The following is a 56075-nucleotide window of genomic DNA, read 5'->3' as shown; positions in this document are numbered from 1 at the left end:
CACAAGTTGTTCTTCTATTCTATTAATGATCTTTTTACCACCTCGTCAGTGGCAAATCAACGCAATAAATATTCAACAACTTAACCAGTAAAGCTAAGTTATTTTTGCTTCATCGCGTCGGGATGAGTGCATTATAGGAGATTTTTTTTAGTGTGCAAGTCTTTTTAAATCCTTGTTTTATCAAGTGTTCTTTTTTTACACACCAATATGTATAACAAAGCAGCATAATTCTCGTAAGCATATAAAATTAAAGCAGAAATATTTTATACACATTTCTGCTTTGTTTTTTACTTACTGTTCTTTATCTGTACACTGATAATTTTAATGGGTTGTTTCGGTACATTTTGATGCATTCCGTAGTTTGCCGTTGGCACATTTACGATCTTATCGACAATATCCATACCTTTAGTTACTTTACCAAATACGGCGTAACCCGCATCCATCGGTGACTTATTTAAGAAGTTATTATCTGCGACATTAATAAAGAATTGGCTGCTTGCAGAATTCGGATTACTGGTACGTGCCATTGCTAAAGTACCGCGTGCGTTCTTCAAACCATTCCCAGACTCATTCACGATTGGTGCTTTGGTTGCCTTCTCAATCATATTGGCATCTAAACCACCGCCCTGCACCATAAAGCCAGGAATCACACGATGGAAGATCGTGCCTGTATAGAAGTTGCTTTTTACATAGCTTTCAAAGTTTTTTGCCGACACAGGTGCTTTATCATCAAAAAGTTCAATTTCGATGTTGCCCATACTGGTTTTCATATCAACCATGGTATTTGCAAATAAATGGCTGCTTGCCAAAATTAAACCTGTTGTCATGAACAACTTTTTCATCATTGCTTTTCTCGGCTTGATCATTGATTTGTTGTGAACGCTCATCTTAGTTTTGCTGATTCTATTTTGCTATTTCTATTTGTTATCTTTAAAACAAAAAACCGATGTTTCACGTGAAACATCGGCTCGGACTTTATTAACTATGTTTATCCCAAAATTTTCTAAAGTTCTTGGCAACTTCAATGGTATTGCGTTTGGCCTTACTTGAGACTGGCGTGAGGTTAATAAAGCCATGCGTCTGATCTGGGTAATCAACATATTGGACTTTAACCCCGTTTTGTCTCAGCTTATGGCTATAGATTGCACCCTCATCATGAAGTAGGTCATGACCAGCAGTAATCACATAAGCAGGTGCTAACTTTCTAAGACTGCCATAAGTTGGTGAGATTAACGGATCATCTAATGCAACATCATGCTGTGTTGCATAATAGTCCGTCACATAATCCACATCTTTACTGGTCAACACTAAACCCTCTCCATAGGCATAGAACGAAGGATGGCGGCTTTTGAAGTCAACCACGGGATAAATCAATAATTGTGCTTGTGGTGCATAGGCTTTACCAACAGAGTGCTGTGCAACCACAGTACCAATATTGCCCCCTGCACTATCACCTGCAACCGCAATACGATTCTTATAGATTTTCAATTGACGGCGATTTTGATATACCCACGCCAGTGCATCTTCACATGATTTGATCAACAGTTGTGGCGATGCTTCTGGTGCTAATGGATAATCAATACTTAAGACCTGTACTTTTGCATATTTGGCAATCAGACGACAAGCTTCGTCATGGGTATCCAGACCACCCACGACAAAACCACCACCGTGATAGAACACAATGATCGGCAATTTCTTATTCGGTGCAGGATGATAATGTCTGGCAAAGACCGTACCACTTTGCAAAGGGAGACGAATATCCTCAACCGAGTCAATCGATGTTGGTTTATTGATGATTGCCAACATTTGCGCATCAAACTGACGGCGGGACTCAATTGGATCATCACCAATAAAGCCAATGTGCCCTTGTTTAATTTGGACAGCCATCAGACATTTAGTAAAAGAATCTAAATCTGGATATTGGTGTGGATAAGCGAGAAGCTTAGCGAGAGACTCTTGTACAATTTTGGGGAGCTTATCTAGCGCTCGTGCAGCAGGGCCTTGCCCTTTGTCTAAAATTGTTTGAATTTTTTGAGGTAATGCTGTCACTTCTGTCCCCTTCTTCGCTCTGTCCATAATTCTTGTTGTCTTCGACTATATGCTTTTCTAAAGTCTTAGATCAAGTTCAAGATTTGAAAAATATGTCGTACGCTAAAGGGCTACTATCAAAAAGTCATTATCCATAGTGCTTATTCACAGCTATTTTTTATGTCAATTAAGTGCTGTTTTAACATGAGATTGTTAAAACGATAAAACTAGAACGAATAAATTCGTTCTAGTTTATAGCACTCTAAAAGTGTCAGTTTTATGAATTCAGTTAACTTCGCGCAATGTATAGCAGTACATGAGTAAGATTGCATGCGGCATCGTGTGTTCAATCTTATGTGAAGCCAACTTCATTCTAAAAAATTATTGAGCAGTCGTACCTGCTGAACCAGAAACTGAACCTGATACATCCGCAGAAGCGCCACCAGATTGAACATCAACTGATGAACCACCTTGCACACCAACACCACCTTGTACGCCTGCTGGGCTTGCACCTGTTGTTTGAGCTGAGCCAGATGCATCTAAACCACCTTGAGTTGAGCAACCTACAGCTGTTAATGCAACACCGGCTACAACCGCAGAAATCAATGCTAACTTTTTCATTTCGTATTTCCTTTCATTATGACAAAAAGCAAAGTTGTCTTTGCGATGCCTATGATTCACAATTTTTTTCTCGGACGTGATGCGGATTAGTTGCAGTTTGTTATGTAAGCCGCTCTATTTTGCAATTTTTCTTAAATCAACTCTTTTCATATTTCACATATTAAAAAAAACATTCAAAATCGCTAAAGCATTAGAGTTAAAGTAATTTCACGGTTTTTAGTTTTATTTTTTCAGTTAAAAAGCGATTATCTTATTTTTTTATAATTCATAGAAACATCGTACAATCTGCTTAAAAGATTACAATTGCGTAATTTTAATTAAAAATAAATGTAGCAGACATAAAAAACCGTGACTTCTGATCACGGTTTTTCCATTTATTTAGCTTGGTTTAAGGCCATTGCATCTCACCTTTCACCACTTTGGCACCCAACTCTAAACTGCTCGACTCACCTAAAGTTGGATACTGTTTTTGCATAATTCCAATTAATTCAGCTGAGTTTTTGCTGGCTTTTACCGCTTTCTCATATTGCTTTAAATAGTCAATCGAGAAATTCACCGCATCAAGACCTTCCGCTGCACCTAATTTCATATGTGCAGGCACCACCACTTGTGGATTTAAGGCTTTAATACTCTCTAAAGTCTGTACCACTTCTGCACGATCTTTGGCTGTTGGGGTATCCGCAGTCCACAGATGAATCCCCGATGACACAGGAATACCACCGACAACAGCTTTGGCACTCGGAATCCATAAATAAGTGAGTTCTTTCTTACCTTTAATTTCGATATTTTCATTTTCTAATTTTAAGGTTTTAGCCGTATAAGCTTGTGGAACAATAATCTTGCTCGGGGCATTGGCACCCATTTTAGGTCCCCAATATGCAACTTTCAGTGCTTGGGTGTCCTGAATATGTTTCACTGTTTCAGGGGTCGCAATCACCTGTACATTCGGGAAGTACTGTTTAAATACATCTAGACCAAAATAGAAGTCTGGATCACCATAGCTGACAAAAATAGTTTTTAAGGTTTTACCGCTATCTAAGATATCGGCCGCAATACGCAATGCTTCTGATTTAGAAAATTGCGCATTCACCAATAGCACTTCTTTATCCCCTTCAATTAAGCTCGAAGTCACACCAAAGTGTTCAGGTTGAGCCAAAAAGTTTTGGATTTTTAAATCTTGTGCGAAAGCAGCAGATGTTGCTGCCAAAGTTGATAAAGCAATAATATAAGGTTTGGTATTCATCTTATCGTCTCCAATTTGATAAGGAACACTTTAAATTGCAATTATTGCTGAATAAACACTCTAAACTAAGATAAAATGTTGCATATCTTGCAACAATGATAATAACGATGGACACATTAAAAGCGATCCAAGTCTTTGTTTGTATTGCGCATCAAGGTAATCTCAGCAAAGCTGCTGAACATCTCGATTATTCTAAAGCGATGGTGTCCCGTTACTTAGACCATCTCGAACAAACTTTTTCGACACGTCTGTTTCAACGCAATACCCGTAAGGTATCGCTCACCCCTGCGGGTGAAAAAGCGTTGGTCTATTGCGAAAATATTTTACAACAGCAACAACTCTTAGAAGGCTTAGCCGCGCCAGAACAGCACAGCGGCACTATCCGCTTTACCTGTGGCTTATTTTTATTTCAGCTTGGCGTGAATGAATGTATTAAGCAATTTAAAAAACGCTACCCACAGATTCATTTTGATGTCTATTTAACAGAAAATACCGTCGACCTGATGGATGCTCATGTTGATCTGGCACTACGCATTACCCAGAAAGTCGCAGATGGACTGATTGCCCGTCCAGTCTGTCAAATTGAATCCACCTTTTGCGCACACCCACATTACTTACAAGACCACACTCCCCTGTTACATCCCAGTCAACTCATTCAACATGAATGCATAGCCCATCACACACATAACCAATACTGGACCTTATTTGATACAGATCAGCAACCCCAGAACTACCCTTTAAATGTTACGTTTAAAAGCAATGATGTGATTGCGCTTTATCAGATGTGTCTTAAAGCACAAGGTATTGCGATGCTGCCAACGTTGCTGGTGCGTAAAGATATAGCTCAACAACGTTTGCAACAGGTGTTTACCGATTTTTCGGCACCCGATCTCACCTTATCTTTGGTTTATGCATCCAGACAACATTTACCAAAAATCACCCAAGAATTTATTGCTTTTGTGATTGAAAACTTAAATTTTTACTTAAATCAGCAAAATTAAAAGATTTAAATCGACCTGAACGCTTGAATTTTGTCGTGTTGCCCATACTTCATCCCTATCTATGAATGACCAAGATGTGGCAGTTCGGGTTTAACCCTATGAGCATTAACGCCAGAAGGACTGTACATGTTTAAGAACTTTTTTCAACGGAGATCATCAATGGCTAATGAGCACAATGAGCAAGCTCAAGACATTCAAAATGAGCAACAAACTGAACAAACTCAAGCTGAAGATGTAGAGCAAGCAAACGAGCTTAGCGTTGAAGATTTACAAGCTCAAATCACTAAACTCGAAGAAAGCTTAAAACTCGAAAAAGCACGTACAGCCAATGCTGTTTATGAAGCACAAAAGAGTGTTGAACGCATTCAACGTGAGTCAGAAAAACATAAAGAGACTGTGCTGGAAAAATTTGCGAAAGAATTATTGGATTCTGTCGATAACCTAGAACGTGCAATTCAAGCTGCGGGTGAAGAACAAACACCTGTACTTGAAGGAATTAAGCTTACTTTAAAATCACTCCTCACCACACTAGAAAAATTTGGTGTTGTTGAAGCAGATACCCAAAATGGTTTCAATGCTGATTTACACCAAGCGGTGGGAATCGACCCGAATGCCAAAGCCAATCAAATTGGCACTGTTTTACAGAAAGGCTATACCTTAAATGGTCGTTTACTTCGCCCAGCGATGGTGATGGTGGGTCAATAATCTACGTGAGCAAAGCGTTTATTTGCTCAAAAGTGTACAAATCTGAGAGTTTTTTGATTTTTTTTCATAAAAATGCTTGAAAAATACCAATTGACTCTCATATCGAATAACAAGCAAATCCCCTTTTAACTCCCCTTTACCAACGGGGAAATTAGGGGATTCAAAAAATTTTAGAGGAACACAAACAATGGCAAAAATTATTGGTATTGACTTAGGTACTACCAACTCATGTGTTGCTGTACTTGAAGGCGATAAAGTAAAAGTAATCGAAAATGCAGAAGGTACGCGTACAACTCCATCGATCATTGCATATAAAGATGGCGAGATCCTTGTTGGTCAAAGCGCGAAACGTCAAGCGGTAACCAACCCGAAAAATACATTATTCGCAATCAAGCGTTTAATCGGTCGTCGCTACGAAGATCAAGCGGTACAAAAAGACATTGGTCTTGTACCTTACAAAATCATCAAAGCAGACAATGGCGATGCTTGGGTTGAAGTAAACGATAAAAAATTAGCGCCTCAACAGATCTCTGCTGAAATCTTGAAAAAGATGAAGAAAACTGCAGAAGATTATTTAGGTGAAACAGTAACTGAAGCAGTAATTACTGTTCCTGCTTACTTTAACGATGCACAACGTCAAGCGACTAAAGATGCAGGTAAAATTGCAGGTCTTGATGTTAAACGTATCATTAACGAACCAACTGCTGCGGCACTTGCGTTCGGTATGGATAAAAAAGAAGGCGATCGTAAAATCGCGGTTTACGACTTAGGTGGTGGTACATTTGACGTATCAATCATTGAAATCGCTGACCTTGATGGCGACCAACAAATCGAAGTGTTATCAACCAATGGTGATACTTTCCTTGGTGGTGAAGACTTTGATAACGCATTAATTGAATTCTTGGTTGAAGAATTCAAGAAAGAACAAAGTGTGAACTTGAAAAATGATCCACTTGCGTTACAACGTTTGAAAGAAGCTGCTGAAAAAGCAAAAATCGAGCTTTCTTCTTCAAATGCAACTGAAATCAACCTTCCATACATCACTGCTGATGCGACTGGTCCTAAACACTTAGTGATCAACGTAACTCGTGCAAAACTTGAAGGTTTGGTTGCTGACTTAGTTGCTCGTACCATCGAGCCTTGCCGTATTGCACTTAAAGATGCGGGTCTTTCGACGTCTGACATCTCTGATGTGATCTTGGTGGGCGGTCAGTCTCGTATGCCACTTGTACAACAAAAAGTACAAGAATTCTTCGGTAAAGAGCCACGTAAAGACGTGAACCCTGACGAAGCGGTTGCGATTGGTGCAGCGATTCAAGGTGCGGTATTGTCTGGTGACAAAACTGATGTACTTTTATTAGACGTAACCCCGTTAACACTTGGTATTGAAACCATGGGTGGCGTATTAACAGCGATTATTGAGAAAAACACGACGATTCCTGCGAAGAAATCTCAAGTATTCTCTACTGCTGCTGACAACCAACCTGCTGTAGACATTTCAGTGTTCCAAGGTGAACGTAAAATGGCTCAGCAAAACAAATTGTTGGGTAACTTCCAGTTAGGCGATATCCCACCTGCTCCACGTGGTGTACCGCAAATTGAAGTATCGTTCGACATCAACGCTGATGGTATCTTGAAAGTATCGGCTAAAGATAAGAGCACAGGTAAAGAGCAATCGATCCAGATTAAAGCAAACTCAGGTTTGTCTGATGCTGAAATCGAAGCAATGATTAAAGATGCTGAAGCGAATGCTGAAGAAGATCGTAAGTTTGAAGAGTTAGCAAAAGCACGTAACGAAGCAGATGCGCTCGTTTCTAGCTCGACGAAAGCAGTCAAAGATCTTGGTGACAAAGTTACTGAAGATGAAAAAACTGCGATCACAACTGCGGTTTCTGAGCTTGAAGCAGCAACGAAAGAAAATGATGTTGAAGACATCAAAGCGAAAACTGAAGCTTTACAAAACATCTTGATGCCAATCACTCAACGTGCTTATGAACAAGCACAAGGTGCTGGCGGCGCAGAAGGTTTTGATCCAAATGCATTCCAAGGTGATGCTGCGGGTCAACAACAAAAAGCGGACGATGGCGTTGTAGATGCTGAGTTCACTGAAGTAAAAGACGACAAAAAATAATTTGTCTCTTTAAAAAAAGACCGCGCGAAAGCGCGGTTTTTTTATATTTTAAGATGAATCATTTTGCTCAAAATAAAGTTCGCCCAAAATTGGCATAAACAAAGGTATTACACCACATGCTTTTATTTCTTCAATAAACTCAGGAATATTCACCCCTGGCAACAACTGAGGAACGTCACCAATCGGCGTCACCATGCTATCCCAATGACATGGAATAATGTATTTCGGTTTCAGTAGTCGCACCACATCTTTGACATAGTTTGGACGATATTTGCGTCCGATTGCACATAAACACACAATATCAGCTTGTTTGCCCTGTAACTCTTGCTCGATAAAATCGGCGGAATCAATGTGAACAACGCGCAGTTGTCCTGTATCAATCCACCAATTCAAAACCAAACCATGTCGCAACTGATGAAACTTCGGTGGATATGGTGGTGGTGCAGTCATATCTCCTGGCAATGGAACACGACCAAACAAGGCCTTGCCATGAATTGAAGGTAAGCCAATCACTTGCCAATTCCCGCAGCAAATCACTTCCCTACCCTTTGTCTCATACATCTGTTGCTCAGCTAAACCTGCTGAGCGTCCATACATCACACTGGCTTCTGAACCAATCAAGCGAGCACCTGTTTGTTTACACACTTCTGCAGCATCCAGAATATGGTCATAATGTGCATGGCCAATCAGTACCTCATCCGCATCAGGGATATAGTGTTTGACCAATACTGGATCGCTAGATAAAGGTTGAGTAAAGGTCTGCCAAAGACTTGGGCGGCTAATAAAAGGATCAAGCACCAAGGTTCGATTATTATCAGACAGGATAAACCCTGCGGTCCCCAGATATTTAATTTTTAAATTTTCTGCCTTTGCTGTTGCAGGCGAAGCCACCGCCCATGCAGCCTCAGGCGCTTTGAGTAGATATTTCAGCATGCATATTCCTTTGCATTTTATTTTAATTGTCAGAATGAATTGTCTCACCCACTATATGACCAGTGTATGAGTGAGTCCCATATAAAATACTAAACCTAAACCTTAGCCAAATCGAGTTGAATACAATAATATTGGCTTGATACACATGAAATTATTTTCGGTATAATCCCAAGTATTAAAAAAATGATACCTAGATTAAAGATGAAAACAGATTCTGTCATTAGCAAAACTAGATTTAGATTAGTTCTTATATTTTCACTACTTAGTTTTCTCATAAGCTCAATATTTGATGCTTACAATCAAACCTCCATTGCGATTAGCGAACTCATATCAAGAGATCCTCAGAACTGGGAACTTGTCATCTCAAGCATACTTATGTTTGGTTTTGTTATTGTATTCATCGGCTTACTTTTATTTAAACAATGGGCGAGAAAGCTTTACGTCTATAGTTTTTTCCCACTGTTACTTATTTATCTGTTACCAAGCTATTCTTCAACATTCATCTCTGGGTTTGGCGCTATTTTTTATGAGTTAGGCAATATTCTCTCTACGCTGATCTGGGGAATTTTAGTGCTACCCAGCCTATATCAACCTCTATTTTCCAAAAATAACGAATGAAATTCATCCTCCTTGTTGTATTGGTGCTATTTCTGCTTTGGTCAGGCTATCAAACCCGTCAACACCCTCAGCTTAAATTTAACTCGCTGACAGACCGTATCGCCAGTCCACTGGATACACGCCTACGCTATCGTATTGCCGAAGTTGACCCTCGTTTTAAACTCAGTATCGAGCAAGTCAAAACCATTAGCCAGCAAGCGACACAAATCTGGAAAGATGGTACTGGGCAGGATTATTTTGTCTATGATCCCAATGCTCAACTCGCGATTCACCTGATTTATGATGAGCGTCAAATGGAAAGCGAACAACGCCGAGAACACCTCAGCCAACTTGAATTGAATCAACAACACTGGGTAGAAAAAAAGCGGCAGCTTGATCAGATTGAACAGGAAATCCTGCACAGTAAACAACTTCTCGACTTAAAACAGCAACAACTGAATCAGCAAATCCAACACTATAATCAAGAACAACAAAATGCACGACAACATCCCAGTTCTTTTGCCAACCCAGAATATTTTCAGCAACGGCAGCGGGATTTAGAGCAAAATGTGCAAACATTGCAACAAGAAATTGCTCAATATAATCAGAGAATCATGCAGTTAAATCAGCAAGTTGATGAACTCAATGCTTTAGACCAGCAGCTCAATGCCTCTGTCAGCCAATATAAGCAACGCTTTAAGCCGCATTTATTTCATAAGGGCTTATTTAATGGCAAACAAATATTAATTTACGAGTTTGAATCAGCAGATGACTTACGTTTAACCATCGCACATGAGTTCGGCCATGCATTGGGCTTAGCCCACGCTGAGGATGCTCAAGCCCTGATGTATCCAATCATGAAAGAACAAAATGCTGCTCATTTTCGTCTGACTCAAGCCGATCATGCGCTATTACAGACAAGATAGTCTTTATCCCTGTCGAGCTCGGATATCTCCAAAATAACTCAAAACTGGATGGACTATAAATGTCACAATCAAACAATTATTCACTGAAAAGTCAAAAACTTGCCGCTTTCAGAAAAAATTTACAAAAGTTAACAATAGGTCGGTTTTTTTGCATTGTCCCTTAAAACTTTTACGACTGTTGATTTAATCTGTTGATATTTTTTGACTTATGCTTAAAAAAACAACAAAAACATCATTTTTTGATTGTGTAAATCATTCGATTCATTTTTTTATTTATTAGAAAAAAATCACACTTTTTCATTTTATTTATTAACTACATAGCATTTTGACGCCCACAAAATAATGATCAAAAATAAGTTTTTATTTTGGGGAGATTTCACAATGCGAGTTCATTCTCTAGCATGTTTGATCGCTTGTTTAAGCATGGGCATATCTCAATTCAGCAATGCGCAAAGCAATACCCATTCACTGGATACACACCAACACGCAAGCCCAAAAAAAATCGTGCATTATCGTATCGCAGACATTGATCCACGCTTTAATTTAAGCCAGCAACAAGTACTTGAGTTGACCCAACAAGCTGCCACACTATGGGAACAAGAAACAGGACAACAAAATTTCATTTATGACCCGCAAGCCGAATTTAGCATTCATTTAGTCTTTGATGAGCGTCAACAACGCAGTGCTGAGCGACTACAAGGCTTGGATCAACTGAAACAGCAGCAAAAGCAATGGGAAACGCTGAATCAACAATTAAAACAGGCCAAAGATGAAATCCAAAAAACGACCGCTTTGATTGCCACTAAACAGGCTCAACTCGCTGCCCAATTCCAACACTATAATGCAGAAGTACAGCGCTTCAATCAAAGCCGTTCCAGTTCCAAAGACTTGGCACAACAATTTTCACAAAGACAAAAAGCATTACAACAACAGTCTTTGGCACTACAGCAGGAAGTTCAAGAACACAATCAACGTACCCAACAACTCAATCAACGTATCCAGAGTTTAAATCAGAACAATCAACAACTGGTTGCGACAGCAAGTCAATTTAATCAAGTGTTTCAGCCCCACTTATTCCATAAAGGCCATTTCAACGGCAAACAGATTCTGATTTATGAATTTTCTTCAATCAATGACCTCCGTTTCACCCTGGCTCACGAGTTTGGGCATGCGCTTGGCTTAGAACATACCAATGATCCAAGTTCACTGATGTACCCTGTCATCCAAAAACAAAACCTGCAGCAATTTGCACTCACCGATTCAGATAAAGACCTTGTAAAAGCCATTTATTGATAGCAACAGCAGGTTTTTCTTTACAAGAATTAACATTGACTAGACTCTAAGTATAGTTTTTGTACAAATAAATAAATATTTTATGTGAAATAGAATGTATTTTTTTTAGATGTAAAAAATATTTTTGCAGCTTAATTTGATCAGCTATTAAAGATTTAATGCATTAAAAATAAAAAATAAACAGTTGTTCTCACATTGGTTTTAGATCATTTAATAAACAAACCCTGTTTTTTTTGCACGATTTTTTACCAATATGTCTACAAATGTATTTTTATTCATTTTCCGGAAATATCGTTAAAACTCATAGATTGAACTCTCTTCCATCAATTTGACTACTGATTTTTTTTGACTAAAATGTGACCTCTTTCAAGCTTTATCTCCTATTATGCGTCTTTTATCTCTCCTTATGGCTGCATGTTTTACCTTGCTAGCCCCAGTCTCGACTTTTGCTAAAATTAGCTCGACTGCTCCAGCACAGTCGCAAGTTCGCTATAACACAGAGCAACCTTTACGCTATCGTATTGCTGAACTTGACCCGCGTTTGAACATCGATCAACAACAAATGATCGACTTAAGTAAACAAGCTGCTGCAATTTGGGAAAAGAACACGGGTCAAAAATATTTTGTGTATGATCCTGACGCAGATTTTGTGATTAATCTGGTTTTTGACCAACGTCAAATTCGTAGCATGAAACGTGCTGAAAGTTTGAGTCAACTTGAGCAAGAACAACAGAATTGGTTGAATAGAAATGAAAAATTACAGAGAACCAATGCTGATTTAGCAGAAAGCAATGCTCAACTTGAACGACAAAAGAAAGCCTACGAAAATCAGGCCCAACAATATCAGCAAGGCTTAGCGCAATATAAGGCAGACAACAGCAATAAAGCATTGTTCACTGCACTGCAAAAACAGCAACAACAGTTGCAGCAACAAGCTCAGAAATTACAGGCAAAAATTACTGAATACAATCATAAAGTCCAGCAAAGTCAGGAAAAGGCTGAAAAATCGAAACAAGTCTATCAACAGTTAAGTGCTTCTGTAAATGAGTTTAATGAGACTTTTAAGCCTGAAGTGCTACACAAAGGTCAATTTGATGGAAAACAGATTTTTATTTATGAATTTTCATCAACTGATGACTTACGTTTAACCTTAGCACACGAATTTGGTCATGCTTTGGGTCTAAAGCATACCCGTGATCCAAGGTCTTTGATGTATCCACGAATTAAAGATCAGGATGCAAAAGATTTTCAACTGACTGAGACTGATCTAAAGCTATTAGGTTTAGCGGATTAATCGAACATCATAGGTAAATATAAGATGATCTGCTAAGCAATAACAAGAATGGGTCGATTGTTTTGATTTATTCATGTTATTGTGATGATAAAACATCATCTTAGCCTTAATGGAGATCAGCATGAGTTATTATCATATCTTAATTGAAGTGAACGACCACATCAGTACGATTGAACAGACTCGTGATATCGAACTCTTGAATATTCAAGATATTAGCCCTTATCTCCATGCTATCTTAATTCCTTATTTCAATGAGCAAGAGTTAGAGCTTGAAGAAGAAAATCTTGCTTATGATGAAGTATTGCATCTTGAAATCAAACAAACACTATTGCCCATCGAGCACTTGATTGAAGAAGAACAAAAACAATTACCAAGTGATACCGATGTCACGATTACCGCTTATGAAATCTTTAATGATCGTGATTTAAGCCAAGATGTCACAGCTGTCATTTTTGATATTTTAGAAGCCGTTAAATTAGATGCTGCCCCTTAATTAAAAAAGGTCTGCCGTTGGGCAGACCTTTTTTAATTATCGAGTTCAAATTTATTTCATCATTTGCTTGGCCTGTTCCTGACGGAACGCACGTAAAATCTGCTGCCCAGCACGTCCAGTCTGGTTTAAACCGAGACGGCTCTGTTCTTGGCGAATGGCCTGGCGACTTTTATCGCCAATCAACCCATCGACTGCACCAATATCATAGCCACGCTGTACTAAAAACTGTTGAATTTCACGACGTTCTGCACGGGATGTCCCTGCATCATCGGTCGGCCAAGCGGTTAAAAATGGCGTGCCACCACTTAAACGATCAGATAGGTGTGCAATTGCTAAACCATAACTTTCAGCCGCGTTATAGCTATAAATTGCATCGAAGTTTTTAAATACCAGAAATAATGGACCATTGGCACCCGCAGGTGAAATCAGTCCCGCTGGCGTACTGCCAGATAAATTACCTTGAATCAACGCAGTGCCATCCGCTCGAGTGACCCCTTGCGCAATCCAACTGTTCAGTGCTTTCTTATTCCGACGGCTTTCACCAGAAATTGACATGCCTTGCGGGATTTTAACCTCAAAGCCCCATGGCATACCGGTTTGCCATCCTGCTCGTTTTAGGAAATTAGCTGTTGAAGCTAAAGCATCCGTGGTACTTGAAACCAAATCACGGCGACCGTCTCCATCGAAATCTACGGCTAAGCGCTCATACGTTGATGGCATAAACTGAGTATGACCAAAAGCACCAGCCCATGAACCATACAATTGATCTTGGGTTAAATCACCACGTTGCAAAATACGCATAGTGGCAAAAAACTCACCACGGAAATAACTTTGACGACGACCTTCACAGCTCAAAGTACCCAATGCCTGTAATAAAGGATATTTACCCGAAATATCACCATAATTACTTTCGACACCCCAAACGGCAACTACTGTTTCTGCAGGTACACCATAGGCCTGCTCAACGCGGTTTAAGACTGCACGATGTTGAGTCAGTTTTTGCTGTCCTGCTTGTACTCGTTCGTTATCCACAAGGCCAGACAAATAATCCCAAATCGGGGTCGAAAATTCAGGTTGATAGTTTAATTTATCAATCACCGAATAATCAGGCGTTAAATTTTGTGTATAACGATCATAGGTTGCACCTGATACACCTGATGCAATTGCCTGTGAACGCAAATTGGCAATACAGCCCTGAAAATTGGAATTTGGCGTATAATTACTACTGGCAACAGCCGCTGTTGTGGTGGGTGTCGAAACCGTTGCACCGTTAATCACAAGCTCGGCATGCGCCTGATTGAAAAAAGTAAATAAGGCAGTGCCTAGAAAAAAAGAAAAATGACGTTTCATGACTGAACCAAAACTTTTGAATTTAAATTTCCTCTCCACCTTAACACGCTATATGAAGATGTATAGTTTGGAAACGTAACTTTAAATTCATTTTGGCAAGTTTTAAATTTAAAACTCTGTTTTTAAATTCACAACTCAGGCTTTATTTTAAATTTAAAAGTTATCAACATGACTTATTTAAATTCAAAAGCACCACCATTGGATAACACAGCCTTTTAAATTTAAAAACTTATCCACTTTTAAATTCATTTTCCCATATATAAACGAGCGATTGTTCAAAATAGAATCATAAAAAGACCACAAACCTATATTTTTTATAAAATAATTATAGAGAAAACAGATATCCACAGCTCAATAATTTAAATTTAAAAGCCAACCATCACGCAACTTTAAATTTAAAACAATACGCTCATTTTGAATTTAAAACCTATAAATACTTATCCACTGCCATTTAAATTCAAACAACAGCCACTCTTTTAAATTCAAAATATCAAAAACAAGTTATCCACAACAAACCATTACTCTATTTTTAAATTTAAAAAGCGTGTGAAACAAAAAAAGCGATCCAAAGATCGCTTTTTTTAGGTATTGTGGATAAGTTTAGATGCTCATATCATCAGTTAATGCCAATGGAACAGGTAATATTTTTGCCAATTGGCGGCATAAACCGGTTAAATCATCTGAATGATTTGGCATCAAAGTAATGTGTCCCAGCTTACGGCCGGTACGCTCAGACTTATTATAGAGGTGTAAATGCGCGCCATTCAGTGCTAAAACATCTTCTGACTTGGGATGCTGACCAATAATATTGATCATCACACTTGGGCGAATCACTTCAGTTGCACCCAATGGTAAGCCTGCAACTGCACGGATATGGTTTTCAAATTGCGAGCAAATCGCACCTTCAATCGACCAGTGACCTGAATTATGCACACGACACGCCATTTCATTGGCACATAAACCTTGTTCTGTGACAAATAGTTCAAGTGTGAGCACACCCACATAATCTAAGTGCTTCAGCAATCGGGTAATATAGTCTTGCGCAACAGGCTGTAAATCAGCGCTATTTGGAGCAGGTACGATTGAGTGTGACAAGATGCCATTATGATGGTGATTCTCAGCCAAAGCCCAAGTTTTCACATCACCATTTTGTCCACGTACCGCAATAATTGATACTTCGCGACTGAATTTGACAAAACTTTCTGCCACCAGGCTTTTTGCAGGACCTAATTCAGCCCAAGCTGTCTCAATTTGATCTTCAGTACGTAAAACGAATTGACCTTTACCATCATAACCACCAGTTACGGTTTTTAAGACAATAGGTAATCCAAGATCCGATACCGCTTGCTTTAAGCTCTCTAAGCTGTCCACAGCGCGATACGGCGCAACAGGAATGCTCAACTCATCAAACAAACGTTTTTCAGCCAAACGATTTTGTGCAGTCGCCAAAGCAAGGCGAGGAGGGTGCAAGGTTTTGCTTTGTGTCAAAACATCCACATCTGCAACAGGCGTATTTTCGAATTCAAGACTAAAGACATCCGCGCTTGCAATAAAATCCTGTAATCCCTGTGCCGCTTGGCTCGAAAAAACTGGACCCAAAATCGCAGCAGGGCAATCTGTTTCTGCTTCAAAGAAGGTGCATTGAATATTCAGTGGTAACGCTGCTTGCGCCATCATGCGGCCTAGCTGCCCACCACCAAAAATGCCAATCGTTTTATTCATATCTGTAACTCTTTTGCTCGGGCAAATCCTTAAAGCAACATTCTTACTCGTCTTCTTGCGGAGCTTACGCTCCTCAGGGCAAAGCCTTAAAGCAATGCTTTAAGTTTGCTTATCCTCTTACTCGGACAAAGTCCTCGTCTTGCATTCGAGCAAAGCGTTGCTTTGCTTATTCTCATTCATGACCAGGAATGTTATTACTCGATACTTTTTCTGTTTGTGCAGTACGGAAGTCAGCCACATTTTTAGCGATGTCTGGACGGGTTAAACCTAAAATCTGTGCCGCCAGAATTGCAGCATTGGTCGCACCAGCCTGACCAATTGCCAAAGTACCGACGGCGATACCTGCTGGCATTTGTACAATCGAAAGCAATGAATCAACACCATTCAAAATTGATGATTTAACCGGTACGCCTAATACTGGTAAATCAGTTTTAGCAGCACACATTCCCGGTAAATGTGCAGCACCACCAGCACCAGCAATAATCACTTGGATACCGCGATCACGTGCTGTTTCAGCATATTCAAATAAACGATCTGGCGTACGATGCGCAGAAACCACTTCAGCTTCAAAAGGAACACCCAACTGTTTGAGCATGTTAGCGGTATGTTCAAGTGTTGCCCAATCTGATTGAGAACCCATGATAATTCCGACTAAAGGTTGGCTATCTGTTGCGACCGCATTCATTGGCTTTTCCAAAACATGATAAAAATAGACAAGTATCTCGACTTACGCCAAGCACAAGGGAATAAATTGGCACATATTATAGCGGTTTTTTCAGGCATCCCCAACAAAAGAACACGTTAACTGACGCTTCGGAAAATTAGCTTTGATTTCTAAAAACAAAGTAGACACAACCCATTAAACATAGCATCGCCCAGATGTAATCGAGTTTGAAGGGTTGTTTAAACACAAAAATCATAAAGGGCACAAACACCATTAACGTCACCACTTCCTGAGTGATTTTCATTTCACCCAAACTCCAGCCATGCTGGTTCAGCAATTTGGTGGCAGGAATCATAAAACTATATTCCAACAGCGCAATACACCAGCTAAATAAGATTGCCTGCCAGAGCGGTGCATCATGCAAAACCTTCAGATGCCCATACCATGCCAAAGTCATAAAACAGTTAGAAATAATCAACAAACATAGGGCGAGAAGAGTAGGGCTCAACATTGTGTTCTTTTATCCAAATCAGGGTTGAACAATAGGGAGTAGCATGCCAGTAAAACTGTTGAAATATTAGCATCTATCTGCATCATTATAAGTAAAGAACAACAACGAATTTTGACTATCTTTTCCATGCAAGCCTTGCTATCGTTGCGTTTGATTTTTATTGATAACGACAATCATACATACGATACCGTGCTGTATGAAAAGCAGTGGAGAAGGCGCGTTATGCATCTGCATATTTTGGGTATTTGTGGCACATTTATGGGGTCTTTGGCTCTGTTAGCACGAGATTTAGGACATAAAGTCACAGGTTCAGATGCCAATGTTTATCCACCGATGTCGACTCAACTGGAAAATGCAGGTATTGAATTGATGCAGGGCTATGACCGTAGCCATTTACAACCGCATCCTGATCTTGTAATCGTCGGCAATGCCATGAAACGTGGGATTGATGCGATTGAATACATGCTGAACGAAGGCCTGCCTTATATTTCTGGTCCACAATTCTTGGCAGACCATGTGCTCCAAGGTAAACATGTGCTCGGTGTCGCAGGCACACACGGTAAAACCACCACCACCACCATGTTGGCTTGGGTGCTTGATCAAGCAGGCTTAAATCCAGGTTTCTTGATTGGCGGCGTACCATTGGGTTTCAGTGAAAGTGCACGTCTAGGCGGCGGTCAATATTTCTGTGTCGAAGCGGATGAATATGACTCTGCCTTCTTCGATAAACGTTCTAAGTTCGTTCACTATCACCCTAAAACCGCGATTCTCAACAACCTCGAATTTGATCACGCCGATATTTTTGATGATCTGGCTGCAATTCAAAAACAGTTCCATCATCTGGTGCGTACTATTCCAAGTGAAGGTCGTATTATTGCGCCAATTACTGAAACCAATATTGATGAAGTATTGCAGCAAGGCTGCTGGACGCCAGTGATTCGTACCAGTCTAGAGCCAAATGAGCAGGCTGCTTTATCTGCTGAGTTAATCAGTGCTGATGGTAGCCACTTTAAAGTGCTTGAGCACGGCAAGGTGGTCGGTAAAGTGAAATGGAATATGACAGGGCAGCACAGCGTTGCCAATGCCTTAGCGACCATTGCTGCTGCACAACACGTTGGTGTCAGCCTTGAACAAGCCTGTGAAGCCTTATCCAACTTCGGTGGCGTTAAACGCCGTATGGAGCTATTAGGCACGGTGCGTGGCATCGAAGTCTATGATGACTTTGCCCATCACCCAACTGCGATTGAAACGACACTAGACGGCGCACGTAAACGTCTAGGCGAACGTAAGTTGTGGGCGATCATTGAACCACGTTCTAACACCATGCGTATGGGCAGCCACAAAGATGGTTTGGCACATTCTGCTCGTTTAGCGGATGAAGTGATTTGGTACCAGCCAGAAGGCTTGGATTGGGATTTACAACCGGTGATCTCAGCATCAGCAAACAAGGCTGAAGTCAGCCGCTCTTTAGATGAAATCATTGCTCGTGTGGTCAATGAAGCAGGTGAGGGTGATGCTGTGGTGATCATGTCCAATGGCGGCTTTGGTGGTTTACACCAAAAATTGATTACGGCTTTGTCGTAATCTAGCCAGTAGCTTATTTTCATCATCTAATTTTGTCACGGTATTCTCTATCGTGGCAGGCGGCATGGATGCCGCCCGTTGGACTGTGGTATAGGAATATACCATCAGTCCAACAAAAGATTTTTGTTACTTTTCATCTTTGAAAAGTAAGGAAACGCCTATACCCAAACAAGTTAATGATTCAGCCTATACGAGGCTGTGAAATCTTGCCAAATCGAGATATCTCCAATCCATTTTAAATGGCAATCAACTCAATTTATTCACCAATTTCAACGGCAAAATCTTCATTGCAATTCCCATTGGCAACCACGGCCACTGCGGTACATAAGCCTTCACTGGTTCTTTCTCAATCGCTTTGACCAAAGCCTTACTTCCAGTTTTCTCATCCACTTCAAAGGGTAATTTTTTCGCACCCTCATTCAGCTCAGTGCGAATATAACCTGGGAAAATCGTTGAGACTTTAATTGGGGTATGCAGCAACTCGGCACGAATCCCTTCTGCCAAATGCGCTACAGCAGCCTTACTGGCGGCATAGGTCGATAAATGCTTCGGTAAACCACGCATCGCACTCATGGATGAAATCACCACCAAATGGCCTTTATTTTGCGCTCTAAAGATTTCAACCGCTGCTTCACACTGTGCCAAGGCCGAGATAAAGTTGGTTTCTGCGGTAGCACGGTTCACATCAAAATGCCCCTTACCAATACGGCGACCATCGCCAACACCAGCATTGACAATAATTCGGTCAATCGTTCCAAATTCTTGCTGAAAGGCATGAAAAACCGTGAACACATCATCGTAATGGGTCACATCTAGGGTTTTAATCTTGACCTGTATCGAAAACTGCTTTTGCAGCTCTTGCTGTAAGGCTTCTAAACGCTCTAAACGTCGTGCGCAAAGCGCCAGATTATAGCCTTTAGCCGCAAATTCACGCGCCATACCTGCGCCCAAACCTGAACTTGCCCCTGTAATTAAAATGGTCTTTGCCATGCCTGCCACCTATTTTTTTAAATCCATGTTAAAAGTTCAGCATCACGCGCTTTTAAATAATGATGCTCATTAAAACTGAGTAATTGCAAACGATCATCTGACCAGCGCAGTGTGGTGATACTGGCATTGGCAATCGACCAATTCAGCGCAAAAATCTGTTTGGCATTCAGTCCCAACACCTGACCGACCGCCACAGAAATCACACCACCAGAACTAAATACCACAGCCTGACGGGGTTGCGTGGCATCAATGTGCTGACACAAACCGTGCAAAGCACTTTGTACACGCGATTGAAAGCCTAACCAAGTCTCATGATATTCATGGTCATACTGCTCTCCAATCCAGCGGTCGATGGCTCCATCGAAAATTTTGGCCAGATAAGCACGAGGATTGGCCATCAAATCGACATCCTGTTTCAGCAATTCAGGTTGATTAAAACGTGGTTCATATTGGGCAAACACCTGTTGATGATCAAACTCATTCCAAGCCGATTCTGTTTGTATCGGTGCATCCAGAAAACTTTGTGATAAAGCCAATTGCGCCGTCTGCTGATGACGTTGCATCGAACCTGCCACAATCAGCGGTGTTTGCTTCAGGGTCTGTTTAAAAAAATCACCGACAACCTGTGCCTGTTGTTCACCTTTGGCTGAAAGCTGGTCATAACTTGCTGCACCAAAAGATGCCTGCCCATGTCGTACCAAATAAATTGTGGTCATCGTTTTAAAATATCCTGTAGTTTTGCACCATATTCAGCTATCAATGGTCGTGCCTGCGGATTGTTTTGCGCGATCAGTTTTAAAGCCCGAATATGTAAGGCATGAATCATGATCCAGAAATCTTTAAAGGCCGGATTATCGGTTTGCTGATGGTAATAACGATAATAAATCTGTTGAGCAATCACAGCCAAACGGAACAAACCAAACACTTCATAAAAAGCCCAATTGGCAGGCTGTAAACCAGTCTTTTCCAGATAGTAATCCACCACCTGTTGCCGTGTCAGCATGCCTTTTAAATTGGTCGGCTGACGGCGGCTAGATTTCATCAAGGCATCATCATCCTCTTGAATCCAGTAAGCGAGGGCGCTGCCCAGATCCATCAAAGGATCACCGAGTGTCGCCATTTCCCAATCCAGCACGCCAATCACTTGCGTCGGTTGTTGTGGATCTAAAATGACATTATCAAAACGCCAGTCATTATGAATCACGCAAGTTTTTGCATCGGCAGGGATATGTTGCAGCAACCACTGACGCACAAAGGCAAAATCAGGTACATTTGGCGTCAGTGCTTTACTGTAACGCGCATCCCACCCCTCAACCTGACGGCGGCAATAGCCTTCACCTTTACCCAGTTTTTCCAGTTCAGTCCCTTGATAAGGTACCTGATGTAGTTCAATCAATTTATCCAGAACATTCAAACACAGCTGTTGTACTTGCGACTCATCCAGCTGTAATTCTTTGGGTAAATTGGCACGCGGAATAATGCCCTCGATCCGTTTCATGACATAGAAGTCACAGCCAATCACGCTGTCGTCCTGACACAGTGCAATCATTTCAGGCAGCACAGGGTAGAACGGTGTAAGATGCTTCTGCACATTGTATTCACGCGCCATATCATGCGCTGATTTGGCTTTGGTGCCTTTCGGTGGGCGACGCAAGATCAGGTCGGCATTGTCATACTGCAGCCGATAGGTCCAATTCGATGCGCCCCCTGAATATTGGGTCACTTGTACCTGTCCTTGCAGATCTACACCTTGGTGTTTTAACCAGTTTTCAACCGCTGCAATATCCAGCTCTTCACCATGGCGAACCTGTCCACCGATATCAATCATTGTCATTGTTGTATTTTCCTTATCAACGAGCATAGCCACGTTTTTTCAGTTCTAATTTAGCAATCATGCCTTTATGGACTTCATCAGGTCCATCGGCCAAACGTAAACTACGCGCTTGATTGAAAAATGCAGTCAGTGGGGTATCGCGTGAAACGCCTTCACCACCGTGAATCTGGATCGCCATATCGACCACATGTTGCAAGACGCTCGGCGCCACCACTTTAATCGCTGAGATTTCTGTCAATGCCGCCATATTGCCCTGCGTATCCATCTTATAAGCGGCGTACAGGGTCAATAAGCGCGCTTGATCGATCTGCACCCGAGCATCTGCAACACGCTCTAAATTACCACCGAGTTTGAGAATTTCTTTACCAAAGGCTTTACGTGACATACCTCGATCAATCATCAGCTCCAATGCTTTTTCAGCTGCGCCAATACAACGCATACAATGGTGAATCCGCCCAGGCCCTAAACGACCTTGTGCGATTTCAAAACCATGTCCTGCACCGCCAATAAAGCTGCTGAGGGGTACACGCACATTCTCAAAACTGACTTGTCCATGCCCATGCGGGGCATCGTAATCGCCAAAGACTGGCAACATCCGTTCAATTGTTAGCCCTTGCGTATCGATTGGCACCAATACCATCGAATGTTGATGATGACGGTCTTTGCTAGGATCGGGGGTATAAGCCATGAAAATAATCACTTTGGCATTGGGATCACCCAAACCCGATGACCACCATTTGCGTCCATTCAAAACAATCTCATCGCCCTCAATCACCGCCGTGGCTTGCATATTGGTGGCATCACTGGAGGCGACTGCAGGTTCAGTCATGCAGAATACGGAACGGATTTCGCCAGCAAGCAGGGGGTACAGCCATTGTTGTTTTTGCTGCTCACTGCCATAGCGCCATAACACTTCCATATTGCCACTATCAGGCGCATTACAGTTAAAAACTGTCGGGGCGAGCAAACTGCGTCCTGTCAGTTCCGCGATATGCGCATATTCCTGTACCGACAGACCTGCACCCAGCTCTGTATCAGGCAAGAACATGTTCCATAAGCCCGCTGCTTTGGCTTTACTTTTCAGCTGTTCCAGTTGGTCAGGCCATTGCCATTGCGTCCAGTCGCCATCGACATTGAGATGATGGACTTCATCCCAGAAGGCTTTTTCAATCGGTTCTATTTCTTGTTGAATAAAGGCTTGCGTTCGTGCAATAAAATCCTGTGCGCGTTCAGATAATGCAAACATCATCATTTCCCTCAATCTAAAATATGGCGAATATTGATTCGCTGCTTTACATCACCATAAGCGAAAATTTATTATGAATGAAATGATTTTATTTTATTCAAAACTATGAATCAGATTCATAATACCAGCCCACTGGAAGTGGCTCACTTTCATCGTATTGATATCAATTTATATCCGCTGTTTATTGCGATTTTTGAACAAAAGAGCATTTCCAAAGCTGCGCAATTGTTGTGTATCAGCCAATCTGCAGTCAGTCATGCCTTGCAGCGTTTGCGCACACAACTTGGAGACGAGTTATTTGTTCGAAGCGGGCAAAAAATGCTGCCAACGCCTTATGCCGAGCAAATTTATCAGCCGATTCAGACCGCATTGCTAAGCATTCAACAGATTGCCGTACCGCAGCATGATTTTGTGCCCAGTATGCTGCACAGCCTAAAAATTGCCATTCATGATGAAATCGAACCGATTATTTTTCCACAATTGGTGCATCATTTTGCCCAATTGAATCTGAACATTCAGTTCTTGAGTTCCAAGCTGGATCGTAAAAATATGCTGGCTGATCTCTCAGCGCAACAAATCGATTTTGTGATTGATCTGGTACAACCGCAGCAGGCACATCTGCAGTTTGAAAACCTGATTGCTGACCATTTTGTGGTGTGTACCCAGCAGTCTGAGATGAATTTATCTCAGTATTTATCCTCACCACATATTGGTGTGTCATCACGGCGGACGGGCTTATTGCTGGAAGATATTTATCTAAATCGACAACAACTGTCTCGGCAAATTTTCCTGCGTTGCCAACATTATTCAACCGCACTACAAGTTTTGGCCCAATACCCCAATGCAGTGCTAACAATTCCACAAAGTATTCTGAAAAATCTGCATTATGCGAAGCATTTAAAGATCCATGCACTGCCGATTGAATTGCCTAAAATCAACATGGGCATGTATTGGCATGAACACGTCACACATAACCCACGCCACCAATTTTTACGCACAGAAATTTTGAAAATTTTTAATTAGAACAGACGAATGCATTGCTGATTCGCCTGTCTGCTCATCTCCATATTGGGACACTTTGATTATTTGTTTGATGCCAGCTGTTGCTGATCATGGCAATTGATCAAGTACGCTTTGGAAAGCATGAGACGGAGGATATAAACCACCGCCATCGCAAAAATCATATAGCCAATATCGGCAAAGAAAAAAGGAATCGAGAAAAGGATCAAAATCGTGATTGGATAAAGCCAACGTCCCCATCCCGACAAATAGGAGGTCTCATAAAATAGCCAAATATAGGTGTTATAAACCACCAAGCAAATCGCAATCATCCATCCCATCATTTGACTAGAAATGTGAGCATGATGTGTTGAAACATCGACCGCTGCTGCCAAAGCTGCACCTAAGACTGCAACACTGATAAAGATAAAAAAATGGCCGTACCCCCATAAAAAAGGCTGTACCCCATGACGTTGATGGTGATGATGACTGCGATCAAAGTAGACCCACCACATGGCAAACATCATCAATAAGCCGCCAATCACTAAAAAGATTTCTTTGAAGTTCACGTCATGATTGGCAAAGGCTTCCTGAGTGGCAGCAAAACTGCCAATGATGGATTCACCCAAAACAATGATGGTGAGTAGGGCATAACGCTCAACAATATGGTGTGGATGCCAAGGTGTCACCGCATATTTTTCGGCATACAGCGGTACTGCTAACTCAGCCAAAACCAAAATCAGGAACAACACAGGCGTCATATGAATGGCGCTGAAATTACCAATTAACCATCCCAACTGCACCAAGACAATACCAATGGCATAGCGATAGGCTGTCACCCTTCGTTCAGAATCATGCTTGGCGACACGTATCCATTGGGTCACTAAAGCCAAACGCATAATCACATAACCAATGATAATGACATCGAAATTATGTTCTTGAAAAACTGCGGGGATACCTGCTGCCATTACCAATGAGCCAACAATTTGCACAAAGGTCAAACAGCGATACAGCGTGTCATCATTGTCATAGGCGGAGGCAAACCAAGTGAAATTCATCCATGCCCACCACAAGGCGAAAAACACCATCACATAGGTCGGTAAAGCATGCCATAAATGACCTTCAATAATCGCGTGATGGAGTTGCTGTCCTGCGGTTGCAATCGCAACCACAAAAATCAGGTCAAATAACAATTCTAGGGGGGTCGCGGCTCGGTGGGCTTCGGTTGGATCACGCGGTGCTAATACCTTTCGGGATTTATCTTGAATTTTTGCAGGACTCATCTGTTTTTATTCTCATCACGTTACTAAGCAGTTCGAGTTTAAATTAATCCAAGTTGAGGAATTTTCCTATCTCACCAAGATAAAAATAATGTTTAAAATTTATGCATACAAAGTTTGCTTAAATCGATTATTTATGTAATTCTATGCCTATCTTTGGATGTCATCATCCATAACAGAATTTGACAAGGGGAGTAGCCTCCTCCAAGCCTAGGTTGTAAAACTGAACAATTTAGGTGTCAGAGTTTCGTCATTACACTTTGCAAAAAGTCGGACTCTGAGCATCACAAACGATCGTGATGTAGGCAAGACCTTGATCATGTTGAAACAGATGTTTTATTTAATTCATCTGGCAACTGGTCAAGGTTTTTTTATGTCCATTTGCCAGATAGGGAGTTGTGATGGAAACTATCGGTAATTTATGGCTGTACGTTGCGTTCTTCGGAATCGTAACGGTCATGCTACTGGTCGACTTTTTAGGCTTTAAACAAAAACAAAACCAAGATGTACCCATCAGGCAAGCGGCTTACTGGAGTATTGCCTGGGTCACCGTTGCCATGATCTTTGGTGGTGGTTTGTGGTTGTATCTACAACAAACCGTTGGCGCAACCATCGCCAACCAAAAAACCATGGAATACTTTGCGGGTTATTTACTGGAAAAATCGCTAGCAATTGATAACGTCTTTGTCTGGCTGATGATTTTTGCGGCTTTTGCGATTCCTCCTGCATTCCAACGTAAAATCCTGCTTTACGGCGTACTCGGCGCAATCATTTTAAGAACCATTTTTATCTTTATTGGTGCTTGGTTCGTACAAGAGTTCTCTTGGGTGCTGTATATCTTCGGTGCGTTCCTCGTCTACACAGGCTTTAAGTTCCTAAAAGGACAGGACGAAGAAGAGACCAATATCGAAGATATCAAGATGCTGAAATGGTTACGCAAACACATGCGGATTACCCCACAGCTAGAAGGCAATAACTTCTTTGTTCGTCAGAACGGTGTGTTATGGGCAACACCTTTGTTCTTGGTGTTAATCTTGGTAGAAGCGTCTGATGTGATTTTTGCGGTGGATTCTATTCCTGCGATTTTCGCCGTGACCAGTGACCCGTTCATTGTGTTAACCGCAAACTTAATGGCAATTTTGGGCTTACGTGCGATGTTCTTCTTATTGGCAGGTGCTGCAAGCAAAATGCATTACTTACCGTATGGTTTGGGCATCATCTTATTGTTCATTGGTGCAAAAATGTTATTGCTCGATGTATTCCACATGCCAATCTGGATCTCATTAGGCTTTATCGTACTGGTGTTGAGCATCACCGCGTATCTCTCGTTACGTCATAACAAACGCCAAGAACTATAAACACAAACTATCTCCAAAGGGTCTTCAATGAAGGCCCTTTTTTTATTTGAGCATCATCCACTCATTGCAATTTAGGCCATTGCTGTAACCACTGTTTGGATTCAATCCGTTGTTTAAAGGTGTCATAGCTGACCAATGCAGGATTCCAACGCAATCTGAGTGCAAATAAATCATGCAGACCAAAGGGTGCGATCAGTTCCAACTCTCCTGAGCGATTTAAGCGGACTGCAAGCGCCGTTGCTGTGTCTGGCCATAGTGACAAAGCCTGCTCAATCGAGACTAGAGGCTGAATTTTTTCGGTCTTATCCTGACCATACCAGGTATGCACCAAGGCCTGATTTACCACATCCCATTGTTGTTCAGGAAAGATTCGCGCTAGTGCGCGCTGTAATTGCTTTTCTCTGCTGTGATCACGCTCAGTTGCATCATGGTAGATCACATCTATATCGCAATTGTTCAAGTCAAAGCTTTGACCATGTAAATGTGCCCACACGGTATTCCGAAGCACACCTGCGCTTAAATAAGCCGTAGGATGCAATTGAGCCAGTAGCTGCAACATCCCATACAAAGCAGGGGACTGCATAATCAGATCAAATAGTCTGCTTCGATTGCTTTGCTCTGTCTCTGTGTTTCCCCCAGATAAGACATACATTTCGATTTTCCCAAACTGAGTTACTTTAAATTATGAGTCACATTTATATACCTTTTAAGCCTACGAATTAGACGAATAATCCAGTAACTTTGGCAAAATCAGGTACAATCAACCGAAAAAAGTAAAATTGTAGGTTGTTATGACTTTGGCTACTCCAATCACGGTGATTCGTGGTCGCTTCTTAGATATTCAAAAAACCGTTTCCCAAGCTGCTGAAATTGCCGATCAAGTGCGCTATCTCGAAGATGGTGTCATGATCACTGAGCAAGGCAAAATTCGCTGGTTTGGCACGTGGAACGACGCTCAAGCCCATCTTCCTGCAAACGTTGACATTCAGCATTATCCAGAACAATTAATTATTCCGGGTATGATCGATACCCATATTCATTTCCCACAAACCGAGATGGTCGGGGCCTACGGCGAGCAACTTTTAAGCTGGTTAAACACCTATACCTTCCCAACCGAAATCCAGTTCAAAGACCAAGCCTATGCGCAAGACATTGCCAAGTTTTTTGTCAATGAACTACTTAAAAATGGCACCACCACAGCATTGGTATTCTGTACGGTACATCCTGAATCGGTGGATGCTTTATTTGAGGCCGCAGCACAGCACCAAATGCGTTTAATCGCAGGTAAGGTGATGATGGATCGTCATGCACCCGAAGCCTTGTGCGACACCGCAGACAGCGGCTATAACGATTCTAAGGCATTAATCGAGAAGTGGCATGGCCAAGGTCGTGCACTGTATGCGATTACCCCACGTTTTGCACCCACCTCAACGCCTGAACAACTCGAAAAAGCAGGCCAACTCAAAGCCCAATTTCCGGATGTCTATGTGCATACTCATTTAAGTGAAAACAAAGATGAAATCGCATGGGTGAAAGATTTATTCCCTGAGCAAAAGGGTTATCTGGATGTCTATCATCACTATGGCTTAACTGGTCAACGTTCGGTATTTGCGCACTGTGTGCATTTAGAAGATGCGGAATGGAAATGTATGCATGAGACTGATTCTGCAATTGCCTTCTGCCCAACTTCAAACCTGTTCTTGGGTAGCGGTTTATTTCCATTGAACAAAACTTGGCAACAACAGGTTAAAGTCGGCCTTGGCACCGACGTTGGGGCAGGGACCTCGTTTAGCTTATTGCAAACCGTCAATGAAGCGTACAAGGTTCAACAGCTACAAGGTGATAAACTGTCTGCGTTTGAGTCGCTCTATCATGCAACCTTAGGCGGAGCAAAAGCCTTGCATCTGGATGACAAGCTCGGTAATTTCAATCTCGGTAAAGAAGCTGATTTTGTGGTACTGAACCTGAAACCAACCGCCTTACAACAATTACGTCAATCACGTTCAAAATCGGTTGATGATAGCTTATTTGCCTTATTCACCATGGGCGATGACCGAAATATTGAGGCAACCTATATCTATGGACAAAAAGCCTATAGCCAAAGCGAAACGCTTAAATAAACAAAAACTTGGGTGGATCATATTGGCCGTCGGATGTGCTGTTCTGTTAAAACGTGACCGTGCATCTGCTCAAAATGAAACATATTCTTCATCATCAAAAGGTGCATGAAAGGTGATTTTGTTTTAAAATTGGCGGATTAGCTCAAGATTTCGAGGTGTTGCAGGTCAACACCTTTTTTATTTTCCCGTTTTTAAGTTTTAGGAATCTACCGATGACCATTGCAATGCGCATTATGATTTCAAGTGAAGAGATTCAAGCCAAAGTCAAAGAACTGGGTGAAAAGATCAATGCACACTATGCTCAAAGTGATAAAGAACTGGTATTGATTGGCCTGTTACGTGGTTCAGTTATTTTTATGGCCGACCTATGCCGTGCCATTGAAAAGCCACACGAACTCGATTTTATGACTGTTTCTAGCTACGTCAATGGCACCACGGTTTCTTCAAGAGACGTCAAGATTTTGAAAGATCTTGATGGTGAAATTCATGGTAAAGATGTGCTGGTGGTGGAAGACATTATCGACTCAGGCAACACCTTAAGCAAAGTAGTTGAAATGCTGCAAACACGTAACCCGAATTCGATTGAACTGTGTACTCTGGTGAGTAAGCCATCACGCCGTGAAATTCCGCTAGAAGTGAAATTCCTCGGTTTTGAAGTCGAAGATCGCTTTATTGTCGGTTATGGTTTGGATTTCGATCAAAAGTACCGTCATCTGCCATTTATTGGTGAAATCGGTCTTTAATAGTTCAACCTTACTGGCATTGCATCAGTACCGATGACAACTGTCATGGGCTGATCATAATGCTGACTCAGAGGTGCCTTAGGGCGCCTTTTTTATGCTGTGTGATTAAACAAAGCCTGCTAAAGAATGCACAAAAATACGACATAAATAGGCAATCCACTACAGACAAAGTAGGCTCGAATCAAGCAGGATAATAAGAAATACCGCTTTTAAAACAAGGAGAAAAGATAATGTGGTCTCTGATTGTAGCCATTGTTGTTGGTTTTTTTGCTGGTTTAATTGCACGTGCAATACATCCAGGTGATGACAAAGCTGGCTTTATTGTCACGACCTTATTGGGTATCGCAGGTTCATTACTCGCTACTTACGGTGGACGTTTACTTGGCTTATATGCTGAAAATTCGGCAGCTGGTTTTATTGCGTCTGTCTTGGGTGCGGTGATTATTTTATTCCTTTATAAACTCATCACCAAAAAAAGTTAAATCCCTTCAGAAGGCTCCCCATTCATTTTAAACGATGATTGGGGAGCTTTTTCATTAGAGTCCAAGCTCTTTCCAAATCATCTGAATTTCTTCAGCACTGCGTCCACCGACCATTTTCAAACCATTTGAGAAAATCAAGGTTGGCGTGGCATCCACAGCAAGTTTACGACCGAGTTCAAGGTTACGCTCAATCGGGTTGGCACAACTTTTTTCTTTCGGTTGCAGATTCTTTTGTAGCAAGTTTTTCCATGCATAGGCTGGATTGGCATCACACCAAACCGATTTTGACACCGCGATCGATTGTGGTTTTAAAGCATAGATAAAGGTATAAATCGTCACATCAGTCAGCTTGTCCAGTTCAGCTTCTAATTTTTTGCAATATGAACAATTTGGGTCCGAAAATACCGCTAACTCACGCTTACCATTGCCTTTAACCGTTTTAATCGCATCCTTAAAAGGCAGTTGTTTCCAGTCAATCGAATTTTGTTGGATCACTAAATCCTTGGTCAGGTTCTTTTGATCTTTTAGGCGTACCATAGAACCCACAAACATGTGTTGTGCACTTTCATCCAAATAAATAATTTGATTATCCAGACTGGCACTATATAAACCAGTCATTTCTGTAGGTTGGATGTTGCTGACTTGGATATTGGGATATTGCTTATTTAAATTGCTTTTTAAGCTGTCTACGTTGGCAAAACTCATCGCTGACATACAGCTCAATAATGAGAACATCCCAATTTTTTTTAACATGACGAACACTCAATTCAAAAATCAGCGGCTATTGTAATCAGTCTCAAGCCGCTCAACAGCCAAGCTTACTCAGTAACAACCAAAACTCAACCAATTCATGCGATGTTTCACGTGGAACGTTCGTTTATCCTGTTCTCATCCTTCATACATCATGCTGCAAGCGATCGATTCAGTAAAAAACTGACAATTTAGGTCCATCACATTGATAATTATTTAATAATTTTAAAAAGTACATAGATCAGCACCTCGCTTTTTGGAATAATTCGCATCATTCGGCAGCACCGTGAAGATGAAGGAATAAAATGCTCCAAATCAAGTCACCTTGATCTATCATTATTCATTTTCAAGAAACAAAAAAATGTTTCCCTATCGGGATGATTATCATCGTATTACAACAATGAACTTCGCTTCATTGTAAAAATTTAGGTAGCTCAATGTATAACGCGGAACTATTAGAAGAAGCCAAAACCTTTATGTTTCACATGCTTAGCAAAGTAGTGGAATATGGGGGATCCGATTTATTTATCACCGCTGATTTTCCACCGAGCATTAAATTGCAAGGCCTGATGCGTCCATTGGGGCAACAGGCACTCACCGCAGATAAAACCAAGCTATTTGCCTATAGTTTGATGAATGAAAAACAGCGCCAAGAATTTGAAACAGAATGGGAATGTAATTTCGCAATCAATGTGCCCAATGTTTCCCGTTTCCGTGTCAACGTATTTAAACAACAGCTGCAAATCGGCATGGTGATTCGTACCATTACCTCAGAAATTCCAACCTTCCAAAAGTTGAAACTGCCAGAATCTCTGAAAAATGTGATCATGGAAAAGCGTGGCTTGGTACTGGTTGTTGGGGGGACAGGCTCAGGCAAATCCACCTCTTTGGCGGCCATGATTGACCATCGTAATGAAAACTCAGCGGGGCATATCATTACTGTTGAAGACCCAGTGGAATATGTGCATAAACACAAAAAATCGATGATTACCCATCGTGAAGTAGGGGTTGATTGTCATTCATGGCACCACGCCTTGAAAAACACACTACGTCAGGCACCTGATGTGATTCTGATTGGTGAAATCCGTGATACTGAAACCATGGAACACGCGATTGCCTTTGCTGAAACAGGTCATCTTTGCTTAGGTACTTTACACGCCAATAATGCCAACCAAGCACTGGATCGAATTATTAACTTTTTCCCCGAAGAGCGTCGTAATCAGTTGCTGATGGATCTTTCATCCAATATGAAAGGCATTATTTCACAACGTCTGGTACGTACCCAAGATGGCAAAGGTCGTCGTGCTGCGATTGAAATTTTGCTGAATACCCCATTGATTGCCGACAATATTCTCAAAGGGCAGTTCCATGCACTGAAAGAGATTATGAGCAAGTCGCGTGAACTGGGCATGCAAACCTTCGACCAAGCCTTATTTGAGCTGTATAACGAAGGTGCGATTAGCTATGATGAAGCCTTACGCAATGCCGATTCAGTCAATGAATTGCGTTTACAAATCAAGCTGAAGAGTACTCGCCAAGAAGGCGCGCCAGTTGCGATGATGACCGCGTTAAATGTGGTACAAGAACAAAAGCCTGAAGAAGAGCAACAAACTGAAGATAAGTGATAAAAAATGGCTTGGATTGCAACACAATCCAAGCCATTAGTAATTGATTTAATTCATTATTTACCAATACAGAACGAACCAAAAATCTTACCAAGCAAATCATCGGCACTGAAATCACCGGTGATTTCACCCAATGCATTCTGCGCCAAGCGCAACGACTCGGCCACCAGCTCACCAGCGTTAAACACCACCAACTGCTCACGCGCCTCAGACAAGTAACGCTGAGTACGCTTCATTGCGTCTAAATGACGTGTTCGGGCGATAAAGGTGTCTTCCTCGGGTTGGAAGCCCGCATGCGCTGTAATCGCATCTATGAGCGCCTGAACCCCCATATCCTGTTTGGCTGAGACACTAATATGACGGAAGCCCTGATAATCGGTCATTTCCGCCTGTTGTCCAGTTAAATCGCATTTATTCCCAATCAACAATAAACGCTTTGGCTCCAGATGATCAGCAAAATATTCATGTGCCAGCTGTAAAGGTTCATCGCCTTGATTCAAGTCATACACCAACAGCAATAAATCAGCCTGTTCAATTTCCTTGATCGCACGACGAATCCCTTCCTGCTCGACGATATCGCCCGTTTCACGTAAGCCTGCAGTATCGGTTAAAGTCATCGGCAAGCCATTTAAACTAATCTTTTCATGCAGCACATCACGGGTAGTCCCTGCAATATCGGTCACAATGGCACGTTCATGGCCAGCGAGTGCGTTTAATAGGCTCGATTTACCCGCATTGGGCTTACCCGCAATCACCACCTGTAAACCTTCACGTAGCAATTGGCCTTGGCGTGCGGACTGCTGTACCGCTTGAACCGAGTCCTGTACACCATCCAGCAAGGCCAAAATCTTGCCATCGGCCAGGAAATCAATTTCTTCTTCGGGGAAATCAATCGCAGCTTCAACATGCAACCGTAAGTGAATCAGTTGCTCTAAAACCATATTAATTTTGGTTGAAAATGCACCTTGTAAAGAACGTACTGCTGAACGTGCTGCCGCCTGTGAAGTGGCATCAATCAAATCGGCAATCGCTTCGGCTTGTACCAAGTCCATTTTGCCATTTTCAAAGGCACGCATGGAAAATTCACCCGCCTTTGCAGCTGTCGCCCCCAAATCGAGTAAACGTGCTAACAGGGCATTTTGAATGACTGGACCACCATGACCTTGCAGTTCCACCACATCTTCCCCGGTAAAGGAATGTGGGTTTGGAAAACACAATACAATGCCTTCGTCCATTACTGAGCCATCGGCATCACAAAACTGACGGAAACCTGCCATGCGTGCCGCAGGGAGCTTTTTCTGGGTCAGTTGCTCTGCTATCGGATAGGCTTTTGGTCCAGAGAGTCGAATCACCCCCACACCACCACGACCTAATGGGGTAGCAATCGCAGCAATTGTGGTTTGATGTTGCATGTTAAATTCACCTAAAAAACGCAAGGGTTGTTGGGTTCAACCGCTAAATACAGACAAAGAAAAATCCGCCTAAGATTACCATCTTAAGCGGATTTATTCAGTAAAAGTTCGAACTTAAGCGCTCGGCTCAACCTTGTTGAGACGGTCTTTTTCGACACCTTTGTTAATAAACCATTGTTGCAAAATGGTAATACTGTTGTTGACGATCCAGTAAAGCACTAAGCCCGCAGGGAAGAACAACATGAATACCGTAAACATGATAGGCATGATACGGAACACTTTGGCCTGCATTGGATCAGTCGGTTGTGGGTTCAGCATTTGCTGAACGAACATAGTCACACCCATGATCAACGGCAAGATAAACCATGGATCCATCGCAGATAAATCTTGAATCCAGCCTAACCACGGTGCATGACGGAGTTCAACGGATTCCATCAATACCCAATACAAGGCTAAGAAAATCGGCATTTGTAACAGCAATGGCAAGCAACCAGACAATGGGTTGACTTGTTCACGCTTGTATAAGGCCATCATTTCTTGCGAGAAACGCATGCGGTCTTCACCAAATTCTTCTTTCATGCGTTGCATTTCTGGTGCAATCACACGCATTTTCGCCATCGAACGATAACTTTTTGAAGAAAGTGGCCATAAAATCAACTTCACCAAGATCGTCAATAAGATAATTGACCAGCCCCAGTTACCAATAATGTTATGGAAGAATTGCAAGCCCAAGAACAATAATTTCGCAATTGGCCATAACCAACCATAATCTACAGTTTGGTTTAAACCATCAGCCAAATCTTTCAGCTCAGACTGAACTTTCGGACCAGAATAAAGCTTAGCATCCACTTCCATTGAGGTACCTGCAGGTACATTGATCACTGGAGAGGTGAAGCCCATGATATTCATGCCGTCCGTAGACTGACGTGACTCTAATTTTGCATTATATGGCTGACCATCGGCCTGAGTCAGTTTTAAGTTCCCAGGAATCCATGCGCTCACAAAATAATGCTGAACCATGGCAACCCAGCCGCCTTTGGCTTCAACATTTAATTTTTCGTCATTAAAGTTGGTAAATTTTAACTTGTTATAATGCGCATCTGGTGTACCCCAAGCGCCACCAAGATAAGTACCCAAGGTGAAAATACCTTGTGAAGACTTACCAGGGTCATCCGAATTATCACGCTTTAATTGACCAAACATTTGACCTTGCCAGCTTTGCTGACTGCGGTTAATGACTTGATGTTTAACGGTAATTGGGTAATCGCCTTGCGTGAAGGTGAACGATTTGATCACTTCCACACCTTCAGGTGTTTTAAATACCAACGGCACAGTCAACACTTGCTGTGTTTTACCATCTTTCGACGCAACGCTTTTCGCATCTGCCAAAGTGTATGCTGTTTTTTCAACATCATACATTGGACGACCGCCACGGCTGCTATCTGGTCCATTTAAACCAATTAAACCAGATTGAGCGACGTAAGTACGTTTCGCATCGCTTTCCAGCATGACAAACGGTTTGTCGCTGTCTTTGCTTTCATCATGGCTTAACAATTCAATACGGACGATATCACCACCTTTTGGATTGATCCACAGATGATAAAGATCAGTTTGTACTGAAATCAGTTGCTGACTCACAGATGTATTATGTTCTGTGGCTTGTGATGCAGTCACATTTGCTTGTGGCAAGTCTGAAGCCGCTGTTGCATTTTGAGCATTTGGCAAATCTGCAGATACTTCATGTGCAGTCACAGCAGCCGCTTGTTGTTGCGGTGCTGGTGCAGCATGACCATAATCTTTTTGCCAAGCCAAAATAAGCAAATATGCGGTAACAAACATGGCTCCAAGAATTGCAAATCTGGCCCATTGTTGCATATCTATAATCCCAAATGGTTAGAGAGATTTTGCTTGAATAAACGATCACGAAAGGGTACAGCAACGTGATGCATTTGAGAATCTATTTGATGAAACGAAATAAAACGAAGTGCTTTACGAGGCACTGGATCATAGCCTGACCCACCCCAAGGATGACAACGGCAAATTCGCTTAGTCGATAACCATACACCTTTGACCGCGCCATGTGTCTGCAAGGCTTCGATTGCATATTGCGAACAAGTGGGAATATAGCGACAACGAGGACCCAATAATGGACTAATTGCGATTTGGTAACATCTTATCAACCAATGCAGTAAACGTACCATTGGAGATCTCTAATTTTGGAGGGATGTCACAACGACTTTGGAATGCTTCTTTGCTAAGCGTTGTAATTTTTGCCAAGCAAAATCTAATTGTTGATGTAATTCTTGATTTGCGATTGCTTCTATACCTACTTTAGGCATCACCACAATATCGATATCAGCATTAAATTGCGCTTGATGTAAACGAAAGCTCTCCCGAGCAAGACGTTTTATTCGATTTCGTTCATGTGCACGACGCACCTTTTTTTTAGCAACGACAATACCCAAACGGCTTTTCGGCTGTTCGGTTAATTTTGCTAAAAAAAGGAAATGGGGCTGATGCACTTTAAAAAGCGCACCATCAAATACACTTTTATAATCAGCGGCACAACGAATACGAGATTCAGTGCCGAAACTGTAAAGTGTCATCACCCAAGTCTGGTCAGCTTAACAGTATTAAACAGTTAAGCTATGACGACCTTTTGCACGACGACGAGCTAAAACTTGACGACCTGCTTTAGTAGCCATACGAGCGCGGAAACCATGAACGCGTTTACGCTTTAATTCAGATGGTTGGAAAGTACGTTTCATTTCGAAACTCCAAAATGATCTTTCTATAAAGGTCCGCGATTTTATTGCGCAATGTTTACGCTGTCAATGAAAAATCAAAAACTTTACATTTTCTTTGTTCTGTTTTGAAGCAATAAAACTGCTCGAAGTTATATGCTTTTATTGAAAACAAAAAATATACACAAGCTATCTATTTAAATAATATCAGTATTCGTCTATATTCACAGCTTACAAACAAGCTTATCAACAATCCATCTTCTGATTTAAATTTAATTCTTGGATTTTGAATTTAAATTTCGATATGCTCAGTTATCCACAATTCAAGTAAACCCTATAAGTAAATTCAAATTTTAAAATTTAAATTTATTCTTATTAGGGCGCATTTATTCTGTGGAAAGTGATGTTTTTTTATGAATAAACATAAAGTTATGCTGTGGATAAGCATGTTTTTATCAATTTTATAGTTTGTGGATAACTTTGAGCTTAAAACTATCCACAGCTTGTGCAAAAAGTTATGCACATGTGGTTTTGAATTTAAATTTATAAACGAATGCTGTCTTTTTCAGCAAAAGTCCCATAAATTGTCCTGACAGATGTGGATAACTTGGTTAGAATGGCGACCCCTTTGAAAGATGAGGGGTGACGGTTTTTATTTTTGAATTTAAAAAATGGATATATAGGGGATGCACATGCTCTGGACAGACTGCTTAACTCGCTTGCGACAAGAGCTATCTGATAACGTCTTTGCGATGTGGATTCGTCCTTTGGTTGCTGAAGAGGTTGATGGTGTGATGCGTTTATACGCACCGAACCCCTATTGGACGCGTTATATTCAAGATAACCATTTAGAACTGATTTCTATTCTTGCGGAACAATTGTCGGAAGGCCGAGTTCGTCAGGTTGAAATTCTGGTTGATTCACGTCCTGGGACAATTTTGTCTTCTAATGAGCAACCTGCAACCACAACAGCAGCGTTGAGTAGCGCACCTGTTGCTGTTCCAACAAAAGTAAAAAAAGAATCTGATTTGGTTCAACCCAGTCAAAATGTCACTAAAATACCGAAGAAAAGACAACTCAATCCATTATTTACCTTCTCTTTGTTTGTTGAAGGTCGTTCTAACCAAATGGCTGCTGAAACCTGCCGTAAAGTTTTAACCCAGTTAGGCGCTTCACAACACAACCCTTTATTTTTGTATGGCCCGACAGGTCTAGGTAAAACCCATTTAATGCAGGCCGTGGGCAATGCGTTGTTACAAGCCAAGCCAAATGCACGTGTGATGTATATGACTTCGGAAAGTTTTGTACAGGACTTTGTCAGTTCATTGCAAAAAGGTAAGGTTGAAGAATTTAAGAAAAACTGTCGTTCTTTAGATTTATTGTTGGTCGATGATATTCATTTACTAGCAGGAAAAGAAGCAAGCCTTGTTGAATTCTTCTATACATTCAATGCTTTATTGGATGAGTCTAAACAAATTATTTTAACCTCAGATCGTTATCCAAAAGAACTCACTGAACTTGATCCACGTTTAGTTTCTCGCTTTTCATGGGGTTTATCTGTTGGGGTTGAACCGCCAGATATCGAAACCCGTATCGAGATCTTGCTGAAAAAAGCTGAAAATAGTGGTGTTGATTTACCGCGGAACTGTGCTTTGTTTATTGCACAACAAGTGGTTGCAAACGTACGCGAGCTTGAAGGTGCGCTGAATAAAGTGGTCGCGATTTCACGTTTCAAGGGGACCGTCATTGACCTAGATGTCGTACGTGAGTCGTTAAAAGATGTTTTGGCGATTCGTGCACGGACCATTAGTGTGGAAAACATCCAGCGGGTGGTGAGTGAATACTTCCGAATTCCACTCAAAGAATTGATTGGTCCAAAACGTACCCGTATTTATGCACGCCCACGTCAATTGGCCATGGGTTTGGCACGTGAATTAACTGGGGATAGTTTTCCGGAAATTGGTATGGCTTTTGGTGGTCGTGACCACAGTACCGTGATGCATGCCTGTGAAAAAGTGGTCAGCTTGCGTGAAGAAGACCCTATTTTTAATGAAGACTATAAAAATTTACTACGCTTGTTACAAAGTTAATCTATTTTTCAGAGTTGCAAACACTTTTTAAGTGCAGCATAGTACACTGCTAACATTCATATCGGCTTCTGTTGTAAGAGGAATAAAATCGTGCGTTTGAAAATCGCTAAAGAAAGTTTAGTCAATGTTTTATCCCATGTGGTGGGGGCTGTTGAACGCCGTCATACCTTGAATATTCTTTCAAACGTTAAAATTCAAACCACACAACAGGCTTTAACCATTACAGGTTCTGACTTGGAAGTTGAATTGGTTGCCAGCACCACGTTAGCAGAAGGTGCTTGCTTGGAAGCGGGTGAAACCACGGTTCCTGCACGTAAACTGGTCGAAATTTGTAAATCTCTTCCGACAGCAGCCTTGATTGATCTGCAAATTACTGAAGATCAACGTTGTATTTTAAAATCGGGCAATAGCCGTTTCGTTTTGGGTACACTTCCTGCTGAAGATTATCCATTGTTAACTACTGAAAATAGCCAAGGGACACAAGTTCAGGTAACGCAACGCGAATTGAAGCGTTTATTTGAAAAAACCGCCTTTGCGATGGCTGTACAAGATGTCCGTTTTTACCTGACCGGTACTTTACTTGAAATTGATCAAAATCAATTACGTACAGTAACTACTGATGGACATCGTTTAGCTTTGTGTGAAGTTTTGGCTTCTTCAACAGCAGCAGCGCCGATGCAGGCCATTGTTCCGCGTAAGGCCGTAGGTGAATTACAACGTTTACTGAGCCTTGAAGATGAACAATTGACTCTGTTGATTGGTCGTGAGTTGTTGAATGTTACCATTAATACGCCAAGCCGTGATAAAGAGCAGGGTGATATTACCGTTCGTTTCACGACGAAGTTAATTGATGGAAAATTCCCAGATTATCGCCGTGTTATTCCAAAAAATGGTGATAAGCATGTGTTTATTGCACATGATGTGTTTAAACAGTCGTTGCAGCGTGTTGCTATTTTAAGTAATGAAAAACTGCGTGGTGTTTTCTTGAATTTTAATCAAGATTCATTACAGTTACGCGCCAATAACCCAGAACAGGATGAAGCAGTAGAAGATATTGCAATTCAATATCAAGATGCACCCTTAGAAATGTCATTTAATGCACAATATATTCTTGAAGTACTCGGTGTACTGGATGGTGATGATGTGAAAATGAGCATGAGCGAAGCCAATCAATCGGTGCTTGTCCAAGATCCAGCCCATCCTGATCAAACCTATGTTGTGATGCCAATGCGAGTTTAATGGCGAGATTTGAGTTTTAAAGCATGCAAATCACGCGTTTAAATATCGAACGTGTACGTAATTTAAAAACGGTTGCGCTCCATGAGTTGCAACCGTTTAATATTTTTTACGGCGCAAATGGTTCTGGCAAAACTTCAGTTCTCGAGTCCATTCATTTACTGGCAACAGGTCGTTCATTTCGTACCCATATTCCAAAACATTACATTCAATATGACGCTGGAGATGCGATTGTATTTGCGCAATCTGCCAGTGAACGCATTGGTATGCAAAAGTTGGCTTCGGGCGAACAGGTGATTAAGGTCAATGGCGATACCATTGCGACACAAGGTCAACTGGCAAAATTATTGCCTTTACAGCATATCGATCCACAGAGTACCGATATAATTGACCATGGTGCAAAGCCTCGGCGACAGTTATTAGATTGGTTAATGTTCCACGTGGAACCTGAGTTTTATTTTGCATGGCAGTATTATTCTCGGGCACTCAAACAACGCAATAGTTTGCTCAAGACACGGCGCAATCTGACTTTGGCTGATTTGGAGCCTTGGAATAAAATGCTCAGTGATTATGGTGAAATGCTGCATTCACAACGGGTCAGTATTGTTGAACAATGGAATCAATTTTTCCATGAGGATTTAAAGCAACTTCTACCTAATCTTGAGATTGAACTGGAGTACAATCCGGGTTTTCATACTGAGCAAGGTCTATTGCAGGACTTGGTTCAGCAGCATCAAAAAGACCTCGATCGACGTTATACCGAGTACGGTCCGCATCGCGCTGATTTACGTTTAAAAACGCCTTTTGGCAATGCCGATGATGTGCTCTCTCGCGGGCAAAAAAAGTTGTTAATCATGGCATTAAAACTGTCACAAATTGCAATGCTACATGCGAGTAATAAGGAAACTGTGGTATTATTAGATGATCTGACAGCAGAGTTAGATGAGACTGCACAACAACGTTTAATTGAGCGATTGAGTCAGTTAGGAAGTCAAGTTTTTATGACCACCTTAGACCATGCGTCGGTATTAAAACACTTACAGGATTTGTCGATTTCTTTTCAATTATTCCACGTTGTTCACGGTCAAGTCAGTCTTGCTGCACCATAATTTTATTTTTCATCTTTAAATAGACCAATATTACTAGGGAGTAACCATGAGTTCAGAGTCTCAATCAGTCTCTCAAACAGAACAAACAAATGAAAAGGCTTATGATTCCTCTAGTATTAAAGTATTACGTGGATTAGATGCGGTTCGTAAACGTCCTGGCATGTATATCGGTGACACCGATGATGGGACAGGTCTACACCATATGGTGTTTGAGGTGGTGGATAACGCCATCGATGAAGCTTTAGCAGGACACTGTGACGAGATTATCGTGACGATTCATGAAGATGAATCGGTTAGTGTCTCGGATAATGGTCGTGGAATTCCAACCGATATTCACCCAGAAGAAGGGGTGTCGGCGGCAGAGGTGATTCTGACTATCCTGCATGCAGGTGGTAAATTCGATGACAACAGTTATAAAGTGTCGGGTGGTTTACACGGTGTAGGTGTCTCAGTTGTAAATGCCCTATCTAAAAAATTGCATTTGACCATTCACCGTGCGGGTCAAATCCATGAACAAGAATACGCGCATGGCGATCCGCAATATTCATTAAAAGTTGTTGGTGAAACCGATACATCGGGTACAACAGTTCGTTTCTGGCCGAGTGAGCTCACCTTTAGTCAAACGATTTTTAATGTCGATATTTTGGCTCGCCGTTTAAGAGAACTCTCTTTTCTAAACGCAGGCGTGCGAATTGTATTGCGTGATGAGCGTGTAAACTTCGAACATGTTTATGATTATGAAGGTGGTTTATCTGAGTTTGTTAAATACATTAACGAAGGTAAAACCCATTTAAATGAGATTTTCCATTTCACCGCTGATACGGATAGTGGTATTGCCGTTGAAGTTGCATTGCAATGGAATGAAAGTTATCAAGAAAATGTTCGCTGCTTTACCAACAATATTCCACAAAAAGATGGTGGTACACACCTTGCAGGTTTCCGTGCTGCGTTAACCCGTGGTTTAAACCAGTATCTTGAAAGTGAAAATATTCTTAAGAAAGAAAAAGTTGCTGTTACAGGTGATGATGCGCGTGAAGGCTTAACTGCAATTATTTCAGTGAAAGTACCAGATCCAAAATTCTCATCACAAACCAAAGAAAAATTGGTTTCAAGTGAAGTGAAACCTGCAGTAGAGCAGGCAATGAACAAAGAGTTTTCAGCTTATTTGCTGGAAAATCCACAAGCCGCAAAATCGATTGCAGGCAAGATTATTGATGCAGCACGTGCACGCGACGCAGCACGTAAAGCCCGCGAAATGACACGTCGTAAGAGTGCATTAGATATTGCGGGCTTACCAGGTAAATTGGCAGACTGTCAGGAAAAAGACCCTGCATTGTCTGAACTTTATTTGGTCGAGGGTGACTCTGCGGGCGGTAGTGCCAAACAAGGTCGTAACCGTAAAATGCAGGCAATTTTACCGTTGAAAGGTAAAATTCTAAACGTGGAACGTGCACGCTTTGACAAGATGATTTCAAGTCAAGAAGTCGGTACTTTAATTACCGCTTTGGGCTGTGGTATTGGTCGGGAAGAATATAATCCAGACAAATTACGTTATCACAAAATCATCATCATGACCGATGCGGACGTGGATGGTTCACATATTCGTACTTTGTTATTGACCTTCTTCTTCCGTCAAATGCCAGAATTGGTTGAGCGTGGCTATATCTATATTGCACAGCCGCCATTGTATAAGTTGAAGAAAGGTAAGCATGAGCAGTACATGAAAGACAATGATGCACTGGAAACCTTCTTGATTTCCAATGCGATTGATGAACTTGCATTGCATGTCAGCGCTGAGGCACCTGCGATTAATGGGGCTGCATTAGCCAGTGTTATTGCCGACTATCAAGTGTCACAAAAAAGCTTACAACGCCTGACTCAGCGTTATCCTGCAAGTTTGTTGGATGGTTTACTTGAGCTTGATGCATTTAAAACAGATCACAACCATGAACGCGACTATGTTGAAACATGGGCAGAGCAATTACGTGTTGCAATTGAAAAATTACAACCAAGCTTACGTCCCGAGATTACATTAGAAGCGTTTGAGCGAGAAAATGCGCAGGGCGAGAAATCAGCACATTATTGGCCACGCGTCACTGTATATGTGCATAACTTACCGCATTCGTATCTATTAGATGCTGGTCTGTTAAATTCTGCTGAGTATGCACGTTTACTGAAGAACTCGAAGAGCTGGTTCAAGTTGCTGGAAGAAGGGGCTTATCTGCAAAAAGGTGATCGCCGTATTCAGGTCACGAGCTTCCATCAAGTATGGCAGCACATTTTACAAGACTCACGTCGCGGTATGATGATCCAACGCTATAAAGGTTTGGGTGAGATGAACGCAGAGCAACTTTGGGAAACCACGATGGATCCTGAAAACCGTAATATGTTGCAAGTGACCATTGATGATGCGATTGAAGCTGATCGTATGTTCTCATGCTTGATGGGTGATGACGTAGAACCGCGTCGTGCCTTCATTGAAGAAAATGCGTTAAATGCAGATATTGATGCTTAATGAGTTTAGGCATCAATATCAAACAAAAGAGCTTATCTTTTACCGCGCTGTAAAAGATAAGCCCTCCATCCTGCAACCAATAGAGGGAGTAGGGTAATGATCAAAAAAATAACATCTGCAATACCATCCATCAGCAGCATGCCAACAATTCCTAAAATACTGCATAAAGCCAGTAGCCATAAGACACTTAACTTATTCCACAGTTGCATTGTTGACTCCTTTTAAGCCTTTTTGTTGGCGTTTTGCCCACCATAACCATGCGCCATTTAAAGTGATAAATAAGGTGAGTAAGGTACATAGACTCCATAAGATCTTGAGGGGCATGCCGCCGTAATTGCCAAAATGCAGTGGTTGTGACAGTAAGATGGCTTTCAGATAGGTCGGTAATTCTTCAATAGTATCGACTTGTCCTGTTTCTGCATTGACCAAGGCGACTTTTAGCATCTTCTCTTTTAAGCCCTCATTGCCTTGTAGTAACACCATATAGTGACCTTGGGTGGCGTATTCTGTTTTAGGGTAGAACACACTGGTGGGGTGCCAATCTGTTTGACCTTGCTGGGCAGCGGCATAGATCTGATCAATGCTTAAATTTGGATGAATCACACTGGCATGCTGATATTTGTCTTGGAGAGCTTTCAGTTCAGTCATTTGCCAAACTCCAATCGCAACCGTACCAAAACCCAGTAGAAATCCAGTTAAGGTCACGACCAAGGCCCAACCGAGGATTGCAGAGCCAATTAAATTATGTAGGTCGAGCTGTAATAGTCGCTGACCCTTTCTAAAACGAATAATGCCCAAAAAGAATTTTTTCACATAAGGGGCATAGACTACCAAGCCAGAAACCAAAGATAAGAACACTAACAAAGCAATCAGTGCCCCAATCAATTGTCCAATAAAACCTAGAAACCAGTTGGCATGCAGTTCCAGTAAGAAGCCAGTCAAAGTATCTCGTTCATTTGGTCGATCAATCAGCGTTGCAGAACCAATATCTGCAAACAACCAACGCGCTTGTTCAAAGCTTTGTTCAGGTTTCGCCATCCCGATGAGGAGTACACCAGGATGATGCTCAGGGTCATAGCCTGTGCTGATAATCTGCTCAGTAGGGTAGGTTCTCTGTGCAGTCGTGATTGAGTCGGCTAGCGGTCGTTGTTGTTGTAAAGAAGAATGTAGAGCCATGGGCTCGACACCAAGTGCGTGATCAATCTCTTCATGGAAAATCAGAATGACCCCTGTGATGGATAAAATCGCAAAGGGCACTACAATCACCAAACTGACCCAGCGATGAATCCATAAGTTAATGCGAAACCAGCGCGAGTTGGTTTTTTTAATGGCAGTTGCTGTTTGCTTCATAACTGATTTTCCAATGAGGATGAGTGCATTGGGCTTCCTTAAGATTTGTGGTTTTATGAAGTGATTTTATTTTTATTGATAATTATTTTCATTATTATTTACTATTGTTTTTTACGTTCCACGTGAAACCTTACACTGAATAAAATGATTAAAAAAAGGTAGTCGATGAAATCGCCTACCTATCAATGATCTATTTAAGCTTGAAATGAATGAATAATCAGATTGCTGTCAGCAAAAGTGTTTATTAACTTTCGACAAAGTCACTCACTTGAATCAAAGCATGGCCGAACAGGTATCCAGCAGTGACCAAGACGCTGATCCACAGTAATGCACCCAAGATGTTATAAATAACGAAATGGCTATAGTTCATGTTGCTTGAACCTGCTGCTAAGGGCGCAAATGAACGGGCAAAAGGAATAAAACGAGCCAGCAAAATGGTTTTTCCGCCGTGTTTTAGAAAGAACACATTGGTTTTTTGTAGATATTCTTGCTTAATAAAGCGTGATTTCATATTGAAAATACGGTCGCCAAAATGACGACCAATATGGTAGTTCACCATATAGCCCAGTGCTGCTGCAAAGAACAGTAAGCTGATCATATAACCAAGATGCATGATTTCAACCACAGAGCATAATGCACCCACAGTGAGTAACAGACTGTCTCCGGGTAAGAAGAACATAAAAACAAAAGCAGTTTCTGAAAAAATAATCAGAAAAAGGATGAAATAAATCCATAAGCCATATTCTTGTACCAAGATTGGTAGAATATGTTCAAAATTAAAAATAAAATCTAAAGAATTCATTCAGTTTGTATGATCCAAAATAGAGTACTCACCAAATTAAAGTACAAAAAATGTGAAATGAATTTAACCCTCAGGATTCATTCGTCACTTATAAATTTACAACAGTGGGGGCTGAGTATATCGAGCCTGAGCTTAAAGCTCAATTTTCTCAGAAAATTCCAATTTTTACCTTATCTTAAATTCTCGACAAATTCATGACATTTTTAATGATATTCATAGTGTTTTTAAGTATCCAAAGCATCTTTTAAGGCCATAAATGGGATGCTTCTGTTTAAACAAATGACCTTAAACGTTGGGATTCATACACACTCAAACAGAGATGTGTATGAATCAGCTGGCAGCTTAATCTGCAAAAGAGCTTTCCAACTCTTCCAGTTCCATCATCAGCTCTAATAGCTGTTCTTCATGCTGTTCCAACTTGGCTTTCAGCTCATTTTGTTCATTCATCAGCTTGATCAAATCATTTTTACGGTCGGCCTCATATAGGGCACTATCCGCTAAAGCATGTTCAATCTCAGCTAAGCGTGGTTGAACCTTTTCAATTTGAGCTTCGACTTTTTCGATGTTTTTACGAATTGGCCGCGTCATTTCACGGCGACGAGCTGCTTCTTTACGTTGTGCTTCCTTATCTACTTTTGCGACAGGGGCTTGGGTCGTTGTAGTTTGCTGTTGTGAGGCATTTTGTGCATTGATCTGTTGCTGGCGTGCTTCACGTAACCACTTGGCGTAGTCTTGTAGATCACCTGAAAATTCTGTGCATTGACCTGCATGCACTAATAACAAGTCATCACAGACACTGGCAATCAACTGACGTTCATGCGACACCAGCACTACCGCACCATCAAAGTCCTGTAGCGCCATGGTTAGTGCCAGACGCATATCCAAGTCTAAATGGTTGGTTGGTTCGTCCAGAATCAAGACATTGGGACGTTGCCATACGATCAGTGCCAGCGCCAGACGTGCACGTTCACCACCAGAGAAGCTCTCACATGGGGTGTCCATACGCTCGCCACTAAAGCCAAAACTACCTAAAAAGGCACGTAAAGCAGCTTCACTGATGTGCTTGTCGGCAATACGTGCCAATTGCAGCATTGGGCTAGCATGGGCATCCAAAGCATCCATTTGATGCTGAGCAAAATACCCAATGTTGAGCAGTTCAGAGGCTTTGCGCTCCCCTGAGAGCAATGGTAAATCACCGACAAGGGTCTTGATCAAGGTTGATTTGCCGGCACCATTCATCCCGAGTAAACCAATGCGTGAACTTGGGGTGATTTGCAGACGAATTTTTTCAGCAATGATTTTATCGCCGTAGCCAATTGTAGCGGCATCCAAACTCAGTAGAGGTGAACTCATTTTGGTCGGTTCACGGAAGCTAAAGGTAAATGGCGTATCAATATGCGCAGGCGCCAATTGTTGCATACGCTCAAGCTGTTTAATTCGACTTTGTGCCTGACGTGCTTTGGTGGCCTTGGCTTTAAAGCGGTCAATAAACTTTTGTAGATGTGCACGCGTTTCTTGCTGCTTTTCAAAAGCTTGTTGTTGTTGTGCTAAACGTTCACTACGGGTGGTTTCAAAGGTGGAATAATTACCGGTATATAAGGTCAGTTCTTGATTTTCGATATGTAGAATATGATCGGTAATCGCATCGAGGAAATCACGGTCATGTGAAATCAAGACCAATGTGCCTTCATAAGCTTTGAGCCAGTCTTCTAACCACAAGATTGCATCCAAGTCCAAATGGTTAGTCGGTTCATCCAATAACAGCAGGTCTGAACGGCTCATGAGGGTACGCGCCAAGTTCAAACGCATGCGCCACCCGCCCGAGAAGCTGGCGACATTTAATTTTAATTGATGATCGAGAAAGCCCAGACCTGCCATCAATTGTGCTGCTTTGGCAGGCGCTGCATAACCATGGATCTCATCGAAACGACCGTGCAGTCGGGCCAAGTCATCATTACTGAGTTGATCTGGATGCGCTAATTTTTCTTGAATGTCCCAGTATTCTTCATCGCCTGAGAGCACAAAATCAATCGCTGGCATTTCTAAGGCTTTAATTTCTTGCGCCATGTGCGCCACAGTCCACACCGCAGGACGGCTCAAATTGCCTTCATCTGCGACCAAATCTCCTAAAAATGCAGCAAATAAGGTCGATTTACCTGCACCATTCACCCCAGTAAGACCAATTTTCCAGCCTGGATGAAGCTGCATTGATGCTTTTTGGAACAGAACTCGCCCACCACGGCGTAATGAAACTTGGTCAAATTGGATCATGAGCATGCAAAATAGCGAATAGATAGCTGCATTTTAAGGTGATCGCCCATGAATGCAAATTTTTATATTTAAGATCAAGTTGTTCGGATTGAGATGATCAATCAATGATAAAATAGAGTAAAAGCTCTATTTTTGTGACACGAATCAGATTATTATTTAAATTATATGAAAAAATATGCAACAAGACTAAAAGTAGCAGCATAGGATTTAAGGATGAACAAGGGAATTCTTGCATTGGGGGCAATGCTGGTGTTGGGGACTTATACAGAAGCACATGCAGCGAACAAAATTTGTGTTTTTGATTTGTTGGGGAAATCTGGAGAAGCCTATAAGGCCATGGAAGAGTGGGCCTTGGCTGCTAAAGCATGGCGTGGTGATACCTTTCTGATCAGCTATCAGAATGAAGCGTTGGCAGAAAATGACTTTGAACAAGGCAAATGCGATGGCGTCTATATGACCTCGATGCGTGCGCGCCGTTATAACAAATTTGCAGGTTCGATTGATGCCATTGGAGCGGTGCCCAGCTATGCGATTGCACAGAAAGCGATTAGTTTTGCTTTGGACAAGCGTAATCAACGCCGTTTGATCAGCACCGTTGATAATGAAAATTATGAAGTTGCAGGAATTTCACAAATTGGCTTGGCCTATATCTTTGTCAAAGACAAGAAGATGAATACCATTGAGCAAATCAAAGGCAAAAAATTTGCAGTGCTGGGTTATGACGAAGCACAAAAAATCGTGGTCAAAAGCTTAGGTGGACAAGCGGTACTTGCGGATATCTCTGATATCGCCAAAAAGTTTAATACGGGTCAGGCCGATATTATGGCGGCACCTGCTTATGCCTATAAGCCTTTAGAATTGTCAAAGGGATTGGGAAATGAGGGTGCGATTATTACGTTCCCAGCGGTGAATATGACTATGGACTTGATTATCCGTCCTGAAAAATTCTCCAGTAATTTTGGTCAAAACTCTCGGGCATGGTTTCTGAGTCGTCTGAATACCAATTTCACATTGATCCAGCGTCTTGAATCAGAACTGCCAGCCAAATACAAAATCAACCTCAGTAACGAGGATAAAACCCGTTATCAGCAAATCTTGCGTGAGGCACGTATGGGATTGACCAAGCGCGGTATTTACGATGCCAGTATGATGAGTGTACTGAAACGCGCGCGTTGTACGGTAGACCGAACCAATTTTGAATGTAGCTTGGGCGGTGAGTAAATCGGGATTACAGGGCAGGTTTTATCGCCTACCCATCTTCAGATCTGATTCTGTGATACAGATGGGTAAAACAGATGAAAACCCGACATATGTATATAAAAGCGCTATTCTTTTGGTCAAAATCTGACTATATTGAATAAGCGCTGATGGAAAATTGTGCAAAATAGCAAAGTAAGGGAAAAACAAGATGAAAAAAGGACTTTGGGCATTGAGTGCTACAGCTCTATTTGTCATGAGCACTCCTGTACAGGCAAAACAACAAATTTGTGTTTTTGATTTATTGGGTAAGGCTGGGGAGTCTTATAAACTGATTGAAGAATGGAAGCTTGCCTCTAAAACATGGCAGGGCGATGTAGAATTAATTCCTTATCAAGACGAAGAAAAAGCGGAAAAAGATTTTGATGCAGGCAAGTGTGATGGGGTCTATATGACTTCGATGCGTGCACGTAAATATAATAAGTTTGCAGGTTCAGTCGATGCTGTCGGCGCAGTCACCAGTAATGCTATTGCGCAAAAGGCGATTACGTATGTACTGGATAAACGCAATCAGCATCGCTTAACCGCAACGATGAACGGGGAGAAATTTGAAGTTGCGGGTATTATTCAAGTTGGGTTGGCTTATATCTTTGTTCGCGACAAAAAGATCGATACCATTGAAAAAGCCAAAGGCAAAAAATTCGCTTATTTACATTACGATCAAGCACAAAAGGCCATTGTTGAAAGTATCGATCTGGTTGCTGTGCCATCGGATATTTCTGATTTTGTGAAAAAATTTAATAGTGGTCAGGTGGATGTGATTGCGGCACCCGCATATGCCTATAAGCCTTTAGAAATCAGTAAAGGCTTGGTCAATGGTGCATTGTTTAACTTTCCTGTGGTGAATATTACGGGGGATTTAATTATTCGTCCTGCGCAATTCCCAAGTGGTTTTGGTCCACAATCTCGACAATGGTTCGTGAATAAACTGCCAAGTAACTTTGCCATGGTGCAACGTTTGGAAGCGGGAATGAATGCCAAAAAGATTACTTTGACCAATGAAGATAAAACCCGTTATCAAAAAATGTTGCGGGATGGGCGCATGAATTTAACCAAGCAAGGTGTGTACGATGCGAGTATGATGAATGTGCTCAAGCGTGCCCGTTGTACGGTTGAACGGACTAACTTTGAGTGTACTTTGAGTGGTGAATAAAAAAGGAGAATAACTGAATAGATCTAAATCTATACATAAAATTAGGTATATATAACAAAATTGCCTATGAAAATAATAGAAATAGATAAAAGAGGGTAAAAAGTAAACAATCCAGTCATAAAAATAGAGTATAAGCTCTATTTTTTTTCAAAAAACATGATTAATATTTGCTTCGAACAAGGAGACAAACATAAAGTTTGTGAAAGGATGAAAAATATGAAAAAAATTGCACTTGCTCTTGCAGCAACTTCGATCTTTGGTGTATCTGCTTCTACTCAAGCAGCAATAGATGTGTGTGTATTCGACTTATTAGGAAAGTCAGGTGAATCATACAAAATGATGCAAGACTGGGCACTCGCAGCGAAAGGCTGGGGCGCTGATGTCAACTTACTTGCAATCACGGATGAACAGGTTGCAGACAATAACTTTAAAGCGGGTAAATGTGCTGCTGTTGCGATGACAGCAATGCGTGCTCGTCCTTATAACAAATTTGCGGGTTCAGTCGATTCATTGGGCGGTGCGCCAAGCAATGAAGTTGCACAACGTGCGATTACTTATGTATTGGATGCACGTAATGCAGCCAAAATGACCACAAATTTGGGTGGTAACAAATATGAAGTTGCAGGTATCGCTCCAATGGGCGCTGCTTACATTTTCGTACGTGACAAGAGCATTAACTCAATTGAAAAAGCAGCGGGTAAAAAATTCGCGGTATTGGGTTATGACGATGCGCAAAAAATCATGGTTCAACGTGTAGGCGCGCAAGCGGTACTTTCTGATATTTCTAACTTTGCTGCTAAATTTAATAACGGCCAAGTAGATATGGTCGGTGCACCTGCGTATGCTTACAAACCATTAGAATTAAGCAAAGGCTTAGGTTCAAATGGTGCGATGTTTAACTTCCCTGTATTACAAGTGACTGCGGATCTTGTGATTCGTCCAGAGAAATTCCCTGCTGGTTTTGGTCAAAAATCTCGTGATTACTTTGTGAAACAACTTCCAAAAGCATTCTCTATGATCAAACGTTATGAAGCTGAAATTCCAGCGAAGTACAAAATGAACTTGAGTGCTGAAGACAACTTGAAATATCAAAAATTATTACGTGATGGTCGTATGGACCTAACTAAACGTGGTATTTACGATGCAAGCATGATGTCTGTATTGAAGAAAGCCCGTTGTTCAGTAGACAAAGCAAACTTTGAATGTGCATTACCGGGTGAATAATCCAGAATTGCCATAATCAATACTTAAAGCCTAGATTTATCTAGGCTTTTTGTTTTTCAATGCTTGTCATTTGAGTCATTGTCTTTATTTTCAAAGATCGTAATCATAGCAACATACAGGAAACCAAATGAAATCCTAAAGATTTAAAATGTGGTTTAATCAGGATGATTGGACCAAATGGAATTAAAAATACAGATTCATTTGAAAACCCAGAGCAGGATGTCAGCTAATTCTTTAATGTTTGGGTGTGATGCAACAACAATCAGCATAGATGCAAAGGAAAAATAAAATGCAATGGTTTAAAACTTTATTACTTGCGACTGGGGTCGCCGCGGTATCTGCGGCTGCTCAGGCAAAACAAACAATTTGTGTATTTGATATCGTGGGTAAAAGTGGCGATGTCTATGCATTAATGAAGGATTATCAGCTTGCCGCAAAAACTTGGGGCGCTGATATTGAGCTTAAAGTTGGAACGAATGAAGCGGTAATTGCAGAAGACTTTAAAGCAGGAAAATGTGATGGCGTGAGTATCACAGGCATGCGTGGTCGTCAGTTTAACCAATTTACGGGTTCATTGGATGCAATCGGGGCGATTACCGACCTTAAATTGGCCGTTAAAGTGATGCAGGGTTTAGCCAGCCCGACCTTTGCTAAAGCGATGGTGAATGGAAAATATGAGGTGGTTGGTGTTATTCCTGTGGGTGATGCCTATTTATTGGTGAATGACCGTAATATCAATACAGTTGCCAAGGCAGCAGGTAAGAAAATCGCCGTTTTAGATTATGACGAAGCCCAAAAAATTATGGCCTCGCAAGTCGGTGCACAAGCGGTCAGTTCAGATATCACCAACTTTGGTGCTAAGTTTAACAATGGTCAGGTGGATATAATTGGGGCACCAGCGGCAGCGTTCAAACCTTTGGAACTGTATAAGGGCTTGGGAACCAAAGGGGCGATTGTGAATTACCCAATTTTACAAGTAACTGGTAATTTAATCATTCATCCAGATAAATTCCCTGCTGGTTTTGGTCAAAAATCTCGAGAGTGGGTGAAGGCACAATTGCCACGTGCATTTACCATTCTTGGAAAAATGAAAGCAGACATTCCACAAAAATATTGGATGGAAGTTCCAGCTTCTGATAAACCCGGCTATCAAAAATTAATGCGTGAAGCGCGTATTAATCTGACCGCTAAAGGAATCTATGACAAGCGTATGATGAAATTGCTATGGCAATTCCGTTGTCGTGAAGATGCCAAGAATTTTGAATGTGGCCTACAAGACGAGAACTACAAATAATCGTATAAAAAGTCTTTAACAGCACTTTAAACTTCAAATACAGACCCGATATTGAGTATGCTATACTGAATATCGGGTCTTTTATTTATTAAAGACGAAGTGAAGTCGAGGAAAGTCCATCATGAACGCCCAAGCTCTAGAATTGTCAGATAATGCTGCCAAAAAAGTTCGCCAACTACGCGAAAGTGAAGGCAATAACGACCTTATGTTGCGTGTTTATGTAACGGGTGGTGGTTGTTCAGGCTTCTCTTATGGCTTTAATTTCGCTGAAAGCGTCAATGAAGATGATGCTGAGTTCATGAATGGTGATGTAAAAATGTTGGTGGATTCTTTAAGCTACCAGTATTTGATCGGCTCAGTTGTTGATTATCTTGAAGGACTTGAAGGTTCACGCTTTGTGATTCAGAACCCGAATGCGACCACAACGTGTGGCTGTGGTTCATCATTCTCGATCTAACCGAATCTAGATATATAAAAAAAGCTTCTCCGATTGAGAAGCTTTTTTGTTTTATACCGTGGTGATTGTTCCGAGGATACGATCACCTGCTGCACCCGTCACCGCAGGTAAATTGCCACTCAGTTGTTGTACAAAGCGCATAGCCAACCATGCAAAAGCAGTTGCCTCAACCCAGGTTGGCGCTAGACCAAGCACATCCGTGGTTTGCACTGACCAATTATGTTTACGTAAGCGCCAACGTAGTTGCTCAAGTAAATGTGAGTTATAGGCACCACCACCACAGACATAGATTTCACCTGTCGGCATCCATTCCTTGCTACGATAAATTGCTTTTTTAATCGCACGTGTGGTGAGTTTCATTAAGGTCGCTTGAACATTCTCTGGTGTATCTTCCAGTTCATCATATTCCAGATCATTGCGCCAATCGCTGAGCTGCTCATCCAACCATTCTAGGTTAAAGTCTTCGCGACCTGTGCTCTTTGGTGGTTCTTTGGCAAAAAATTCATGATTCTGTAGACGATCCAATAAAGAACGAATTGGATTGCCATAGGCGGCCCAGTCGCCGTTTTCATCATAAGGATGTCCAGTGTGGCGATGACACCAAGCATCCATCAAAATGTTGGCAGGGCCTGTATCAAAGCCATATACGCCGTTTAAATCATTTGCAGGCAACATACTGACATTGGCAATACCACCTAAATTTAAAATGACACGGTGGATACTGTCATGTAGGAATAAGGCTTGATGGAAGGCGGGTACCAAAGGTGCACCTTGGCCACCTGCTGCCATATCACGACGACGGAAATCAGACACCACAGGCAGTTGCGTGATTTCGGTAATGATATTGGGGTCACCAATTTGTAAGGTAAAACCATGCTCAGGACGATGGCGAATGGTTTGCCCATGTGAACCGATGGCTTTAATTTGAGTGCGATCTAAATTATTCTTTTCAATCAGTTCATTAATACCATGCCCAATCATTTGTGCTAAAGCAACATCAGCTTTACCCATACGATCAATTTCGTTGTCATCTGGAAGGGTCAACGCCATTAACTCATCACGTAGCTCAGGCTCAAAAGGCACGGTTAGCGTGGCATGCAGTGTTAATGGATCGAATGAAGTTGCAACAATATCAACACCATCCATGCTCGTGCCTGTCATTACACCAATATAGATTGCGCTCATATACAACTTATCCTGCAAGATGCTGAAAAAATGTTAGTATATCGCACAAATTGAATAACTGATGTGTTTAGGTTTTGTGATGTCAAATTTCTTGCCAGCCGAAGAACAGCTTGCTCTCATTCAACGAGGCACGCACGAGATTATCTCTGAAGAAGATTTATTGAAAAAACTCAAAGAGAATCGTCCACTCCGTGTAAAAGCAGGCTTTGACCCAACGGCTCCTGATTTACACTTAGGACATACGGTTCTAATTAATAAATTAAAAACTTTTCAAGATTTGGGACATGAAGTCACCTTCTTGATTGGTGACTATACGGCCATGATTGGTGACCCAACGGGTAAAAGTGCAACGCGTCCGCCTTTGTCACAAGAGCAAGTAATTGCCAATGCAAAGACCTATCAAGAACAAGTCTTCAAAATTTTAGATCCGAATAAAACCAAAGTCCGTTTTAACTCGGAATGGTTTAATCAAAAATCTGCGGCTGATCTGATTCAATTGGCAAGCCAGCAAACCGTATCACGCATGTTAGAACGTGATGACTTTACTAAGCGCTATAACAACCATCAACCGATTGCAATTCATGAGTTCTTGTATCCATTGGTACAAGGCTATGATTCGATTGCACTTGAGGCAGATGTCGAGTTAGGTGGTACAGACCAGACCTTTAACTTGTTAATGGGGCGTACCCTACAAGGTCGTTACGGTCAAGAATCACAAGTGTGTATTACTGTGCCGATTCTTGAAGGTTTGGATGGCGTTAATAAGATGTCTAAATCTTTAGGCAACTATATTGGTGTATTTGATACCCCAGGTGCGATGTACCAAAAAATCCTGTCGATGCCAGATAGCTTAATTGAACGTTACTTTGATCTACTGAGCTTTAAGTCATTAGATGAAATCAAAGTCTTGTTGGATGAAATGGCAGCAGGTCGTAACCCGCAAGAAATCAAACGTATCTTGGCACTCGAGCTGGTTGAACGTTTCCATGATGCAGAAGCGGCTGAAAATGCACATAAGAGTGCAGGTAACCGTGTAACTGAAGGCGAAGTACCAGAAGATACCCCAGAAGTGACCATTTCTCGTGGTGAGTTTGGTGGTGAGCTATTTATTGCAACCATTCTGCGTGTTGCAGGCTTAAACCCGAATGCAGCTGCGGCAAAAGACGCCGTGAGTCGTGGTGCAGTTAAAGTTGACTGGAATGTAGTCGATATGAGCTACTCTGTAAAAGAGAATGTCACTTTAATCATTCAATCGGGTAAAAAAGCCATTGCACGTGTGACTTTCACTGACTAAATCGAAAAGAAAATAATAAAAAGCAGGCCATGAGCCTGCTTTTTATACGTAAATAGCTGATAAAAACAACGAAAACACTGATTTTGTAGAAAAAAGAAACATGCAAAAGAAAATAATAAAAAAGGGGGTTGTGTCTGGTCTGAAATACTGTAGAATGCA

The 56075-nt window shown here is 41.5% G+C and carries 51 protein-coding genes; 25 read left to right on the top strand and 26 right to left on the bottom strand.

Going from position 1 to position 56075, the window contains the following annotated elements; all coding sequences use genetic code 11:
- Positions 1-287: 287 nt before the first annotated feature.
- The 4 genes from A7P55_RS12195 to A7P55_RS12180 form a co-directional block, all read right to left on the bottom strand.
- A complete protein-coding gene (locus tag A7P55_RS12195; RefSeq protein WP_171552305.1) occupies positions 288-845 on the bottom strand; it encodes a peptidylprolyl isomerase in 558 nt (185 codons plus the stop codon).
- Positions 846-978: 133 nt separating this feature from the next.
- On the bottom strand, positions 979-2049 hold the full coding sequence (locus tag A7P55_RS12190) for an alpha/beta hydrolase (protein ID WP_354667322.1): 1071 nt from the start codon (positions 2047-2049) through the stop codon (positions 979-981).
- 360 nt (positions 2050-2409) lie between these two features.
- Complete coding sequence (locus A7P55_RS12185; RefSeq protein WP_005201819.1) at positions 2410-2649, bottom strand: hypothetical protein; 240 nt, start codon at positions 2647-2649, stop codon at positions 2410-2412.
- Positions 2650-3037: 388 nt separating this feature from the next.
- A complete protein-coding gene (locus A7P55_RS12180) occupies positions 3038-3892 on the bottom strand; it encodes an MBL fold metallo-hydrolase (RefSeq protein WP_171552302.1) in 855 nt (284 codons plus the stop codon).
- Between the two features lie 107 nt (positions 3893-3999).
- Between A7P55_RS12180 and A7P55_RS12175 the strand changes: the two genes are divergently transcribed.
- The 3 genes from A7P55_RS12175 (at position 4000) to dnaK (ending at position 7729) form a co-directional block, all read left to right on the top strand.
- The gene (locus A7P55_RS12175; protein WP_033134259.1) at positions 4000-4893 is read left to right on the top strand and encodes a LysR family transcriptional regulator; all 894 of its coding nucleotides are present in this window, start codon (positions 4000-4002) and stop codon (positions 4891-4893) included.
- 159 nt (positions 4894-5052) lie between these two features.
- A complete protein-coding gene (gene grpE, locus A7P55_RS12170) occupies positions 5053-5598 on the top strand; it encodes a nucleotide exchange factor GrpE (RefSeq protein WP_171552301.1) in 546 nt (181 codons plus the stop codon).
- 187 nt (positions 5599-5785) lie between these two features.
- Complete coding sequence (gene dnaK / locus A7P55_RS12165) at positions 5786-7729, top strand: molecular chaperone DnaK (protein ID WP_171552299.1); 1944 nt, start codon at positions 5786-5788, stop codon at positions 7727-7729.
- Between the two features lie 48 nt (positions 7730-7777).
- On the opposite strand, the gene A7P55_RS12160 is transcribed toward dnaK, so the two are convergent.
- A complete protein-coding gene (locus A7P55_RS12160) occupies positions 7778-8662 on the bottom strand; it encodes an MBL fold metallo-hydrolase (RefSeq protein WP_171552298.1) in 885 nt (294 codons plus the stop codon).
- Between the two features lie 201 nt (positions 8663-8863).
- On the opposite strand from A7P55_RS12160, the gene A7P55_RS22620 reads away from it, so the two are divergent.
- The 5 genes from A7P55_RS22620 to A7P55_RS12140 all read left to right on the top strand — a co-directional run bounded on the left by A7P55_RS22620 (position 8864) and on the right by A7P55_RS12140 (position 13265).
- Positions 8864-9280, top strand: a complete 417-nt coding sequence (locus A7P55_RS22620) for a hypothetical protein (RefSeq protein ID WP_252727858.1) — start codon at positions 8864-8866, stop codon at positions 9278-9280.
- Complete coding sequence (locus A7P55_RS12155; protein WP_171552297.1) at positions 9277-10185, top strand: matrixin family metalloprotease; 909 nt, start codon at positions 9277-9279, stop codon at positions 10183-10185. Before A7P55_RS22620 ends, A7P55_RS12155 begins: the two co-directional genes overlap by 4 nt.
- Positions 10186-10566: 381 nt before the next feature.
- Positions 10567-11478: a matrixin family metalloprotease gene (locus A7P55_RS22475; RefSeq protein ID WP_216078042.1), complete on the top strand. Its 912-nt coding sequence runs from the start codon at positions 10567-10569 to the stop codon at positions 11476-11478.
- A 385-nt stretch (positions 11479-11863) separates the two neighbouring features.
- Positions 11864-12772: a matrixin family metalloprotease gene (locus tag A7P55_RS12145; RefSeq protein ID WP_171552295.1), complete on the top strand. Its 909-nt coding sequence runs from the start codon at positions 11864-11866 to the stop codon at positions 12770-12772.
- A 109-nt stretch (positions 12773-12881) separates the two neighbouring features.
- Positions 12882-13265, top strand: a complete 384-nt coding sequence (locus A7P55_RS12140; RefSeq protein WP_171552294.1) for a hypothetical protein — start codon at positions 12882-12884, stop codon at positions 13263-13265.
- Between the two features lie 51 nt (positions 13266-13316).
- On the opposite strand, the gene A7P55_RS12135 is transcribed toward A7P55_RS12140, so the two are convergent.
- The 4 genes from A7P55_RS12135 to A7P55_RS12120 all read right to left on the bottom strand — a co-directional run bounded on the left by A7P55_RS12135 (position 13317) and on the right by A7P55_RS12120 (position 17512).
- Entirely contained in the window at positions 13317-14615 is a 1299-nt protein-coding gene (locus A7P55_RS12135; protein WP_216078041.1) for a lytic murein transglycosylase, read from the bottom strand.
- Between the two features lie 600 nt (positions 14616-15215).
- On the bottom strand, positions 15216-16337 hold the full coding sequence (locus A7P55_RS12130) for a 5-(carboxyamino)imidazole ribonucleotide synthase (protein ID WP_171552293.1): 1122 nt from the start codon (positions 16335-16337) through the stop codon (positions 15216-15218).
- A 172-nt stretch (positions 16338-16509) separates the two neighbouring features.
- A complete protein-coding gene (gene purE, locus A7P55_RS12125) occupies positions 16510-17022 on the bottom strand; it encodes a 5-(carboxyamino)imidazole ribonucleotide mutase (RefSeq protein WP_005290665.1) in 513 nt (170 codons plus the stop codon).
- Between the two features lie 136 nt (positions 17023-17158).
- Positions 17159-17512, bottom strand: a complete 354-nt coding sequence (locus A7P55_RS12120; protein ID WP_171552292.1) for a DMT family protein — start codon at positions 17510-17512, stop codon at positions 17159-17161.
- A gap of 222 nt (positions 17513-17734) precedes the next feature.
- On the opposite strand from A7P55_RS12120, the gene mpl reads away from it, so the two are divergent.
- Positions 17735-19096: a UDP-N-acetylmuramate:L-alanyl-gamma-D-glutamyl-meso-diaminopimelate ligase gene (mpl, locus tag A7P55_RS12115; RefSeq protein ID WP_171552291.1), complete on the top strand. Its 1362-nt coding sequence runs from the start codon at positions 17735-17737 to the stop codon at positions 19094-19096.
- Between the two features lie 246 nt (positions 19097-19342).
- Here the strand turns inward: mpl and A7P55_RS12110 are convergent, their stop codons facing one another.
- The 4 genes from A7P55_RS12110 to A7P55_RS12095 are packed head-to-tail and all read right to left on the bottom strand — an operon-like array spanning position 19343 to position 23166.
- On the bottom strand, positions 19343-20086 hold the full coding sequence (locus tag A7P55_RS12110; protein ID WP_171552290.1) for an SDR family oxidoreductase: 744 nt from the start codon (positions 20084-20086) through the stop codon (positions 19343-19345).
- A 17-nt stretch (positions 20087-20103) separates the two neighbouring features.
- Positions 20104-20802, bottom strand: a complete 699-nt coding sequence (locus A7P55_RS12105) for a histidine phosphatase family protein (protein ID WP_171552289.1) — start codon at positions 20800-20802, stop codon at positions 20104-20106.
- Complete coding sequence (locus A7P55_RS12100) at positions 20799-21920, bottom strand: phosphotransferase family protein (protein ID WP_171552288.1); 1122 nt, start codon at positions 21918-21920, stop codon at positions 20799-20801. Before A7P55_RS12100 ends, A7P55_RS12105 begins: the two co-directional genes overlap by 4 nt.
- 16 nt (positions 21921-21936) lie before the next feature.
- Positions 21937-23166: an acyl-CoA dehydrogenase family protein gene (locus A7P55_RS12095; protein ID WP_171552287.1), complete on the bottom strand. Its 1230-nt coding sequence runs from the start codon at positions 23164-23166 to the stop codon at positions 21937-21939.
- 105 nt (positions 23167-23271) lie between these two features.
- On the opposite strand from A7P55_RS12095, the gene A7P55_RS12090 reads away from it, so the two are divergent.
- Entirely contained in the window at positions 23272-24189 is a 918-nt protein-coding gene (locus A7P55_RS12090; protein WP_171552286.1) for a LysR family transcriptional regulator, read from the top strand.
- Between the two features lie 59 nt (positions 24190-24248).
- On the opposite strand, the gene A7P55_RS12085 is transcribed toward A7P55_RS12090, so the two are convergent.
- Positions 24249-25448: a low temperature requirement protein A gene (locus tag A7P55_RS12085; RefSeq protein WP_171552285.1), complete on the bottom strand. Its 1200-nt coding sequence runs from the start codon at positions 25446-25448 to the stop codon at positions 24249-24251.
- Between the two features lie 398 nt (positions 25449-25846).
- Here A7P55_RS12085 and A7P55_RS12080 point away from each other — a divergent pair, with 398 nt between their 5' ends.
- On the top strand, positions 25847-26803 hold the full coding sequence (locus A7P55_RS12080) for a TerC family protein (protein ID WP_171552284.1): 957 nt from the start codon (positions 25847-25849) through the stop codon (positions 26801-26803).
- Positions 26804-26864: 61 nt separating this feature from the next.
- Here A7P55_RS12080 and A7P55_RS12075 read toward each other — a convergent pair whose 3' ends face one another.
- On the bottom strand, positions 26865-27455 hold the full coding sequence (locus A7P55_RS12075) for a nucleotidyltransferase family protein (protein WP_171552283.1): 591 nt from the start codon (positions 27453-27455) through the stop codon (positions 26865-26867).
- Positions 27456-27594: 139 nt separating this feature from the next.
- Here A7P55_RS12075 and guaD point away from each other — a divergent pair, with 139 nt between their 5' ends.
- The 3 genes from guaD to A7P55_RS12060 all read left to right on the top strand — a co-directional run bounded on the left by guaD (position 27595) and on the right by A7P55_RS12060 (position 30148).
- Entirely contained in the window at positions 27595-28923 is a 1329-nt protein-coding gene (gene guaD, locus A7P55_RS12070; protein WP_171552282.1) for a guanine deaminase, read from the top strand.
- A 212-nt stretch (positions 28924-29135) separates the two neighbouring features.
- Positions 29136-29666, top strand: a complete 531-nt coding sequence (hpt, locus tag A7P55_RS12065; protein WP_016162105.1) for a hypoxanthine phosphoribosyltransferase — start codon at positions 29136-29138, stop codon at positions 29664-29666.
- Positions 29667-29896: 230 nt separating this feature from the next.
- Entirely contained in the window at positions 29897-30148 is a 252-nt protein-coding gene (locus A7P55_RS12060; protein ID WP_004656846.1) for a GlsB/YeaQ/YmgE family stress response membrane protein, read from the top strand.
- Positions 30149-30202: 54 nt separating this feature from the next.
- Here the strand turns inward: A7P55_RS12060 and A7P55_RS12055 are convergent, their stop codons facing one another.
- Complete coding sequence (locus A7P55_RS12055) at positions 30203-30901, bottom strand: DsbC family protein (RefSeq protein WP_005201776.1); 699 nt, start codon at positions 30899-30901, stop codon at positions 30203-30205.
- A gap of 434 nt (positions 30902-31335) precedes the next feature.
- On the opposite strand from A7P55_RS12055, the gene A7P55_RS12050 reads away from it, so the two are divergent.
- Entirely contained in the window at positions 31336-32523 is a 1188-nt protein-coding gene (locus A7P55_RS12050) for a PilT/PilU family type 4a pilus ATPase (RefSeq protein ID WP_171552281.1), read from the top strand.
- 56 nt (positions 32524-32579) lie between these two features.
- Here the strand turns inward: A7P55_RS12050 and mnmE are convergent, their stop codons facing one another.
- The 5 genes from mnmE to rpmH all read right to left on the bottom strand — a co-directional run bounded on the left by mnmE (position 32580) and on the right by rpmH (position 36703).
- Positions 32580-33935 (bottom strand): tRNA uridine-5-carboxymethylaminomethyl(34) synthesis GTPase MnmE, encoded by a 1356-nt coding sequence (gene mnmE / locus A7P55_RS12045; protein WP_171552280.1) that lies wholly within the window; start codon positions 33933-33935, stop codon positions 32580-32582.
- 114 nt (positions 33936-34049) lie between these two features.
- Positions 34050-35810: a membrane protein insertase YidC gene (yidC, locus tag A7P55_RS12040; protein WP_171552279.1), complete on the bottom strand. Its 1761-nt coding sequence runs from the start codon at positions 35808-35810 to the stop codon at positions 34050-34052.
- Positions 35811-35812: 2 nt separating this feature from the next.
- Positions 35813-36136 carry a membrane protein insertion efficiency factor YidD gene (gene yidD / locus A7P55_RS12035; protein ID WP_004803336.1) on the bottom strand — a complete coding sequence of 108 codons (324 nt, stop codon included), beginning with the start codon at positions 36134-36136 and terminating at the stop codon, positions 35813-35815.
- A 9-nt stretch (positions 36137-36145) separates the two neighbouring features.
- A complete protein-coding gene (gene rnpA, locus A7P55_RS12030; protein WP_004656857.1) occupies positions 36146-36541 on the bottom strand; it encodes a ribonuclease P protein component in 396 nt (131 codons plus the stop codon).
- Between the two features lie 27 nt (positions 36542-36568).
- Positions 36569-36703, bottom strand: coding sequence for a 50S ribosomal protein L34 (gene rpmH, locus A7P55_RS12025; RefSeq protein WP_000831329.1), 135 nt, complete (start codon positions 36701-36703; stop codon positions 36569-36571).
- A 668-nt stretch (positions 36704-37371) separates the two neighbouring features.
- Here rpmH and dnaA point away from each other — a divergent pair.
- The 4 genes from dnaA (at position 37372) to gyrB (ending at position 43629) form a co-directional block, all read left to right on the top strand.
- Entirely contained in the window at positions 37372-38769 is a 1398-nt protein-coding gene (gene dnaA / locus A7P55_RS12020) for a chromosomal replication initiator protein DnaA (RefSeq protein WP_004803339.1), read from the top strand.
- 90 nt (positions 38770-38859) lie between these two features.
- Positions 38860-40008 carry a DNA polymerase III subunit beta gene (dnaN, locus tag A7P55_RS12015; protein WP_005201768.1) on the top strand — a complete coding sequence of 383 codons (1149 nt, stop codon included), beginning with the start codon at positions 38860-38862 and terminating at the stop codon, positions 40006-40008.
- A 23-nt stretch (positions 40009-40031) separates the two neighbouring features.
- Entirely contained in the window at positions 40032-41114 is a 1083-nt protein-coding gene (gene recF, locus A7P55_RS12010) for a DNA replication/repair protein RecF (RefSeq protein ID WP_005201766.1), read from the top strand.
- 46 nt (positions 41115-41160) lie between these two features.
- On the top strand, positions 41161-43629 hold the full coding sequence (gyrB, locus tag A7P55_RS12005) for a DNA topoisomerase (ATP-hydrolyzing) subunit B (RefSeq protein ID WP_005201764.1): 2469 nt from the start codon (positions 41161-41163) through the stop codon (positions 43627-43629).
- 32 nt (positions 43630-43661) lie between these two features.
- Here gyrB and A7P55_RS12000 read toward each other — a convergent pair whose 3' ends face one another.
- The 4 genes from A7P55_RS12000 to A7P55_RS11985 form a co-directional block, all read right to left on the bottom strand.
- The gene (locus A7P55_RS12000; RefSeq protein WP_171552278.1) at positions 43662-43838 is read right to left on the bottom strand and encodes a hypothetical protein; all 177 of its coding nucleotides are present in this window, start codon (positions 43836-43838) and stop codon (positions 43662-43664) included.
- A complete protein-coding gene (locus A7P55_RS11995; protein ID WP_171552277.1) occupies positions 43822-44979 on the bottom strand; it encodes a PepSY-associated TM helix domain-containing protein in 1158 nt (385 codons plus the stop codon). Before A7P55_RS11995 ends, A7P55_RS12000 begins: the two co-directional genes overlap by 17 nt.
- Before the next feature lie 244 nt (positions 44980-45223).
- A complete protein-coding gene (locus A7P55_RS11990) occupies positions 45224-45781 on the bottom strand; it encodes a VTT domain-containing protein (protein WP_171552276.1) in 558 nt (185 codons plus the stop codon).
- A 342-nt stretch (positions 45782-46123) separates the two neighbouring features.
- Positions 46124-48052 (bottom strand): ATP-binding cassette domain-containing protein, encoded by a 1929-nt coding sequence (locus tag A7P55_RS11985; RefSeq protein ID WP_171552275.1) that lies wholly within the window; start codon positions 48050-48052, stop codon positions 46124-46126.
- Between the two features lie 213 nt (positions 48053-48265).
- Here A7P55_RS11985 and A7P55_RS11980 point away from each other — a divergent pair, with 213 nt between their 5' ends.
- From A7P55_RS11980 to erpA, 5 genes are all read left to right on the top strand, one after another.
- Positions 48266-49273: a putative solute-binding protein gene (locus A7P55_RS11980; protein WP_171552274.1), complete on the top strand. Its 1008-nt coding sequence runs from the start codon at positions 48266-48268 to the stop codon at positions 49271-49273.
- 187 nt (positions 49274-49460) lie between these two features.
- Positions 49461-50462 (top strand): putative solute-binding protein, encoded by a 1002-nt coding sequence (locus A7P55_RS11975; RefSeq protein ID WP_004803362.1) that lies wholly within the window; start codon positions 49461-49463, stop codon positions 50460-50462.
- A 216-nt stretch (positions 50463-50678) separates the two neighbouring features.
- Positions 50679-51686, top strand: coding sequence for a putative solute-binding protein (locus tag A7P55_RS11970; protein ID WP_171552273.1), 1008 nt, complete (start codon positions 50679-50681; stop codon positions 51684-51686).
- Positions 51687-51975: 289 nt separating this feature from the next.
- Complete coding sequence (locus tag A7P55_RS11965) at positions 51976-52980, top strand: putative solute-binding protein (RefSeq protein ID WP_171552272.1); 1005 nt, start codon at positions 51976-51978, stop codon at positions 52978-52980.
- A 121-nt stretch (positions 52981-53101) separates the two neighbouring features.
- Positions 53102-53437 carry an iron-sulfur cluster insertion protein ErpA gene (gene erpA, locus A7P55_RS11960; protein WP_005186235.1) on the top strand — a complete coding sequence of 112 codons (336 nt, stop codon included), beginning with the start codon at positions 53102-53104 and terminating at the stop codon, positions 53435-53437.
- A gap of 51 nt (positions 53438-53488) precedes the next feature.
- Here erpA and A7P55_RS11955 read toward each other — a convergent pair whose 3' ends face one another.
- On the bottom strand, positions 53489-54622 hold the full coding sequence (locus A7P55_RS11955; protein WP_171552271.1) for an anhydro-N-acetylmuramic acid kinase: 1134 nt from the start codon (positions 54620-54622) through the stop codon (positions 53489-53491).
- A gap of 61 nt (positions 54623-54683) precedes the next feature.
- On the opposite strand from A7P55_RS11955, the gene tyrS reads away from it, so the two are divergent.
- A complete protein-coding gene (tyrS, locus tag A7P55_RS11950; RefSeq protein ID WP_171552270.1) occupies positions 54684-55916 on the top strand; it encodes a tyrosine--tRNA ligase in 1233 nt (410 codons plus the stop codon).
- Positions 55917-56075: the final 159 nt, after the last annotated feature.

This window comes from Acinetobacter sp. Ac_5812 (assembly GCF_013072695.1).
In the GTDB taxonomy this organism is placed as follows: Bacteria; Pseudomonadota; Gammaproteobacteria; order Pseudomonadales; family Moraxellaceae; genus Acinetobacter.
The sequence above is the reverse complement of the archived record's forward strand: the minus strand, read 5'-3'. Positions and strand labels throughout refer to the sequence as shown.

Bases quoted from the DNA above. Each gene is read 5' to 3' on its own strand.
- A7P55_RS12195 (WP_171552305.1), bottom strand. From the start codon at position 845: ATGATGAAAAAGTTGTTCATGACAACAGGTTTAATTTTGGCAAGCAGC.
- A7P55_RS12185 (WP_005201819.1), bottom strand. From the start codon at position 2,649: ATGAAAAAGTTAGCATTGATTTCTGCGGTTGTAGCCGGTGTTGCATTA.
- A7P55_RS12180 (WP_171552302.1), bottom strand. From the start codon at position 3,892: ATGAATACCAAACCTTATATTATTGCTTTATCAACTTTGGCAGCAACA.
- A7P55_RS12175 (WP_033134259.1), top strand. From the start codon at position 4,000: ATGGACACATTAAAAGCGATCCAAGTCTTTGTTTGTATTGCGCATCAA.
- grpE (WP_171552301.1), top strand. From the start codon at position 5,053: ATGGCTAATGAGCACAATGAGCAAGCTCAAGACATTCAAAATGAGCAA.
- dnaK (WP_171552299.1), top strand. From the start codon at position 5,786: ATGGCAAAAATTATTGGTATTGACTTAGGTACTACCAACTCATGTGTT.
- A7P55_RS12160 (WP_171552298.1), bottom strand. From the start codon at position 8,662: ATGCTGAAATATCTACTCAAAGCGCCTGAGGCTGCATGGGCGGTGGCT.
- A7P55_RS22620 (WP_252727858.1), top strand. From the start codon at position 8,864: ATGAAAACAGATTCTGTCATTAGCAAAACTAGATTTAGATTAGTTCTT.
- A7P55_RS12155 (WP_171552297.1), top strand. From the start codon at position 9,277: ATGAAATTCATCCTCCTTGTTGTATTGGTGCTATTTCTGCTTTGGTCA.
- A7P55_RS22475 (WP_216078042.1), top strand. From the start codon at position 10,567: ATGCGAGTTCATTCTCTAGCATGTTTGATCGCTTGTTTAAGCATGGGC.
- A7P55_RS12145 (WP_171552295.1), top strand. From the start codon at position 11,864: ATGCGTCTTTTATCTCTCCTTATGGCTGCATGTTTTACCTTGCTAGCC.
- A7P55_RS12140 (WP_171552294.1), top strand. From the start codon at position 12,882: ATGGAGATCAGCATGAGTTATTATCATATCTTAATTGAAGTGAACGAC.
- A7P55_RS12135 (WP_216078041.1), bottom strand. From the start codon at position 14,615: ATGAAACGTCATTTTTCTTTTTTTCTAGGCACTGCCTTATTTACTTTT.
- A7P55_RS12130 (WP_171552293.1), bottom strand. From the start codon at position 16,337: ATGAATAAAACGATTGGCATTTTTGGTGGTGGGCAGCTAGGCCGCATG.
- purE (WP_005290665.1), bottom strand. From the start codon at position 17,022: ATGAATGCGGTCGCAACAGATAGCCAACCTTTAGTCGGAATTATCATG.
- A7P55_RS12120 (WP_171552292.1), bottom strand. From the start codon at position 17,512: ATGTTGAGCCCTACTCTTCTCGCCCTATGTTTGTTGATTATTTCTAAC.
- mpl (WP_171552291.1), top strand. From the start codon at position 17,735: ATGCATCTGCATATTTTGGGTATTTGTGGCACATTTATGGGGTCTTTG.
- A7P55_RS12110 (WP_171552290.1), bottom strand. From the start codon at position 20,086: ATGGCAAAGACCATTTTAATTACAGGGGCAAGTTCAGGTTTGGGCGCA.
- A7P55_RS12105 (WP_171552289.1), bottom strand. From the start codon at position 20,802: ATGACCACAATTTATTTGGTACGACATGGGCAGGCATCTTTTGGTGCA.
- A7P55_RS12100 (WP_171552288.1), bottom strand. From the start codon at position 21,920: ATGACAATGATTGATATCGGTGGACAGGTTCGCCATGGTGAAGAGCTG.
- A7P55_RS12095 (WP_171552287.1), bottom strand. From the start codon at position 23,166: ATGTTTGCATTATCTGAACGCGCACAGGATTTTATTGCACGAACGCAA.
- A7P55_RS12090 (WP_171552286.1), top strand. From the start codon at position 23,272: ATGAATCAGATTCATAATACCAGCCCACTGGAAGTGGCTCACTTTCAT.
- A7P55_RS12085 (WP_171552285.1), bottom strand. From the start codon at position 25,448: ATGAGTCCTGCAAAAATTCAAGATAAATCCCGAAAGGTATTAGCACCG.
- A7P55_RS12080 (WP_171552284.1), top strand. From the start codon at position 25,847: ATGGAAACTATCGGTAATTTATGGCTGTACGTTGCGTTCTTCGGAATC.
- A7P55_RS12075 (WP_171552283.1), bottom strand. From the start codon at position 27,455: ATGTATGTCTTATCTGGGGGAAACACAGAGACAGAGCAAAGCAATCGA.
- guaD (WP_171552282.1), top strand. From the start codon at position 27,595: ATGACTTTGGCTACTCCAATCACGGTGATTCGTGGTCGCTTCTTAGAT.
- hpt (WP_016162105.1), top strand. From the start codon at position 29,136: ATGACCATTGCAATGCGCATTATGATTTCAAGTGAAGAGATTCAAGCC.
- A7P55_RS12060 (WP_004656846.1), top strand. From the start codon at position 29,897: ATGTGGTCTCTGATTGTAGCCATTGTTGTTGGTTTTTTTGCTGGTTTA.
- A7P55_RS12055 (WP_005201776.1), bottom strand. From the start codon at position 30,901: ATGTTAAAAAAAATTGGGATGTTCTCATTATTGAGCTGTATGTCAGCG.
- A7P55_RS12050 (WP_171552281.1), top strand. From the start codon at position 31,336: ATGTATAACGCGGAACTATTAGAAGAAGCCAAAACCTTTATGTTTCAC.
- mnmE (WP_171552280.1), bottom strand. From the start codon at position 33,935: ATGCAACATCAAACCACAATTGCTGCGATTGCTACCCCATTAGGTCGT.
- yidC (WP_171552279.1), bottom strand. From the start codon at position 35,810: ATGCAACAATGGGCCAGATTTGCAATTCTTGGAGCCATGTTTGTTACC.
- yidD (WP_004803336.1), bottom strand. From the start codon at position 36,136: ATGGTACGTTTACTGCATTGGTTGATAAGATGTTACCAAATCGCAATT.
- rnpA (WP_004656857.1), bottom strand. From the start codon at position 36,541: ATGACACTTTACAGTTTCGGCACTGAATCTCGTATTCGTTGTGCCGCT.
- rpmH (WP_000831329.1), bottom strand. From the start codon at position 36,703: ATGAAACGTACTTTCCAACCATCTGAATTAAAGCGTAAACGCGTTCAT.
- dnaA (WP_004803339.1), top strand. From the start codon at position 37,372: ATGCTCTGGACAGACTGCTTAACTCGCTTGCGACAAGAGCTATCTGAT.
- recF (WP_005201766.1), top strand. From the start codon at position 40,032: ATGCAAATCACGCGTTTAAATATCGAACGTGTACGTAATTTAAAAACG.
- gyrB (WP_005201764.1), top strand. From the start codon at position 41,161: ATGAGTTCAGAGTCTCAATCAGTCTCTCAAACAGAACAAACAAATGAA.
- A7P55_RS12000 (WP_171552278.1), bottom strand. From the start codon at position 43,838: ATGCAACTGTGGAATAAGTTAAGTGTCTTATGGCTACTGGCTTTATGC.
- A7P55_RS11995 (WP_171552277.1), bottom strand. From the start codon at position 44,979: ATGAAGCAAACAGCAACTGCCATTAAAAAAACCAACTCGCGCTGGTTT.
- A7P55_RS11990 (WP_171552276.1), bottom strand. From the start codon at position 45,781: ATGAATTCTTTAGATTTTATTTTTAATTTTGAACATATTCTACCAATC.
- A7P55_RS11985 (WP_171552275.1), bottom strand. From the start codon at position 48,052: ATGATCCAATTTGACCAAGTTTCATTACGCCGTGGTGGGCGAGTTCTG.
- A7P55_RS11980 (WP_171552274.1), top strand. From the start codon at position 48,266: ATGAACAAGGGAATTCTTGCATTGGGGGCAATGCTGGTGTTGGGGACT.
- A7P55_RS11975 (WP_004803362.1), top strand. From the start codon at position 49,461: ATGAAAAAAGGACTTTGGGCATTGAGTGCTACAGCTCTATTTGTCATG.
- A7P55_RS11970 (WP_171552273.1), top strand. From the start codon at position 50,679: ATGAAAAAAATTGCACTTGCTCTTGCAGCAACTTCGATCTTTGGTGTA.
- A7P55_RS11965 (WP_171552272.1), top strand. From the start codon at position 51,976: ATGCAATGGTTTAAAACTTTATTACTTGCGACTGGGGTCGCCGCGGTA.
- erpA (WP_005186235.1), top strand. From the start codon at position 53,102: ATGAACGCCCAAGCTCTAGAATTGTCAGATAATGCTGCCAAAAAAGTT.
- A7P55_RS11955 (WP_171552271.1), bottom strand. From the start codon at position 54,622: ATGAGCGCAATCTATATTGGTGTAATGACAGGCACGAGCATGGATGGT.
- tyrS (WP_171552270.1), top strand. From the start codon at position 54,684: ATGTGTTTAGGTTTTGTGATGTCAAATTTCTTGCCAGCCGAAGAACAG.